Raw genomic sequence first — 56,265 nt, 5'->3', positions numbered from 1 at the left:
AAGGGTCAGGTTCCTGGAACGGCGCCGGGTAGCACCCGAAGCGGCGCGCTGTCAAACCCGCCTTCCGCCGCTCAGGTCTGCGACGGCAGGACCTCGGGGTTGAGCACGAGACCGAGGCCGGGATCGCGTCCGCGCGTGAGCGCCACGATGCTGTCGACGCAGCGTTCCGCCATGGCGCGCAAGGACGCGGCGCTGAGCCCCGCCACGTGCGGTGTGAGGACCACGTTGTCGAGCCGCCGCAGAGGCGATTCCGGCAGGGGCTCGACCTCGAACACGTCGAGCGCTGCCCCTGCGATCCGCTTCTGCTCGAGTGCTTCGATCAGCGCCGCCTGATCGACGAGCGCGCCACGGGAGGTGTTGACGAGATAGGCCGTGGGCTTCATCAGCGCCAACCGCCTCGCGTCGATCAGATGATGCGTCTCCGGCGTCAGCGGCGCGTGCAGCGAGACGAAGTCGGCACGGCGCAGGAGCTCGTCGAGCTCGACGAGCTGGTAGCCGAGCCGGGCCACGGTGTCGGCCTCGGCCACGGGGTCGGCCACGAGCACGTCCATGGTGAAGCCGAGGCAGCGCTTGGCGAGCGCACGGCCGACCCGGCCGAAGCCCACGATCCCGACCGTGGTGCCGTGAATCCTGGCATGGAACAGGCTGCCCCAGCCGCCGGTGCGCACGCGCCGGTCGTAGTCGACGATGCGGTGCGCCGCGGCCGCGAGCAGCGCCATGGCATGGTCGGCCACGGCGTCGTGGTTGGTGCCGTAGGCCATGGCCACCGCGACACCGGCGCGCGTGGCGGCCGCGACGTCGATCTGATCGTGCCCCACACCCAGACGGGCGATCACCTTCAGATCCGGTGCCTGCGAGAACACGCGGGCACTGTAGGGCTCGCTGCCGGCGATGGTGGCGACCACCCCGTCCAGGCGCTCGATCAGCTCGTCCTCGGTGAGCACGCGACCGAGATCGTTCCAGCGCAGATCGAACCCCGCCTCGACCAGAGGCCGCAGATAGTCCTGGTGGCGCATCAGCGCCGGCACGGCGCAGAGCACGATTCCCGGCCGGACGGCGCTCACCGGATGGAGCACCCGGACCGTGGTGTCGTGGACGTAGGGCTTGCGTGCCTCGCGGAACCAGGCGAGGTGCGGCGACCGCTGATGCTCCGCGAACGCCGCCTCGCTCGCGAACATCTCGTAGAAGATGAGGGAGCCCGGATCGTCCGTGGGGGCGGTGAGCTCGAAGCGCAGGCAGCCCGGCTCGGCCGCCAGCGTGTTCCGCACGTGACGCTGCGCCAGCTCCAGGACCGCATCGTGGTGGTCGGGGTGGAAGTGGAGCTCGGCGATGACGATCAGCGGCTCGGTCGTGATCCTGAGGCTGCGGGGCATGTAGGAGCGTCCGGCTGGAGCAGGCGGCATGAGAGCGACGAGGTAAGCGGATCAGAAGCTGCGGCGCAAGCGGTGCTCGCGGACGGCGGCGTAGGTCCCGGCAGCGACGATCACCCCCGCACCGATCAGGGTCGGGGCATCGGGCAGATCGCCGAAGACGAGATAGCCGATGATGACGGACCAGAGCAGGCCCGTGTAGCTGAAGGGCTGCACGACCACCGCGGGTGCGAGCTGCAGCGCCTTGATCATGGCGTAGTGCCCGGAGCCGCCGAGGACGGCCGCGACCACGAATAGGGGCCAGTGGACCGGCTCGGGTGTCCGCCAGAAGAAAGGTGCTACGGCGGTGAGAGCGATGCTGCCCAGGACGAACTGCCAGAGCAGGCTGGTCTCGGCAGCATCCACGCGACCGACCAGCCGGGTCAGGATCTGGTAGAGCGCGTAGAGGAGCACGGCCGCGAGCGCCGCCAGGGTCGCGGGCTGGATCACGCCCAGCCCTGGCCGCAGGACGATCAGGATGCCCACGAGCCCCATCGCCACGGCGGCCCAGCGCCGTGCTCCCACCTGCTCGCCGAGGAGCGGCACGGAGAGGGCCGTCACCGCGAGCGGGGTGAGAGCGAGCACGGACTGGACATCGGCGAGCGGCAGCCGGCCGAAGGCCCAGATCACGAATCCGATCTCGACGACGAGGAGCAGCGAGCGCAGGAGCTGCAGCCAGGGATGGGCCGAGCGCACCCGATGCACGATGCCGCCGGGCGCGAGGGCGACCAGCACCAAGGGCACGGTGAAGAGATAGCGCAGCCACAGGATCTGCGGCGTGGGATAGCGCATGCTGAGATACTTGCTCACCGCGTCCATGAGGCTGAACAGCATCATGGCGACGAGCGTCACGGCGATGCCGCGCAGCTCGGACGAGCCCGGCCGTGCGGCCGGCAGCGCCTCGCGCAAGGGCTCAGCCGATGCCGGTGAAGGGCGGCCGCTTCCTGGCCACGCCCGTCGCCGCCTCGAAGGCGTGCGCCATGCGCAAGAGCAGCCCTTCGGCGAACGGCGGCGCCACGAGCTGGAGACCGATCGGCATGCCGTTCGCATCGAAGCCTATCGGCAGATTGAGGGCCGGCAGGCCCAGATAGTTGAACGGCCCGACGAGAGCGCCCATGCGGTTCGCGACTGCCATGAAGCGCGCATCACCGCCGGTGGCGGTGTCGGCGATCCTGGGTGTAGCGACGGGACTCGTCGGCAGGACGAGGAGGTCGGCCGCGGCGAAGGTCTCCTTGCAGAAGCGCTCGAGAAGGGTCGCGCGGGCCGAGACGGCGCGCAGGTAATCGACCGCCGAGAAGGCGAAGCCCGGCTCCATGCGGTTCGCGGTCTCGAGGTTGTAGCGGTCGCGCGCGGTCGCGATCCACTCGCGGTGATAGGCGGCGCATTCCGCGAGCATGATGACGCGCCGCAGCGCGTTCAGGCTCTTGAACGAGGCCACCGTTTGCGGCCGGGCGGAGAGGCCGAGATCGGCCATGACCCGAAGGGCTTCCTCCTGCACCGCCACGACCTCGGGATCGATCTCCGTCTCGACGCCCTCGGCCGCCACGGCGAGCCGCAGGCCCCGCACGGCTTCCCCGAGGCCCGCACGGTAGTCGGGAACGGGCCGCGCGCTCGTCGTCGGGTCGTTCGGATCGTGCCCGGCGATCGCCTGCAGGAGCAGGGCCAGATCCTCGGCCGAGCGAGCGAGCGGGCCGATGTGATCGAGCGAGAACGAGAGCGGCATGCAGCCGAAGCGGCTGACCCGGCCATAGGTGGGCTTGATGCCGACGAGACCGCAGCAGGCGCTGGGCACGCGGATCGAGCCGCCGGTGTCGGAGCCCAAGGTGGCGGGCACGAGACGAGCCGCCACCGCCGCGGCGCCACCGCTGGTGGAGCCGCCGGTGATCCGGGTCCGATCCCACGGGTTCTGCGGATGGCCGGTATGGCTGTTGTGGCCGGTGATGCCGAGCGCGAACTCGACCATGTTGAGCCGGCCGACATCGATCGCCCCCGCCGCGTCGAGCCGCGCGAGCACGGTCGCGGTGACGGCGGGCCGGTGGCCTCGCATGAGCGCGGCACCGCATTCGGCGAGCTCACCCGCGCGGTAGAACATGTCCTTGTGCGCGAGCGGCACCCCGTGCAGGGGTCCGAGCGCCTCGCCCCTGGCACGGGCGGCATCGGCCGCCTCGGCCCGGGCCAGCGCTCGCTCGGGCTCGAGGCGCGCCACGACGCCGAGCGCGCGACCGGGGCCGTCCAACGCCTCGAGCACGGCCTCGGTCGCCTCACGGCTCCCGATCTCGCCGCGGGCGATCCGCATGGCGAGCTCGGCTACGCCCAGATCCAGAATCTCGCGCGCCGTCATGCCGCGGCTTCCTCGGCCACCCGGGCCAGGCGCTCGAGAGCGGTCAGGAACGCAGCCGGCTCGGCGCCGAACGGCAGATCGTGCGTCGCGGCCCGGACGAGCGCCGCGAGCTCTTCCGCCGTGATCACGGCGCCCACGGGAACCTGGACCCCCGACGGCGTCTCGACGAGGGAATCCTCGGCCATGCCTGCCTCCACTGTTCGCCATGCCCGGCGGCTCCCTTAACACCGGTGCCGAGCCGGCTCCAGACGGGCTTTGCCCCGAGCGCGGCATGGCAATCATCCCGTGCGCGCATCGGCCCCGGCGCCCGGTCAGGCCGGCATCGATCCGGTCAGGCGGATCAATGTCTCCTCGAGGGCACCGGGCTCGATCGGCTTCGCGAGGATCGCGACGGCGCCCGCTGCCTGCATGCGGGCTCGGGTCACGGGATCCTCGGCATGAGCCGTGCAGAAGACGAGGCTCACCGGCTGCTGCGCCCTGATCGCCTCGGCCGCCGTGATGCCGTCTCCCTTGCCGCGCAGCCGCACGTCCATGAGCACGAGGTCGGGCGCGAGCTCGCCCGCGAGCCGGATCGCCTGCATCGCATCGGCTGCCGTGCCGCACACCTCACAGCCGAGCCGGACCAGCAGCTCGGCGATCTCCCAGGCGATGATCAGCTCGTCCTCGACGATCAGGACCCGCAAGGGTCGGGCGGAATCCGTGGCGCGCGGTGCGCCCTCCGGCATCGGCGCTGCGAGCACGCCGGCCGAGAGGCCCGGCGGCGGCACGCCCGGGCTGCCGATCCGATCGATAGCGAGGCCGGCCTGGGCCATATCGAAGGAGCCTTTCCCGAAGGACCCGTCATTCATTCTCCGGAACGTGTGGTAATACCAGCGAAAAGCGCGTGCCGCCATCGGACAGGAACGTGGCCGTGGCATCGATCTGCTGGGCGAGGAGCTGGACGAGGCGCCATCCCATCGACGGTCCGTCGCCGACCTCCCGGCCATCCGGGAGTCCCACGCCGTTGTCCCGGATCTCGATCAGCGTGCCCGCCTCGACCTCGCCGATGATCACCTGGATCTCGCCGCGCCTGCCGTCCGGGAAGGCGTGCTTGTAGGCATTCGAGATGACCTCGTTGACGATCAGGGCCAAAGGTGTCGCGGTATCGAGGGGGATACGTACCGGTGCTCGCGCCTCGACGCGCCAGGTGATCCGGCCGTCGCTGCCGTAGATCTCGCCGAGATCGGCGCAGATGGTCCGGATGTAGGCGGCGGGATCGAAGCAGCTCGCATCCTCCGCGCGGTAGAGCTGCTCGTGTACCCGTCCCATGGCCCGGATCCGTTCGAGGCTCGCCTGGAAGGAGTGCTTCAGCGCCGGATCGGTCCGGCTCGCCTGGAGCGTCAGCAGGCTCGCGACGACCTGCAGGTTGTTCTTCACGCGATGGTGCACCTCGCGCAAGAGCACCTCCTTCTCGTGAAGTGCCGTGCGCAGGCGCCGGTTGATCGCCTCGAGCTCCCTCGTCCGCTCGCGCACGCGCTCCTCGAGCTCCTGATTCATCCGGCGCACGGTCGCCTCGGCGCGCTGGCGCTCCCCGATCTCCTGCGCCAAGGCCCGGTTCGCGGTCTCGAGCTGGCTGCGGCTCGGCAGCGCCAGAGCCTGGGGCATGATCCGCCACAAGAACAGCGCCGAAAGGACCGAGACCACGCCCGTGAACAGCTTGATCCCGCCATCGAGCCAGTAGTCGGGATGCCAGATGGTCCAGATGCCCATCAGATGTGTCGTGCCGCAGGCGAGAATGAAGGCACCGAACAGCAGGAACACGCTCGGGAACACGAGGTCCTGACGCTTCCAGACGAAATAGACCAGGGCGAAGGGGATCGAGTAGTAGGCGAAGGCCGTGAGCGCGTCCGAGACGACGTGCAGCCAGAGCAAGGTCGGCTGCCAAAGGAAGCACATGCCGTGCGGCATGAAGTCGTTGGAGGACAGCGCGGCACCGAGATGTTCCAGCATCGACACGACCTCGACAGCAAAAGCCCCCGGTGACGGCTCGGAAAACGGACGCACGGCACGACGAGCCCCACTCTTGCTCATGTAGCTAACATTGCTGGCCTGCTGTCACAACTCGGTTGCAGCGGCCATCCACCTTGGCTTGAAGCACGGAGCGGCGACGTGTAAGCCACGCGCACAACGGCACGAGCCATGGCCCAAGGTCGGTCTTGCTCCACCTCGGGCCGGGACTAAAAGCTCGCGGCGAAACGGACCGGCCCGGCGGTGGGCAGAGATCGAGCAAGGGAGAGCAGTCTATGGACATGACGGGTGAGTATCGCATCCCGGCCCCTCGGCAGCGGGTCTGGGAGGCGCTCAACGATCCCGAGATCCTCAAGGCGTCGATTCCGGGCTGCGAGGAACTGCACAAGCTCTCCGACACCGAGCTCGAGGCGAAGGTGAAGGCCAAGGTCGGGCCGGTGAGCGCTACCTTCACCGGCAAGGTCACGCTGGGCGACCTCAACCCACCCGAAAGCTACACAATCTCGGGCGAGGGTAAGGGCGGGGCCGCGGGCTTCGCCAAGGGCGGGGCCGAGGTGGCCCTCACCGAGGACGGTGCCGGCACCCTGCTCCGCTACCACGCCAAGGCGGACGTCGGCGGCAAGCTCGCCCAGATCGGCTCGCGTCTGATCCAGGGCACCGCCAAGAAGATGGCCGACGACTTCTTCGGCCGGTTCTCGACCATCGTCGGCGAGCGCTATGCAGCGGGAAGTGCCACGGCAGCGGTGGCACCCTCCCCCGCCCCGGCACCCGCCGCCCCGCCGATCCCGCCCGCGGTGGAGGCCCCTCAGCCGGCACCGCTCGCGGCGGCGCCGACCGCGGCCCCGATCGAGCCCGCACCTCCGGTCGAGACGCCGCGAGCCGCCGCCGGCGCCACGGCGGCGGAGCCGGCTCCGGCGCCCCGCCCGAAGCAGGTGGCCTTCGCGCCCGAGAAGCCCGCGACCGAGCGACGGCCCGCGCAGCCCGTGGCGCCCCCCCCGGTCGAGAAGGGGCTCATGCAGCAGTGGTGGGTCTGGCTCCTCGCCGTGATCGTGGTCGTGATCCTGCTCTATTGGCTTCTCGGTTCCTGATCCGAAAGCTCGGGACTTCTCGGGCGCCGGCGGCTACGACCAACGGACGAGCCTGCGCAGGCTCGCCTTGATTGACGGCGATGGGAGCCTCTCCTAGCTTCGCTTGCGAGGCAAGAAGACGCGCCCGACGCTCACGGCGCCGACGCTCGACGCCCCGCCAGGTCGATGCGGGGCACTAACGTTCCTGTTGGGAGGTCAGTGGATGGTAACTGTCAGCATGACGGTGAACGGCAAGCAGGTGAGCGGCGAGGTCGAGCCTCGCACCCTGCTGGTCGAGTTCCTGCGCTACAATCTCGGCCTCACCGGAACCCATGTCGGCTGCGACACGAGCCAGTGCGGCTGCTGCGTCGTGCACGTCGACGGCGATTCGGTGAAGTCCTGCACGATGCTGGCCGTCCAGGCCGACGGCTCGAGCGTCACCACGATCGAAGGCCTCGCCCAGGGCGGCAAGCTGCACCCGGTGCAGGAGGCGTTCCGCGAGAATCACGGCCTGCAGTGCGGCTTCTGCACGCCCGGCATGATCATGAGCGCCGCCGATCTCCTGCAGAAGAACCCGAGCCCGACCGAGCACGAAGTCCGGGAGTGGCTCGAGGGCAATCTCTGCCGCTGCACGGGCTACCACAACATCGTCAAGTCGATCCTCGCCGCCGCTGCCACCATGCAGGGCGCCGCGAGGGCGGCCGAGTGAGGAGCCGGGGACGATGGTCGAGAAGGGCATCGGCGTGCGGGTCGTCCGCAAGGAGGACCAGCGCTTCGTCACCGGCAAGGGCCGCTACACCGACGACATCAACCAGCCCGGCCAGGCTTACGCCTACTTCGTGCGCTCGCCGCACGCGCACGCGCGGATCGTGAGCATCGACAAGGCCTCGGCCGAGAGCATGCCGGGTGTCCTCGCCGTGCTCACCGGCGAGGACTGCGCCGCCGACGGGCTCGGCAACAATGTCTGCGGCTGGCTGGTCAAGTCCAAGGACGGCTCGCCCATGAAGATGGGCCCGCACCCGCTCCTGGCACAGGGCAAGGTGCGCTACGTGGGCGATCCGGTCGCCGTGATCGTGGCCGACACCTACCAGCAGGCCAAGGACGCGGGCGAGGCGCTCGAGGTCGAGTACGACGTGCTCGAGCCCGTGGTCTCGCTCGCCGACGCGCACGATGCCGGCGTGCTCGTCCACGACGAGGTGCCGAACAACCTGGTCTACGACTGGGAGCTCGGCGACAAGGCCGCGGTCGACGCCGCGTTCGCCAAGGCCGCGCACGTCAGCAGGATCGATCTCGTCAACAACCGGCTCGTCCCGAACGCCATGGAGCCGCGCGCCGCGGTCGGCCACTACGATCCCGGCAGCGACAGCTTCACCTGCTACGTCACCAGCCAGAACCCGCACGTGCACCGGCTGGTCATGTCGGCCTTCATCGGCATAGCGCCCGAGCACAAGCTGCGCGTGGTAGCACCCGACGTGGGCGGCGGCTTCGGCTCCAAGATCTTCATCTACAGCGAGGAGTGCGTCGTCACCTGGGCATCGAAGAAGATCGGCGGCCGCCCGGTGAAGTGGACCGCCGAGCGCGGCGAGGCCTTCATCTCCGACGCGCACGGCCGCGACCACATCACCCACGCCGAGCTGGCGCTCGATGCCGAGGGCAACTGCCTGGCGCTGCGGGTGAACACGAAGGCGAACCTCGGCGCCTACATGTCGACGTTCTCCTCGTCGATCCCCACATATCTTTACGCCACGCTCCTCGCCGGCCAGTACAAGACCCCGGCGATCTACGCCGACGTCCAGGCCTACTACACCAACACCGTGCCGGTGGACGCCTATCGCGGTGCCGGCCGGCCGGAGGCATCGTTCCTGCTCGAGGTCCTGATGGACCAGGCGGCGCGCGAGATCGGGATGGATCCGGCCGAGTTCCGCCGCAAGAACTTCATCCCGAAGGATGCCTTCCCCTACCAGACGCCGGTGGCGCTGGTGTACGACGTCGGCAACTACGAGGCGACGCTCGACGAAGCGCTCCGGCTCGCCGACTACAAGAACTTCCCGGCCCGCAGGGCCGAGAGCGAGCGGCGTGGCAAGCTCAGGGGCATCGGCATCTCCTGCTACATCGAGGCCTGCGGCATCGCTCCCTCCTCGGTGGTGGGTTCGCTCGGTGCGGGCGTGGGCTTGTGGGAGAGTGCCAAGGTCCGCTTCACCCACACCGGCAAGGTGCAGGTGTTCACGGGCACCCACACCCACGGCCAGGGCCACGAGACGACCTTCGCACAGGTCGTGGCCGACAAGCTCGGCGTGCCCTACGAGGACGTCGAGGTGATCCACGGCGACACCGACAAGACGCCGGTGGGCATGGGCACCTACGGCTCGCGCTCGCTCGCGGTCGGCGGCGAGGCGCTGGTCAAGGCCTGCAACAAAATCGTCGAGAAGGGCAAGAAGATCGCGGCCCACATGCTCGAGGCGGCCGAGGCCGACATCGAGTTCAAGAACGGCCAGTTCAGCGTCGCCGGCACCGACAAGTCGGTGAGCATGGCCCAGGTCGCGTTCACGGCCTACGTGCCGCACAACTACCCGCAAGGGCTCGAGCCCGGCCTCGAGGAATCGGCGTTCTTCGACCCGCCGAACTTCACCTATCCCGCGGGCACCTATGTCTGCGAGGTCGAGGTCGATCCGGCTACCGGTGTCGTCCAGATCGTGCGCTTCGTGGCGGTGGACGATTTCGGCAACGTCGTGAACCCGATGATCGTCGAGGGTCAGGTTCATGGCGGCCTGGCGCAGGGCATCGGCCAGGCCCTGCTCGAGGGTGCGGTCTATGACGAGGGCGGCCAGCTCCTGACCGGCTCCTACATGGACTACGGCATGCCGCGTGCCGACATGCTGCCCGACTTCGAGGTCGTGACCGTGTCCGGAACCGCCTGCACCGCCAACTCGCTGGGCGTGAAGGGCTGCGGCGAGGCGGGTGCGATCGGCTCGCCGCCGGCCGTCATCAACGCCATCACCGATGCGATCGGCGTGCGCGTCGAGATGCCGGCGACGCCCGAGAAGGTGTGGCGCGCGATCCAGAGCACACGGCTGGCACGGGCGGCCGAATAAGAAGGACGGAGAGGCATGTACAACTTCACCTATCACCGGCCGAAGAGCCTCGCCGAGGCCGCGGCTCTGCTCGCCCAGAGCGAGGACGCGAAGCTGATGGCGGGTGGGCAGACCTACCTGCCCACCCTGAAGCAGCGCCTGGCCCAGCCCAGCGACATCATCGATCTCGGCGCCGTCGCCGAGCTCAAGGGGATCAAGGAGGAGGCCGGCGGCATCACCATCGGCGCCATGACCCGGCATGCCGACGTCGCGCATTCGGAGGTCGTGAGGCGGGTGATCCCGGCGCTCGCGGCGCTCGCCGAGGACATCGGCGACCCGCAGGTCAGGCATCGCGGCACCATCGGCGGCTCGATCAGCAACAACGACCCGGCGGCGGACTATCCCGCTGCGGTCGTGGCGCTGAACGCCACCGTGCGCACCAACAAGCGCGAGATCCCGGCGGACCAGTTCTTCACCGGGATGTTCGAGACGGCGCTGGAACGCGACGAGATCGTCACCGCGGTCCACTTCCCGAAGCCCGAGAAGGCGGCCTATGTGAAATTCCCGAACCCGGCCAGCCGCTATGCGGTGGTGGGCGTGTTCGTGGCCCGGACCGGAGGTGCGGTGCGCGTCGCCGTCACCGGTGCCGCACCTTGCGTCTTCCGCTGGACCGAGGCCGAGCAGGCGCTGGGCTCGAGCTTCACGCCAAGTGCCCTCGACAATGCCGGCATCGATGCCGACAACCTCAACAACGATATCCATGCGAGCGCGGAGTACCGCGCCCATCTCGTCAAGGTCATGGCCAAGCGCGCGGTCGAAGCCGCTGCTTGACGCTGTTTCACGGGTAGGGTGTCGTGACGGAGGGGGTGATCGCACCCCCTCCTTTCTTTTCGAGGACGGGCCACGATGGGGTGCGCGATCCGGGTGCTGGCTCTCCTGCTCGCCGTCGGCGGCTGTGCGCCGCAGTACGAGACCCGCTACCGCCTCGAGCCCCCGGCGGATACCGGGAGCGCTGCCGTGCAGCGCTGCCTTTCCGGCTGCACGGCCACGAGCGATGCCTGCATCGGCGACGCGCAGCAGGCCCTGGCCGCGTGCGAGGACCGGGCAACGCTGCGCCAGTCGAGCTGCCAGAACAAGGCCGACATCGACTTCCAGCTCTGCCAGGCCACCAGCCGGGACACCGGCAAGGTATGCGTCCGGCGGTTCTGCTACCGCGAGCAGTGCCAGCCGGCAGCACTTCGGAGCTGCGAGGCGGATTACCGCCGCTGCTTCGCGGCCTGCGGCGGCAAGGTCGTCGAGGAGCGCCGCTGCGTGGCGAACTGCCCGTCCTGACGATGCCGCAGCCAGGCCGCCGGCAGCCAGCCGGCGAGAGCGCCCACGGCATTGGTGAACCAGTCGTCGAGAGTCGGCGAGCGCAGCTCGGTCAGGAACTGAAGGAGCTCCGTCAGGCCGGCGAGGCCGATCAGGAGCAGCACCTGACGCGGCCAGGGCTCGGCGCGACGGCTCAGACGAAGGAGGAAACCCGCCACGGCGAAGATCGCGAAGTGGCCGGCATAGGCAACCCCGTCCTCGCCGAAGAGACGGTTCGGCACGAGCCGTGCGAGCGGCTCCAGCGTGGCCTCGCGCAGGCTTTCCGGCATCATCAGGAGCACGAGCCCGGCGCCGGCCACGGCCACGAGGACCGTGGCGGCCGGCCGATGATCGACGCCGCGCCAGAACAGGAGGCCGCCCACGGCCAGCACCCCGGTCCAGGAGGCGCGCAGGAAGGTGCGCAGGACCGTGAACGGGCGGCGCTCCTCGTAGGCCTTGAGCTCGAGATCCTTCACCGTGAGCTCGCCGGTGGCGTGGCGCAGGCGGACGGCGAGCTCGACCTCGCGCGCGCCGCTCGGAAACTGGAACAGGGCGACGTAGCGCGCCGGTGCCCGGGTGCCGCCCAGCGCCACGAGACGGTGGATCGCCCGTAAGGGTGCGCGCCCGATGGCGCGGTCGGCGATCAGGGTCACCTCCCCGACCCGAAAGCCCGCGCGCGTGCCGGCGATATCCCTGCTCGCAACGGTGGCGGCGAGACGGAAGACACGGGGTGCGCCTGCATCGAGCGGCCAGACCTGGCGCAGGCCGACGGTGGCTTCGGGGTCGTCGTTGCGCACGTGCAGCGTGCCCTGCTCCACCCTGACCGCCGCAGGATCACCTTCGACCTCCCAGGCGGGATCGGCACCGGCAGCCAGCGTCGCGAAGCGCGGATCGCGCGGCCAGGAGCTCGGTACGGGCGTGAACCGCTGCATCGTGGTGAAGACGAGGAAGGTCGCGAGCGAAAGGAGGGCCACGAGCACGGTCCAGGCGACGGCCGCCCTGCCGGGGCGGGAAGACTGACGACAACGCTGCGCTTGCACTGCCATTTGCTCAGCCCCACCTTCCGACCAACGTCCGATGTCGCTCGCCCCGACTTGTGTTAACGCTGGTACGGCGGCTTGCGCGCGCGAAGGACGCGTGCCATCGCCCCACCCGCTTCCTGATGCTCACCGGTGTCCCATGAACCAAGCGCTGCCTGCCTCCGTCGATGCCACCGTGGAACTTCTCAAGCGCGGCAACTACGTCGCCGACCGCCCGCTCGCCACGGTTCTCTATCTGGCGCTGAGCCTGGGGCGGCCTCTGTTCCTGGAGGGCGAGGCAGGCGTGGGCAAGACCGAGATCGCGAAGGTCCTGGCCGACACGCTGGGCCGCAGGCTGGTGCGGCTCCAGTGCTACGAGGGCCTCGACGTCGCTTCCGCGGTCTACGAGTGGAACTACCAGCGTCAGATGCTGGAGATTCGCCTCGCCGAGGCCGCCGGCATGACCGACCGCGAGGGCCTGGCGCAGGACATCTTCAACGAGCGCTTCCTGATCCGCAGGCCCCTCCTTCAGGCCCTCGTCGCCGACTTCCAGGGTCCTCCTGTGCTCCTGATCGACGAGCTCGACCGCACCGACGAGCCGTTCGAGGCCTATCTCCTCGAGGTGCTCTCGGACTTCCAGATCACCATCCCCGAGATCGGCACGATCCGCGCCGAGCAGCCGCCGATCGTGATCATCACGAGCAACCGCACGCGTGAGGTCCACGATGCGCTGAAGCGCCGCTGCTTCTATCACTGGGTCGACTATCCTTCCGCCGAGCGCGAGCTCGAGATCATCCGTGTTCGCCTGCCCGGTGTCGAGGAGCGGCTGTCGCGTCAGATCGTGACCTTCGTCCACGAGCTGCGCAAGCGCGACCTGTTCAAGCTGCCGGGTGTGGCCGAGACCCTGGACTGGACGCGGGCACTCACCACGCTGGACACGCTGGAGCTCACCCCCGCGGTGGTCAACGACACGCTGGGCACGCTCCTGAAGTACCAGGACGACATCCTGAAGATCCAGGGCAGCGAGGCCGCCAAGATCCTGGCCGAGGTCAACATGCAGCTCGGCGTTGGCAGAGGCTGAGCCCATGGATGCCGATACCGGCGGCGGCCGGTTCGCCAGGAACGTCATGCATTTCGCCCGCGCCTTGCGCGCGGCGGGCCTGCCCGTGGGGCCGGGCCGCGTGCTCGAGGCGCTGAAGGCGCTCGAGAAGGTCGGGATCGAGAGCCGGCAGGATCTCTACTGGACGCTCCATGCCGTGTTCGTGAACCGGCGCGACCAGCGCGAGCTGTTCGACCAGGCGTTCCACATCTTCTGGCGCGATCCCAAGCTGCTCGAGCGGATGATGCATCTCCTCCTGCCCACGCTCGAGGGCGAGAAGGAACCGGTTCCACAGGAGGAGATGAACCGCCGCGTGGCCGAGGCGCTGGCCCCGCCCAAGGCGCCCGGCGAGGGCGAAGACGAGAGCGAGGAGGAGCCGCCCACCGTCGAGCTCGACGCCATCCTCACCTATTCCGCACGCGAGATGCTGCAGGAGAAGGACTTCGAGCAGATGTCGGCCGAGGAGCTCGCGGCTGCGCGTCGGGAGATCGGCCGTCTGCGCCTGCCGATCATGCGGGTGCCCACGCGCCGTTTCGTCCCGGATCCGCGAGGAAGCCGTATCGATCTGCGTCGCACGCTGCGCCAGTCGCTCCGCGGCGGCGGGGCCTCGATCGACCTCGCGCGCAAGGAGCCGCGCGAGCGCCATCCGCCGCTCGTGATCCTGTGCGACATCTCGGGCTCGATGAGCCGCTATTCCCGGATGCTGCTCCTGTTCATGCACGCGATCACCAACGATCGCGACCGGGTGCACAGCTTCCTGTTCGGCACGCGGCTCACCAACGTCACGCGCTACCTGCGCAACCGCGACATCGACCTGGCGCTGCAGCAGATCGGCACGCTGGTCAAGGACTGGGCCGGCGGGACGCGCATCGGCGCCTGCCTCAAGGAGTTCAACCAGGTCTGGTCGCGGCGCGTGCTGGGACAAGGGGCGGTGGTGCTCCTGATCACGGACGGGCTCGACCGGGATGCGGGCCTCGGCCTCGCTGCCGAGATGGAGCGGCTGCACAAGAGCTGCCGGCGCCTGATCTGGCTCAATCCTTTGCTGCGCTTCGACGCCTATGCGCCGATCTCGACCGGAGCCAAGGCCATGATCCGGCACGTCGACGATTTCAGGCCCGCCCACAATCTCAGCAGCCTGCGCGATCTGACCGAGGTCTTGAGCCACCCGCAGGCGCGCCGGGCCGAGGGCTTGAGCGAGTGGGTGGCGGCCTCGCAGACGGGAGTGAGAGCATGATCCCGACCGATGAGCGTCTTCTGGAGCTGGCGGCGGCCTGGCATGCGGCCGGGCGCAAGGTGGCGATCGCCACCGTGGTCTCGACCTGGGGCTCCTCGCCGAGACCCGCCGGCAGCATGCTGATCGTGGACGATCACGGCGAGATGCAGGGCTCGGTCTCGGGCGGCTGCATCGAAGGGGCCGTGATCCGCGAGGCCATGGAGATCATGCAAGGAGCGCCACCCAAGCTCCTCGAGTTCGGCGTCTCCGACGAGCAGGCCTGGGAGGTCGGGCTCGCCTGCGGCGGCCGGGTCCAGGTCTGGGTCGAGGCGGTGGCATGACGCCGGAGCTCCTGAGCGCCCTGAACGAGGCACGCGGCCAGAAGCGGCGCGTCTGCCTCGTGCGCTACCTCGCCGACGGCGGCGAGGCGCTGATCGTGGACGATGCGATCGTGATCGGCGAGGCGCCGCCCGACGTCCTGGCGGCAGCGCGGAAGGCCTTGAGTCGCGATCAGTCGACGGCGGTCGACACGAGCCGGGGCCGTGCCTTCCTTCAGGTGTTCAACCCACCGCTCCGGCTCCTGATCATCGGCGCCGTCCACATCGCCCAGGCGCTCGCACCCATGGCGGCGCTCGCGGGCTACCACGTCACGGTGATCGACCCCAGGCGCGCATTCGCGACCGACAGCCGCTTTCCCGATATCATCGTGACGCTGGACTGGCCGGACGAGGCGATGACGGCGCTCGCCCCGGACCGCCGCACGGCGGTGGTGGCGCTGACCCATGATCCCAAGATCGACGATCCGGGGCTGGATGTGGCTCTCAAGAGCGAGGCCTTCTACATCGCCGCACTCGGCAGCAAGCGCACGCACGCCGGCAGGCTCGAGCGGCTGAGGGCCATGGGCCATGACGAGGCGACGCTCGCCCGCATTCACGGCCCCGCCGGCCTAGACATCGGTGCCGTGAGCCCGGCCGAGATCGCGATCTCGATCATGGCCGAGATGACCCGTGCGCTCAGGCTGGGTGGCAGCTAGGAGCGGGACGATGGCCCTACCCGCGGAGAAGTTGGGCCGAACACCTGCGGAATGGCGGGCCTGGGAGGAGAAGCAGCCGGAGCGGTGGGAGCTCGTCGGCGACGAGCCCACCCTGATGGCAGGCGGCACACCGCGCCACAACGACATCACGATCAATATCGTGACCGCCTTCCGGCGCATGCTGCGCGGCAGCCCGTGCCGGGCCTACACGTCCGACGTGAAGACGATCCACCCCAGCGGCCGCTGGGTCTATCCCGACGCGGTCGTGCGCTACGGCGAGCGGCTCGACCGGGAGGCCGGCATCGAGGACGCGGTGCTGGCGGTCGAGGTGCTCTCGCCGGGAACGGAGAGCCACGACACGCAGAACAAGCGCTGGTTCTACGTCGAGATGCCGACACTCCGGCACGTGCTCTACGTGGCGCAGGACCGGCCGAGGGTGGAGCTCTACTCGCGCGGCGAGAACGGAACCTGGCAGAGCCGCTCTCTGAGCGGGCTCGAGGCGGTCGTCCGCATCGACACGCTCGGGCTCGAGCTTCCGCTCGCCGAGATCTACGACGAGATCCCCTTCCCATCCCCCGCCGAAGCCAGCGCCGCGCAAGCCCAGGTCGAAGCGGCAAGCGACAGCAGCACGATGGCGGCAAAGCCGTAAAGTCCGGCGCTCACCTCGATCCGGCCGATGCCCACCCCCTTGATGCCGACGATGATCACCGCGAGGAGGAAGACCTCGGTCATCGACAGCTTGGCGAGGAGCGACAGCCGGTCGAGGAGCCGCCTTGCGCGGGCGTGTGGGACGCGGTGCCAGACCCAGACGAGAGCGATGCTCTTCACGAGCGGGATCAGGACCGAGAACAGGAGCACGACGGCGCACAAGAGCGGATCGAGCCGCCACAGCTCGACGAGGCCGCTCGCGATCGACACCTCCTGATCCCACAGGAACGGCACGCGCGCCGTGAACAGCGGTAGCCACCAGGCGAGCGGCTGGAGCAGGAAGCTTGCGATCAGAAGCGGCCCGATCAGACGCGCCGCTCCTTCCATCCGCTCCGCCGCGCTGTCCGCCATGCCGCGATTCCTCCTGGTCCGGTACCGCCCCGCTCTCGCCCCGGATAGCTCCGCTCGCTATATATGCGAGGGAACAGCCAGGGACAGGGAATGCGCTTCGATCGCTTCGCGCTCGATGCCGCCGAGGGAGCGGTGCTCGCCCACGCCGTGCGGGCGGACGGGATTCTGCTGAAGAAGGGACACCGACTCTCGGCCGAGGACATAGGCCGGCTGCGGACGGCCGGGGTCGAATCGGTGATGGCGGTGCGGTTCGACCCCGAGGACGTGCCCGAGGACGAGGCGGCGGCCCGCCTCGCCGGCCCGGCCGCCGGTGCCTGCATCGACGTCGCCCCGGCCTTCACCGGCCGTGCCAACCTCCACGGCAGCGCCCGGGGCGTGCTCGTGGTCGACGTCGAGCGGGTACACCGGTTCAACGAGATCGACGAGGCGATCACCTTCGCGACCCTGCCGGCCTACGCCGTGGTCGAGCCGAAGCAGATGGTGGCGACGGTGAAGATCATCCCCTTCGCCGTGCGCAAGGATTTCGTCGAGCGGGCGCTCGCCATGCTCGAGGAAGGCCCCCTCGTCCGCGTGGCCCCGTTCCGCCCCTGGCGCGCCTGGCTGATCCAGACCGAGCTGCCGAGCGTCGCCCAAAAGGTGCTCGACAAGACCGTGCGCGTCACCCGCGAGCGGGTCGAGCACGTGGGCGGCGAGCTGTCGGGCGAGACGCGCTGTCCGCACGAGCCCGAGGCGCTCGCAGCCGCGATCCGGAAGGCCGAGGCTTCGGGCTGCGACATGTTCCTGATCGCGGGCGCTTCGGCGATCACCGACCGGGGCGACGTGCTGCCGGCCGGAATCGAGCGCGCCGGCGGACGGATCCTGCACTTCGGCATGCCGGTCGATCCCGGCAACCTCCTGCTTCTCGCCCGTCTCGGCGAGCGGCCGGTCCTCGGCCTGCCGGGCTGCTGCCGTTCGCCCAAGCTCAACGGCTTCGACTGGGTGCTGGAGCGGCTCGCCGCCGGGATCGAGGTGACCGGCCGCGACATCATGCGCATGGGGGTAGGAGGTCTGCTCATGGAGATCGAATCCCGCCCCCAGCCGCGCGAGGGCGGTGACAGACTCGCAGGCCCGCCCAAAGTGGCGGCCGTGGTGCTCGCCGCCGGCCAGTCGCGGCGCATGGGCGGCCCGAACAAGCTGCTTCTGCCGATCGCCGGCAAGCCCATGGTGCGCCACGTGGTCGAGGCGGCCGTCGCCTCCCGTGCAGCGCCCGTGATCGTGGTGCTCGGCCATCAGCAGCACGAGATCCGCCAGGCACTCCGCGGCCTCAAGGTGCAGTTCGTCCACAACCCCGACCACGCGGAAGGCCTCAGCACCTCGCTCAAGGCCGGGCTCGCGGCGGTGCCGGCCGAGGCCGACGGGGCCGTGGTCTGCCTCGGCGACATGCCGCGCGTGAGCGCGGGCCTGATCGACCGGCTGATCGGCGCCTTCAACCCGATCGAGCGGCGCGCCATCGTCGTGCCGACCCGGCACGGCAAGCGCGGCAACCCGGTCTTGTGGGGCCGCGCCTACTTCCCCGAGATGCAGGCCGTCGCCGGCGACGTGGGTGCCCGCCACCTGATCGGCCGGCACGCCGACGCCGTGGCCGAGGTCGAGACCGAGGACGATGCGGCGCTCCTCGACATCGACACGCCGGAAGCGCTCGCCGCCTTTGCGGGAGCCCAACCATGAGCACGGCCGGGCTCCGCGCCCAGTTCCCGATCTTCGCGGCGCAGCAAGGCACGCCGTTCCACTATCTCGACAACGCCGCCACCGGGCAGATCTGCCGGGCGGCGGCCGAGGCCTTGTGGCATTTCGAGACCCGCGCCCGCGCCAACGTCAAGCGCGGCGTCTACCGGCTCGCCGACGAGGCCACCACCGCCTTTCAGAAGGCGCGCCAGGAGGTCGCGGCCTATATCGGTGCTTCCGACCCGGACGAGGTGATCTTCACGAGCGGCTGCACGCTCGCCATCAACACGGCAGCACATGCCCTCGCCCTCCGGCTCCGTCCCGGCGACGAGATCCTGATCTCCGAGCTCGAGCACCACAGCAACATCGTTCCCTGGCAGATGGCGGCCGCGCGTACCGGGGCCAGGGTGCGGGCGATTCCGGTGACGCCCGAAGGGCGCCTCGCCTGCGACCGGCTCGATGATCTCGTCACCGGGCGCACGCGGATCATCGCCGTGACCCACGCCTCCAACGTCACGGGTGCCGTCACCGACGTCGGAGCCTTACGCGACGCCGCGGACGCGGTAGGGGCCCTGCTGCTCCTGGACGGCGCGCAGCGGGCAGCGCACGGCCCGCTCGACGTCCAGACTCTCGGCTGCGACCTCTACGCCTTCTCGGCGCACAAGATGTTCGGGCCCACGGGTGCGGGCGCTCTCTGGGTCAGGAAGGATCTGCTCCTGGACCTGCCGCCGTTCCTCGGCGGCGGCGAGATGATCCGCAGGGTCGAGATCGAGCGCTCGACCTATGCGCCCCCGCCGCACCGGTTCGAGGCGGGAACACCCCCCATCGGGCCGGTCATCGGCATGGGTGCCGCCGCCGCCTGGCTCGCCACGCTCGACTGGGCGGCCCTGGGCCGGCAGGAGATCGAGCTCACGGCCCGCACCCTGGAGGGCCTGCAGAGCCTGGATGGGGTGCGCATCGTCGGCCCCGTCGGAACGCAAGCGCGCATCGGCGTGGTCTCGTTCGCGGTCGAAGGCATCCATCCCCACGACGTCTGCCAGATGCTCGACGAGTTCGGCCTGGCGCTCCGGGGCGGGCATCATTGCGCGCAGCCGCTCATGGACGCGTTCGACCTTCCCGCCACCGTACGCGCGAGCCTCGCCCCCTACAACGACGCGGCCGACGTGGATGCCCTGATCGAAGGGCTCGATACCGTCATCCGCCGGCTGCGCTAGGTTCCGGACCCATGACGGAGAAGCTCTACAACGACGCGATCATCGCCGAGGCCAAGGCCAACCACGCCCACGGCCGCCTGGAAGCGCCCGACCGCTCGGTCACCTGCGACAACCCTTTGTGCGGCGATCGCATCACCATCGACCTGAAGCTGGCCGGCGAGCGGATTGCAGCCCTCGCCCAGAAGACGCGCGGCTGTCTCCTTACCCAGGCCGCAGCTTCCGTGATCGGCCAGCGCGCCGTCGGCGCCGAACCGGCGGAGATCGAGCGGGCGGCCACGGAGCTGCGCCGCCTCCTCGCCGGCGAGGCCGTGGCGCCGGTCTGGCCCGAGCTCGCCATGTTCGCGCCCGTCAAGGCCGTGAAGAGCCGGCACGAATGCGTGCTGCTCCCCTTCGAGGCGCTCCGCGAGGCCTTGGAGGGAAAGCTGGCCCCTGGCGGCTGAGGCGAACTTGCGGTGGTCTCGCCCTCTCGTGAGACAGGCGGTTCCCCCGAGATTCCCGGATTCCGGAAAGAGCCTTTCAGAACTGGGCACCTTGAAGAAGCCTGGGGTGCTTGGGTCATTGCCCCACGTAAAAAAGTGATCGGCACCGCCCTCTGGACATAGCCGGATGCCGTCGAGGATCAGGCGGTATGAACCCAGCCGACACATGGCGGGCTATCCTCGGAGGAAACCGCAACATCCGGTTCGCGGACCTGGAGCGTCTGGCGGAAGCGTTCGGTTTCGAGTTCGACCGTCAGTCCGGCAGCCACCGGATCTGGCGGCACCCGAGCCACCGACCGGCGAGGCTCGACCTCCGGCCCGACAGGAACGGACAGGCAAAACGCTACCAGATCGATCAGCTCGTCGACATCGTCGAGGAGTTCGGCCCGACGCTGGGGCAGTGACGATGCAACACCACGACCACATCGACCTGTTCTGGTCGGACGAGGACGCCTGCTGGATCGCGGATGTGCCCGATCTGAAGTTCTGCTCGGCACATGGCGATAGGCCGGAAGAGGTATTGGCCGAGGTTCGGATCGCCATGCAGGCGTGGCTCGAGAGCGCTCGCGAGCACGGAGACCCGATCCCCGAGCCACGCTATCGGCCAGCCATCTATGCCACGCGATGGGTGGCTTGAGAGGCCCCGACCGCACCTCAGGGGCGAGCCGCACGCGCTCGACAGCTTCTTCGATCCACTGCCGCAAGACGAGCCCGCGCGCCGGGAGGGTGAGAGCCGAGCGCTTGTGCCTCTGGCTGCAGTCGGGGCTAATGGGATGTTAACCCGGATATTCATGACCGTTACGGCGGACGGCGGCCATCCCGTCCGAGAGGCCGATGTCATCAGGACGCTCGCCGCGGACGCCTGGTAGGCTTCCTCTCCCAAGCTAACGCGAATGCCCATTTCCCGCTGGGGCCCATGGGCCTACCCTCGCATGGACTGACCGCTGTTCCGGGCGGGTGACCAACGGAGGAAGGAGCCATGGCCCGCATCGCGATCCTCGGCCCCGCTGGCCTGCTTGCGCTTGTGCTTGGCAACGCCGAGGCCGACGTCTCGGACAATGTGGTCAAGATCGGCGTCCTGAACGACCAGTCCGGCCCCTACGCCGATGGCGGCGGCCGAGGTTCGGTCGTCGCAACGGGGATGGCCGTCGAGGATCTTGGCGAGGTGGCACCCGGCGTGCGGATCGAGGTGGTCGCCGCCGACCACCAGAACAAGCCCGACATCGGCGCCGAGATCGCCAAGCGCTGGATCGACCTCGAGGGCGTCGACGCGATCGTCGACGTCCCGACCTCCTCGGTGACGCTCGCCGTCAGCGACATCGTCCGCCGGCAGGATAAGGCCCTCCTGGTCTCCAGCGGCGGCTCGGCCCGGCTCACCGGCGACGCCTGCTCGCCCAACACGGTGCACTGGACCTACGACACCTGGGCGCTCGCCCACGGCACCGGCAAGGCGATGGTCGAAGCGGGCGGCGACAGCTGGTTCTTCATCACCGCCGACTACGTGTTCGGCCACGACCTCGAGGCGCAGACCACGGAGGTTGTCGACGCCAGCGGCGGCAAGGTGCTGGGTGCGGTGCGGCACCCGCTGAACACGGCCGACTTCTCCTCCTTCCTGCAGGCGGCAAAGGCGTCAGGGGCCAAGGTGGTCGGCCTCGCCAACGCCGGGGCCGACACCAGCAACGCGATCAAGCAGGCCCGCGAGTTCGGGCTGCTCACCAGCGGCCAGCGGCTCGTGAGCCTGCTGTCCGATATCACCACCGTCCATGGCCTCGGGCTCGAGGCGGCGCAGGGCCTCCGGTTCGTCGAGCCGTTCTACTGGGATCTGAACGAGGGCACCCGCGCTTTCAGCGCCCGCTTCACCGCTCGGTTCGGTGGTCGGCCGCCGAACCAATACCAGGCCGGTGTGTACGCGGCGGTGCTGCACTACCTCAAGGCGGTCCGGGCGGCCGAGACCGATGCCGGGGCGGCGGTGGTGGCGAAGATGAAGGAGCTGCCAACCGACGACCCTTTGTTCGGCAAGGGAGTGATCCGGGCCGATGGCCGCAAGCTCCATCCGATGTATCTGTTCGAGGTCAAGAGCCCGGCCGAGTCGACGGGGCACTGGGATTACTACAAGCTGGTGCGCACGATCCCAGCGGAGGAGGCGTTCCGGCCGCTCGATCGGGGTGGGTGCCCGCTGGTGGCGAAGAGCGGCTGACGGCGGGCTCAGCCGAGCTCGTCAAACGGGTTGGGTGCTGGGCGCCGATCTCGTCTCCCCGCCTGCCGCCCGAATCGCCTCCGCCTTACCGTACCATGCCTCCGGTTGCCTTCGGACATAGGCTAGGATATAATACCTAATCAATCCGAGACGACCTTCTGGGAAGGAACATGCGTCCGGTGAATCGAAAACTGCACGAACGATTTCGAGGAGGCTCTTGTTCTCGATGACCAAGCCGAAAAGTGTTGGAGCTGTCGTTGCGCCAATGGGATCGGGAGCCAGCGCGGGATGCCTGCCACTTCGGCGCCGGGCCCGCCCTGTCTCTGGTTTTCGCTCTATCGGGCATCCGGCCCGTATTCCTATAAACTACTCAACTGCTCCTGCCCCGACCCGAGAACGACCTCTTGCCCGATCACCGGCCTGCCGGACCCGCTGCCGCCTTCCCCCATGGCCCGAGCCGTGCCGCAACCGCCCGCTCACACGACGCTCGCTCGCGTCCCCTTCGCAGGCGGCCGCCCCGAACGAATCCAGGATCGCGAAAATCGCGCTATAACAGCATTTTGCGGTGGCTACGCCGCGTCGGGCTGCCGTTCCGGCCTTGCGGCGTCGAAGGCCGGCAGCGCCTGGCAAGCCTCCTCGACCCGGCAGATGGTCGGGAACGGCACGAGATCGCAGCGATAGCGCCTGGCGTTGTAGAGCTGCGGCACGAGACAGAGGTCGACCAGGGTGACGCTGTCCCCGAAGGCGTAGCGGCCGGCGGTGGTCTTGAGCCGGGCTTCGAGCGCCGCGAAACCCTCGTTGATCCAGTGCCGATACCAGCTGCTGATCTCGCGCTCGTCGAGGCCCAGCCGGTGCTCGAGGCGCTGCAGGACGCGCAGATTGTTCAAAGGATGGATCTCGCAGGCGACGAGTTGGGCCATGGCCCGCACCTGCGCTCGCGCCAGGGGCTCCTTCGGCAGGAGCGGCGGCTCGGGATGAGTCTCGTCGAGATACTCGATGATCGCGAGCGACTGGGTCAGGTGCGCCCCGCCGTCCTCGAGCGTCGGCACGAGCCCTTGCGGGTTCTTGCTCGTGTAGTCGAGCGTGCGCTGCCCGCCGCTCCTGAGGTTGACCGGCACCTGCTCGTAAGAGATCCCTTTGAGGTTGAGAGCGATGCGGACACGGTAGGCCGCCGAGCTCCGCCAATAATCATAGAGCCGCATCCGCGTTCATCCCGCCGCAGGTCGTGGTTGGTCGGTCCGTGCCGCCGGCCTATCTAAGAGGCATCGTGCCGGAAGCGAGGATTGCGCAATGACCGAGAAGATCGTCAAGAGCGATGAAGAGTGGCGGGCGGAACTGTCGCCGGAGGCGTACAGGATCACGCGCGAGCACGGCACCGAGCGCGCCTTCACCGGCCGGTACTGGAGCACGAAGATCCCCGGCGTCTATCGCTGCGTCTGCTGCGGCCAGCCTCTGTTCGACAGCTCGACCAAGTACGAGAGCGGCACGGGCTGGCCGAGCTTCTGGGCGCCGATCGCGGCGGACGCCGTGGCGACCAAGGAGGACCGGAGCTTCTTCATGCGCCGCACCGAGGTCCTGTGCGCGCGCTGCGACGCCCATCTCGGTCATGTCTTCCCGGACGGTCCGGAGCCTACGGGCCTGCGTTACTGTCTCAACTCGGCCGCCCTCGAGCTCGAGCCGCGCGAGGAATAGGAGCCCGCCGACCGACCCGTGCTCTCGATGAGCATCACGCCCGATACCGCCACAGCCGAAGCCCGATCGCCGCCTGTCCGTGGCGCCGATGCTGCACCGCCATGGCGGCGGCCTCTGCCATGGCTCAGGTTTCCGTGACGCCGCGACGATGCGGCAGGGCGGCGTAGGCGGCGAGAAACAGGTCGATGTCGGCGTCCTCGGTGGCCCAGCCGAGGCTGATGCGGATGGCGCAGCGGGCGCGCTCGGGCGGGATGCCCATCGCGGCGAGCACGTGCGATGGGCCGACCTTGCCCGAGAAGCAGGCCGAGCCGCTGCTGACGGCGACGCCGGCGAGGTCGAGCGCCATGAGTTGGGTCGAAGCGTCGAGGCCGGGCGTGAGAAGGCAGGTGGTGTTGGGAAGGCGGTCGGCCGCAGCACCCGCGACGACGGCATCGGGACGGACGGCGCGCGCACCGGCCTCGAGACGGTCGCGTAGAGCACGGATGCGGTGCCAGTCGGTCTCGATGCCCGAGGCGGCGGCGAAGCCCACGATGCCGGGGAGGTTCTCCGTGCCGGCGCGGCGGCGCTGCTCCTGGCCGCCGCCGCGCTGGAGGGGGATAGGATCGAGACCTTCGCGCAGAACGAGAGCGCCCACGCCGGGCGGGCCGCCGAGCTTGTGGGCGGAGACGGTGAGGAGATCGGCGCCGAGGTCGGGGAGCGTGAAGGGCAGCTTGCCGAAGGCCTGGACGGCGTCGACGTGGAGGAGGCAGCCGACGGCGTGCGCGAGCTGCCCAGCTTCGACGACGGGCTGGATCACGCCGGTCTCGTTGTTGGCGAGCATCACCGAAGCGATCGCCGGTCGCCGCTCCGCGAGCAGGCGGGCGAAGGCGGCAAGGTCCAGACGGCCCTCCACGTCGACGGGGACCCGGGCGGCTTCGGAGTCGGCGGCGAGCACGGAAGGGTGCTCGATCGTCGAGACGAGCCGGGGACCGGGAAAGCCCAGCAGCGCCAGATGGTTCGCTTCCGTGCCGCCGCTCGTGAAGATCAAGCGGTCGGAAGCGACGGCGAGCCGCTCGGCGAGCCTGCGGCGGGCGGCTTCGACGAGGCTCCGTGCCGCCCGGCCCTCGCGGTGGATCGAAGACGGGTTGCCGGGAACGGCCATGGCCTCGACCATGGCGGCCACCACCTCGGGGCGGACCCTGGCGGTGGCGTTCCAGTCGAGATAGGCGCGGCGACGCTCGGGCATCGGCCCGGAAGGTCGGGCTCAAGCACCGTGGGCGGCGACCCGGACGGGCTCCCGCTCGGCCTCGCGCTCGCGCCGGTCCAGGCGATCCTCGAGCTCGCGCACCCGCTCGGCCAGGCGCTCGACGCTGCGGGCCACGGGATCGACCGCGCAGCTCGCCGGGCTCGCCCCGTAGGGGCTGAAGCAGGCGGCCTCCTCGCGCACGGGCTGCGGGCCCACCGGCCGGGCCGGGATGCCGACCACGGTGACACCGGGCGGAACCTCCTTGACCACGACCGCGTTCGAGCCGATGCGCGCCCCGTCGCCGACCTTGAAGGGCCCGAGCACGGCGGCGCCGGCGCCGACCACCACGCCGTTGCCGAGCGTGGGATGACGCTTGCCGGGGTCGAGGCTGACACCGCCCAGCGTCACACCCTGATAGAGCGTCACGTCGTCGCCGATCTCGGCGGTCTCGCCGATCACGACCCCCATGCCGTGGTCGATGAAGAAGCGGCGGCCGATCTTCGCGGCGGGATGGATCTCGATGCCGGTGAGGAACCGGCTCACCTGCGAGAGGAAGCGGGCCGTGGTCAGCCAGCCGCGGTTCCATAAGCGATGCGCCGCGCGGTGGAAGATCAGCGCATGAATACCCGGATAGCACAAAATGACCTCGAGCCGCGAGCGCGCGGCCGGGTCGCGCTGAAACACCGCTTCGATATCCTCGCGCAAGCTCTTGAACATCGGTCCTGGCCTGTTATATCACCCGGTCGCTCTCGTGCCGGCCAGGCCCGATCCTGCGCGCCCGCTGTGGGGGTGCTGCCGGGTACGGGCTCTGGCACCTTCGCGACAGAGCGAGCGTCCTGACCAATATACATAGGGTGCGGGTCGGTCAACGTCAGGCCCGGTTCGTCGCGACGACCGCGCGGGGGTCGTCCGGAGCCGACGGGACCGAGCGATCGTGCGCTGGAGACGAGTATGCCCGAGGTGATCTTCAACGGCTCCGACGGGCGGCTGGAAGGCCGCTACGTCCACGGCGAGGGACCGACGCCGCCGCTCGCCCTCATCCTGCATCCGCACCCGCTGCACGGCGGGACGATGAACAACCGCATCGTCTACAGCATGTTCCACATGTTCGCGCGGCGCGGCTTCTCGGTGCTGCGGTTCAACTTCCGCGGCGTGGGCCGCTCGCAGGGCATGTTCGACCACGGCCAGGGCGAGCTGCGCGACGCGGCGGCGGCGCTGGACTGGATGCAGACCCACAACCCGAACAGCACCGGCTGCTGGGTGGCGGGCTTCTCGTTCGGGGCCTGGATCGCCATGCAGCTCCTGATGCGCCGGCCCGAGATCGTGGGCTTCATGTGCGCAAGCCTGCCGGCCAACATGTACGACTTCAGCTTCCTCGCTCCCTGCCCCGCCTCGGGCCTGATCGTGCACGGCGAGCGGGACACGGTGAGCCCGCCGGAATCGGTGGTGAAGCTGGTCAACAAGCTCTCGCAGCAACGCGGCATCACGATCGACTACCACTGCATCGAGGGCGCGGATCACTATTTCAGCCAGCAGATGGACGAGTTCGAGCAGGTCTGCGAGGCCTATCTCGACAAGCGCCTGAAGCCCGCCGACCGGCCGCTGGCGCTGGCGCGCTAGGCCGGCCAGCTCACGAACGCGATCCTCCCTCACGCGAGCAGACGATGACCGGCTTCCGTTCCGAGCTCTTGCGCACCTTCGCGGCGCGCGGCTTCATCCACCAGTGCACCGATCCGGAGGCGCTGGATGCGCTCGCGGCCGCGAAGCCGGTCACGGCCTATGTCGGCTTCGACTGCACCGCCGACAGCCTGCATATCGGCCATCTCGTCAGCATCATGATGCTGCGCCACCTGCAGCGGCACGGCCACAAGGCGATAGCGCTGGTCGGCGGCGGTACCACCAAGGTCGGCGATCCCTCGGGCAAAGACGAGAGCCGTCAGCTCCTCTCGGAGGCGCAGATCGAGGCCAACAAGGCCGGCATTCAGGCCTCGCTCGCGAAGTTCCTCGATTTCGACGGCGACACGGCGATCCTGGTCGACAATGCCGAGTGGCTGGACCGACTCCTCTACATCCCATTCTTACGCGACTTCGGCACGCACTTCACCATCAACCGGATGCTCACCTTCGATTCGGTGCGACTCCGGCTCGAGCGCGAGCAGCCGCTCACCCTGCTCGAGTTCAACTACATGGTGATGCAGGCCTACGATTTTCTCGAGCTGTCGCGCCGCTACGGCTGCGTGCTCCAGATGGGCGGCTCGGACCAGTGGGGCAACATCGTCAACGGGGTCGAGCTCGGCCGCCGCGTCGACGGCCGCCACCTGTTCGGGCTCACGACCCCGCTCATCACGACGGCCTCGGGCCAGAAAATGGGCAAGACCGCCCAGGGCGCGGTCTGGCTCGACGCTACGAAGCGGACGGCTTTCGAATACTGGCAGTTTTGGCGCAACACCGAGGACGCCGACGTCGGCCGATTCTTGCGGCTCTTCACCGAGCTGCCGCTGGACGAGATCGCCCGCCTCGAGGCGCTCGAAGGGGCCGAGCTCAACGAGGCCAAGAAGGTCCTGGCCTACGAGGCGACCAGGCTCTGCCACGGCGTGGATGCGGCGGAAGCGGCGGCCGCGGCGGCGCGCGCGGTGTTCGAGGGCGCGGGCGAGGGCATCGAGGGTCTGCCGGTCGTCGAGTGCGACGCGGCACGGCTCGCGGCGGGGCTGCCCTTCATCGAGCTTCTGTTCCTCTCAGGCCTCGCGGCCTCCAACAGCGACGCGCGCCGGCTCGTGCGCGGCGGCGGGGCCAGGCTCAACGACGAGCGCGTCGACGACGAGACGCTCGTGGTCGACATGGATGCCCTCAGGGGCGGCCACCTCAAGCTCTCGGCCGGCAAGAAGCGGCACGTGCTGGTGCGTCCGGTCTGAGCCTCCTTCAGCGCTGGTCCTGCGGGGCCGCCTCCGGCGGTCCCGTGTCGGCCGTGAGCGCATTGAACAGATCGCGCACGAGCCCCGGCACCAGGGCCGCCAGCGGGTTGACGGCGACGCTGGGCTCGCCGAGCGGGCCTGTCACCGAAAAGGTCGCGGCGATGGCGGCATCCGACTGGCTGCCGGAGAGGATCTGGCCCAGGATCGGGATGCTGCCCAGGATCCTGTTGATGGTGTAGGCCGGCGCCACCGTGCCGTTGATGTCGAGCCGACCTTGCGCGAGGTCGATCACGCCGTCGGCCCGCGCCCCGATGTCGGAGCCCACGAGCCGGGCCTGCTGCAAGAGGAGCCGGCTACCGTCGATCTCGAACGGCACCACGAGCCGGTCGATCGGAACCCCCTTCCCGCTCAGCGCGTTGCCGAGGCCGCTGAACGAGGCGAGCGACACGATCCGGGCGATCAGGGGCGCTCCCCAGAGCGTGAACTCGCGGATCTTGAGCTCGCCTTTGCCGCGTAACGTGGGCCCGCCCTGACGGAGATCGGCGGTGAGACGAAGCTGGCCGCCGCGAACACCGTTGTCGTTGCCCGCGAAGCCGCGGATCAGCCAGCCGGCATCGCTCGAGCGCAAGGCCAGAGCGCTCACGCCATCGCGCGTACCGAGATCGAGCCCGACCTCGCTGTCCTCGATCCGGGCACGAAAGCTGGCACTCTGCCAGATCCCGCCCGCGCGCCGGACCGAGCCCGTGAGATCGCTGAACGGCGCGTCGCCCAGGCGGAGCGACCGTGCGACGACGTCCAGGGCGAGATCGGGCGGGGTGAAGCCCTCTCCTGCTCCGCTCTCGCGGCGGGCCTGGAGCACCGGCCGGAGATCGAGCTGGCCGATGTCGATCCGACCGCGCCAGACGTCGCGCTGCAAGGCCAGATCGGCGGCAAGGTCGCCCAAGGGTGTCCGCAGCTCGCGCAGCGACAGTCGCTCCGGCCGTAGCGGATCGAGCTTCAGCCCCGCCGTTCCTTCTGCTGTGACCCCCGCCGCGTCGAGGCGGAACCGCTCCACGGCGAGCGTGCCCGCATCCGGCTGGACGAGGCGTGCCGAAGCCCTGCCGGGCTGGCCCGGCTGCTTCGTGACCAGGGCCTCGGGCAAGCGGATGCCGGTCGGCTGCAGGTCGAGCGTGAGATCGACGGTGCGCAGCGGGCTCTGCGCCTCCGTCAACGTGGCATCGAAGCCGACCCGGCCGCTCAGCCGCTCCGGCCAGGTGAACCGCAAGGCCCGTACCCCGTCCCGATCGAGGCTGCCGGTGACCATCACCTGACGCCGCGGCCCCTTGCCGGCACCCGGGCTCTCGTGCCAGGCGACGTCGAGCGGCACGCCGTTGACCCGGATACCGCCCCTGATGCTCACGGCTGCCGGATCGGCCGTGAGCATCAGGCTGTCGGCGGCGAGGTCGTAGCCGGGGCGGACATTCTTCACGGCCAGATCGTCGAGCCGGGTCGAGGCCTCGTAGCGGATCTGCTCCGGCCGCAGCCCTTCGCGCAAAGGCAGGCTCAGCGCGAGCCGGGTCGTCTGCCGGCCGGATACGGCCTGCGGCGCGAGCCCCATCGCCTTCGTAAGCTCGATGGGGGGCGCCGCGAGAAGCCGCAGCGCCGCGGGCACGGCGGAGCGTAGATCCAGCTTCGCCGCGAGCTGCGCGTCGCCGGAGCCGATCAGGTTGCGCAAGAGGACCTCGCCGCCGGTCAGCTCGACCTCCCCGCTCCGGCCACCCTCGAGCGCGAGCTGCAGGCTGTCACCGGCGAACCGGCCGGTGCCGGCAAGCGCCGTCGCCGTCGGCAAGGCGGGAAGATAGCGCAGCTCGGCATCGGCGAAGGTGAAGCTGCCGGCAAGACCGAGCTGGTCCGGGTGCGGCCCGCCACGCCCGAGCTCGAGCGAAGCTTCGGACACCCGCCCCCGGCGCAGGTTCCGGCTGGTCCAGGCACGGGCCGCAGCGCCGAGCTCCCGCGGCCACAGCGTCAGGATCTCCGCCACGTCCAGATCCACAGGCTCGATCCGCAGCCGAACGCGCGGCCCGTCCCCCATCGCGGCGATGCGGCCCGACACGGCGAGGCCGTAGCCCTCGCCCTCGACCTCGAGCCGCTCGATCCCGGCCTCGCGCCAGCCCGCGGCGAGCGTCGCCACGAGGCCGGCGCGGCGGATCGGCACGGGCCCGAGCCCGATCTCCGGGAGAGAGAGCGTTGCCTGCCGCGTCGCGAGCTGCAGCCGCGCCGTGCCCGGCTCGAGGGTCGCGGCATCGAACGGAAAGTCGATCCGGCCCGAGACCGGCAGCACCGAGCCCCCCACCGGCAGCCCCGGCACGATCCCGGCCAGGTTCTGCACCGGGAACCGCTCGAGCTCGATCACGACCCGCAGCTCACCGGCAGAACCGCCCGGCTCGGCGGCCAGCTCGATTCTGCCGTCGCCGAAGCGGCTCGCCAGCGACACGCTCCAGCCGTCCTGCCGGCGGCGGAGCCGGAACAGCGGGTCGTCGGCCACGGCACGCCGCCCGGTCGCCTCGTCGTAGAACTGGAGCGAGGGTGCGGTGACGCGCACGAGACGCAAATGCTCCAGGCCCGCGGTCCCGCCGCTCGGGGCAGCATCGCCGAGGAGCGCCTCGAGGCCACCGCTTCCGACCGCGCTGGTCAGCGGAAAAGCGGTGAGCTGGCCGGCGAAGGCCAGAACGAGCCTGCCGTCGGCCTGTCGGACGAGCTCGAGCTCGGGCAGCTCGAGCCCGATCGCGACCGGCTCGATCCGCCGCTCGAGGAGCAGCGGGGCCACGGCCACGGTGACCGCGGCGCTCGGCGCACCGGCGACGAAGTCGCCTGCCGAGCTGCGCACTTCCAGATCCTGGAGCCGCAGCGCCAGGATGCCTTCGCTGCGGGACCACACCAGCGTCGGCGAGCTGAAGCTCACATGGAACGACGAGCCGCGGTCGATCAGCTGTTGCAGGAGCGGCTGGACGGCGGCAAGCGACAGCGGCCCCCGGTCGAGGCGCCACAGGAGCAGACCGGCCGCCACGACCAGCAGCATCAAGAAGGCGAGGACGAGCCGGGCGAGGCGGCGCATGAGGATCGGATACCCGATTGTGGAGCGGTTCACCCGGAAGGATCACGAGCCTGCCGGCCGAGGCAAGGATCATTGCCGATCCCGCTCCGGCGAGTCTGCGGGCACATGGTCGCCGAGATCGCGAAACAGATCGCGGATGATCCCCGGTACGAGCGCCGCCAGCGGGTTCACCGTGATCTCGGGTGCCGCCGGATCGCCTCTGACGCTGAAGGTGGCGGCCAGCGCCGCATCGGCCTCCCGGCCGCGCATGATATCCCCGACGATCGGCACCTGCCCCAGCATCCGGTTGAAGCCGTAGGCGGGTGCTACCGTCCCGTCGAGGACGATCGCGCGCGCGGCGAGATCGATGGCGCCGCTGGCACGCGCACCGATATCGGCACCGCGCAGACGTGCGTTCTCGATCTCGACCCGGCGGCCGCTCCAGACGAACGGCACGGAGAGCCGCTCGATCGGGATACCCTGCCCGCTGAGCGCGCTGGCGATGCCCTGAAACGAGGTCAGGGTGAAGATCCGGGCCAGAAGCGGCGAATCGAGCAGCCTGAAATCGCGCAAGCCCAGCTCGCCCGCGACCCGGCCCGAGGCCGCGCCGACTCCGGCATCGAGCGCGAGCCGTCCGCCCTCGATGCGCGTCTGCCGCATACCCAGAGCCTCGAGCAGCCCGCCGCCGTCGTCGGCGCGCACGGACACCTCGCCGCCGCGCTCGTCACCGCGATAGTCGAGGCTCGCCTGGGCACCGCCCTCGAGCTGCCCGCCGAGCCGGACCAGCCGCCAGGCCCGCCCGCTGCGCTCGAGCCGGCCGGCCACGGCCCGAAGCGGCGCCTCCGCGAGGCGGACCTCCGCGGCGCTGATCCCGAGATCCAGGGGCGGCAGGGGTGTGTCTTCCGGCCCTCCGCTCGCGATACGCTCGCGCCAGGCCCTGAGATCGAGCCGCCCCGCCTGGACCAGACCCGAGACGGTGCCGTCGTCGCGCTTGACGAGCTGTGCTGTGAGATCGCTCCCGCCGATCTGCAGCCGCTCCAGCTCGAGGCGGCGCCAGTCGAAAGGATCGGTGCGGATGCCGGCTGCCGCCTCGAGCGCCAGCCCCGGAAAGCCGACGGCGACGTGCTCGACGTCGAGCCGGTCGGGAGCGGACTGCATCGCGGTCGCGGCGACGTGCCCCGTGGTGCCGGCCGGCTTCGCGAGCCCCAGCTTCGGCAAGCTCAAGGTGGCCGGGGTCAGGTCGAGATCGAGCTCGACCCGCCTCGCCCCCTGCCACGGCGCCGTCACGGTGGCGCCGGCACCGACCGTCCCTAGCAGGAAATCCGGCCAGGGCACGGCGAGCCGCCCGGCCGCTGCCGCGTCGATGTCGCCCGCGACCGTGATGCGCCGCCGCCAGGGACCGCCCCGGACCAGGCGTTCCTGCCAGTCGAGACGCGCCGGCACGCCCGCGACCCGGACCGTGCCCCGCAGCCTCAGCGCGGCCTCGTCGCCGGCGAGCGTCAGCTCGGCGCCGCTCGCGGCGAGGTTCCGGAAGGCATCGGTGAGGCCGGCATCGTGGAGCGCCGCGTCGAGCGTGAAGCCGACCTCCTTCGGCTCGATGCCGCGATGCAGCGGCAGCCGCAGGCCGAGCCGGCCTTCCACCTGCCCGCCGACACGGGCCGGATCGATCCCGGCCTTCGTGGGAAGGCGCAGACGCTCGCCGTCCAGCATCTGCAAGGCCGAGCGCAAGGGGCCGCTCAGGCGCAGCTCGGCGGTCAGCCGGGCCGGCACGTCGGGAACGGCGACGTCCTCGATCGCGAGCGAGCCGCTTTTCAGCTCGACCTCGTCGATGCGGCCGCTTTGCAGGGTGAAGTCGAGGCGACTCGGCGTCAGAAGCCCGTCGCCCGCGACGTCCTGCGCCGGCGCCATCCCGTCGAGCCAAGTGAGCGTGGCCCCGCCGAATCCGAAGGCGAGGCTCGCTGCGACCGGCTCGCCGCTCTGCTCCCAAGGCAGCGGGGCGGTCAGCCCGAGGCGGGCCTGTCCGGCCCGGCCACCCGCGACGTGCGCGGCGAACCACGCCCGGGCCTTCGACGCCTTCTGCAGCGGCCAGAAGCGTGCGATCCCGGCCGCATCGAGATTCCGGGCCTCGATCGCGGCGTCGAGCCGAAACGCCTTCTGGTCGAGCACGAGCTCACCGCTCGCTCTCAACCGGACCTCGCCGCTCGCGAGCTCGGCGTCGCGGATGGTCGCCATCTGCCAGCCCGCCGCGATCTCGCCCGCCACGTCCGCCCGCTCCGCGGTCAGCGTCTCCGCGAACATCTCGGGCCAGCGGAGCGTCATCCCGCTGGCGCTCAGGCGGAAGCGGCCGGGACCGGGCTCGAGGGCCGACAGGCTCAGACTGGATTCGAGCCGGCCGGAGAACCGGCCCTGCAGCGCCCCCGCCGGTAGGAACGGCGCCAGGCCGGCCAGCGCCTGTGCGGGGACTTGATCGAGAACGAGCTGGAAGCGCTGCTCTTTGGCACTCGGACCCGGTGCCACGGCCAGCACGGCGCGCCCCGCCAGCGCACCCTCGCCCACCTCGGCGCCGAGGCTGGCCCGCCAGCCCGCATCGTCGTGCTCGAGCCGAAGCTCGGCGGCGCGCGCCGTGAACGTCCGGCCGCTCGGCTCGTCCTCGAAGCGCAGCGTGGGTGCCGCGATCCGGATCACCTGCAGGCGCTGCAGGCGAGGGTCCCCGGCCTCGGGCGCCCCGGCGAGGAGGCTCGTCAGGCCCTCGCTGCCCGTCGCCTGCAGGAGCGGCAGGGTGGCGAGCTGACCGGCGAAGCCGAGCTCGAGCCGCCGCGGGCCGGTGCGCGCCAGCTCCATCCGCGGCAGGTCCAGCACGAGCTCGACCGGTACCAGCGCCTGCTGGAGCAGAAGAGCCGCCGCATCCACCCGGATGCCGGCGCGAGGAGCCTTCAGCACGAGCTGGCCGGTACGGCTCTGGAGCTCGAGGTCGCGCACCGTCAGTGCGAAGGTGTCGCTCTCGCCCGACCAGGCCAGTGCCGGATCGGCGAAGCGGACAGCGAACGGGCTGCCGCGCGCCACGAGCCGCTCGAGCGATGCCTGGAGCGCCGCGAGCGAGAGAGGCCCCTGCTCCAGACGCCAGAACAGGCCCGCGACGATGCCCGCCGCCAGCGCCAGCGCCAGCAGCAGCATCGCCACGAGGGGCCGCACGATCCTCCTCACCGGCACCGACCCCGTCTCCTCCGGGCACCCGGCCATGACGCTTGACCCCGCCCGTCCGTCCCAACAATCTGCCCCGGCTTCGGTTCAGCCTACCAGGAATGGCCCGATCTTGAGCACCTCCGTCCTGTCACGGCCCCGTGTCGCCGATGCGGCCATGGCCGAGCGCGGCCTGAAGCGCTGGCAGCTCCTCGCGGAAGCCAGCAGCGACCGGGAGCTGGCCGCGTTCGTGCGCGATACCCTGGTGCCGGGCTCGGCCGCGCACGCGCTCCTGGAAGGGGTGTTCGGCAGCAGTCCGTTCCTGAGCGAATGCCTCGTGCTCGAGCCCGGCGTGCTGCGGCTCCTGCTCGAGCGCGGTCCGGACGAGGCCCATGCCGTGCTCCGTGCCGAGCTCGATACGGTACCGGTCGGCGACCGCACGCGCCTGATGATGGCCCTGCGGCGGCAGCGGCGGCGGCACGCGCTCCTGATAGCACTCTGCGACCTCACGGGCGCCTGGAGCCTCGAGCAGGTGACGGCGGCACTGACGGAGCTCGCCGACCGCTCGGTCCAGCTCGGCCTCGACCATCTGCTGCTCGAAGGAGCGAAGCGCGGCGAAATCGCGCTCGTAAACGAGGTGGCCCCGGCGGAAGGCGCGGGCATCTTCGTCCTCGGCATGGGCAAGCACGGGGCGAGGGAGCTCAACTTCTCGAGCGACATCGACCTCATCGTCCTGTTCGACGAGGAGCGACTACCCTACCGCGGGCCGGAGAGCGGGATCGCGTTCTGCGTGCGGCTCACCCGCGGCCTCGTCTATCTGCTCGAGACCAGGACCAAGGACGGCTACGTCTTCCGCACGGATCTTCGCTTGAGGCCGCACCCGCCGGGCCATCCCCTCGCACTTTCGAGCGAGGCCGCCGAGATCTACTACGAGCGGCACGGCCAGAACTGGGAGCGCGCGGCGCTGATCAAGGCGCGCGTGGTGGCGGGCGACCGGGTGGCGGGCGAGCGTTTCTTGAAGACCCTCGTCCCGTTCATCTGGCGCAAGCATCTCGACTACGCCGCGATCCGCGACATCCACTCGATCAAGCGCCAGATCAACGCGCATCGCGGCTACGGCACCATCCGGGTGCTCGGCCACGATCTCAAGGTCGGCCGCGGCGGCATCCGCGAGATCGAGTTCTTCGCCCAGACCCAGCAGCTCATCCTGGGCGGCCGGGTGCCCGAGCTGCGCCTGCCGCAGACCTGTGCGGCACTCCGGGCACTCGCGGCGCGGCGCTGGGTCGACGAGGCGGCCGCGGCCGAGCTGACCCGCTGCTACGAGATCCTGCGCTCCCTCGAGCACCGAGTGCAGATGGTGGCGGACAAGCAGACCCAGGCCCTGCCGGAGCGGGAGGCCGACTTCCAGAAGCTCGCGGCCTTCGCGGGCTTCGCCGATGCGGGCGAGCTCGAGCGGCTCCTGCTCGACACCTTCCTCACGGTCGAGCGCCATTACGCGGCCCTCTTCGAGAGCGAGCCCGATCTGGGAGCCGGGGGCAGCCTCGTCTTCACCGGCACCGCGGACGACCCGGAGACGCTCAAGACCCTGGCCGAGATGGGCTTCAAGGAGCCGTCGCAGATCTCGGCCCGGATCCGCGAGTGGCACCACGGCCATATCCGCGCCACGCGCAGCACGCGCGCCCGCGAGCTCTTGACCGAACTCATGCCCTCGCTGCTCAAGGCCCTCCAGCAGCAGCCGGACGGCGATGCCGCGTTCCGTCTGTTCGACGAGTTCGTGACCGGCCTGCCCGCGGGCGTGCAGCTCTTCTCGCTGTTCCGCGCCAACCCCGAGCTCCTGAAGCTGCTTACCGACCTCATGGGCACGGCCCCGCGCCTCGCCCGGCACCTGAGCCGGAACGTCGACCTGTTCGACGCCATGCTCACCCCGGACTTCTTCGAGCGCCTGCCGGGCCGCCCGATGCTCGAGGCGGAGCTGCGCTCGAAGCTCGCCGATGCGCGCGATCTGCAGGACATCCTCGACATCTGCCGCCGCTGGGCGCACGGGCGGCAGTTCCAGGCCGGTCTGCAGGTGCTGCTCGGCATCGCTCCCGCCGGGGCCGCGTCACGAGCTCTCGCCGCCATCGCCGAGGTGGTGATCGCAGCCCTCCTGCCCGCGGCCGAAAGCTGGCTCGTGGCCCAGCACGGGGCGATCGAAGGGGGGGCCTTCGCCGTCATCGGCCTCGGCAAGCTGGGCTCGCACGAGCTGACCGTGGGCTCGGACCTCGACCTCGTCTTCGTCTACGACGCCGCCGAGGATGCCGTATCCCAAGGTGCGAAGCCGCTGCCGGCCGCCACCTACTATGCGCGGCTGGGCCAGCGCCTCGTGAGCGCCCTTACCGCCAAGACCTCGGAAGGCCAGCTCTACGAGATCGACATGCGCCTGCGGCCCTCGGGCAATGTAGGTCCGGTCGCGACCTCGCTCGCGAACTTCGCCCGCTACCACGCCGAGACGGCGCAGACCTGGGAGCAGCAGGCGCTGACCCGGGCGCGCGCCATCGCCGGCGATCCCGCCTTGTGCCGGAAGGTCGAGGACGCGATCTGGGCCAATCTCGCCCGCCCGCGCGAGCCCGGCCCCTTGGGCCAGGCCGTGCGCGCCATGCGCGAGCGGATCTTCAAGGAGCACGGCAGCGAGGACCCCTGGAACCTCAAGCACGCGCGCGGCGGCATCGTCGAGATCGAGTTCACGGCGCAGTACCTGAAACTGCTCCACGCCCATGCCGTGCCGGGCCTGCGCACGACCGAGACGCAGGTGATCTTCGCCGTGGTGCGCGACGAGGGTCTGCTGCCGCCCGACGAGGCCGAGGGTCTCGCCCGGGCCCATGCGCTCCACCAATGCCTCCAGGCCGTGCTCCGTCTCTCGCTCAGCGATCGGTTCGAGCCCAAGGCGGCCCCGCCGCGGCTTTTGGAAGCGCTCGTGCGCGCCGCGGCCTTGGCCCTCGAAGGCGAGCCGCCGCCCGAGGATTTCGCGACCCTCGCCCGGCGGCTCGTTGAAAGCCAGGCCGACGTGCGCCAGATCTTCGCTCGTCTCTGCCCGCCGGCCTAGCCGTCGGCGTGGCTCGCTCGAGGAGGGGAACAGGCATGAGCGGCATCGCGGAAGGCTCCACCGCACCTTCGTTCGACCTGCCCAGGGACGGCGGCGGCCGTATCCGCTCCGCCGACCTCCAGGGCAGGCCCTACGTCGTCTACTTCTATCCCAAGGACGACACCTCGGGTTGCACCAAGGAGGCGATCGGCTTCGCTGCCGCGTACGACCAGTTCCGGACCGCGGGTGTCGAGGTGATCGGCGTCTCGAAGGACGGCGTCGCGAGCCACGACCGATTCAAGGCCAAGCACGGGCTCCCCTTCCCGCTCGCCTCGGACGAGACGGGCAGCCTGGTCGAGGCCTATGGCGCGTGGGTCGAGAAGTCGATGTACGGCAGGAAGTACATGGGCATCGACCGCTCGACCTTCCTCGTCGGCCCCGACGGGCGGATCGTGAAGGCCTGGCGCAGGGTGAGCGTGCCCGGCCACGTCGAGGAGGTGCTGGCGGCGGCGAAGGTACTCGCGGACAAGGCAGCCGCTTAGGCCTGTTCGGATCGTCGGCAGGGGGCACGGGATGGCCATGTCGGCTGGCCGACAACCGTCCGCCCCACCTGAGCCGACGGGCGGTGCAGCGGGCCGTTGCGGGCGCTCGAGCCGGAGGAACGGGCGCTCGGTTGATACGAGAGTTCAAAACCATGCGCTAATCCACTGTCTTGCCAAGAGAACTGCCTGATCCTAGATTGCAGCCTCCAACAAGGGTTCAGCGGGGATCATGGACAGGATGACAGGTCGCTCCCAGCCCACGGTGCTGCTGGCGGAGAGCACGCTCCTCATCGCCCTCGCCCTCAGCGAGACGGTGCAGGACCTGGGCTATCGCGTGCTCGGCCCGGCCCGCTCGGTGCGCGAGGCCTTGATACTGGCGCAGCGGCAGCGGCCCGAGCTGGCACTTTTCGACGCTGAGCTCGCGGACGGCTCGGCGGCGCCGCTGGCCAAAGCCCTGCGTGGCCTGCGGGTGCCGTTCGCACTGGTCACGGCGCACGATCCGGCCTGCCTCGAGGAGCCCGTGCTGCGGACCGCGCCCTGCATCGCCAAGCCCTATACCGGAGAGGAGATCGCGGCTGCGTTGCGCTGGCTCCACATGGAGCACCAGCCAGCCTGACCTGTGCCGGGAGCAGGCGATACATACGCCAGAGGCGGGCAGCCTGCCTCACGGACGGTGCCCGATGGCGCGCCCGCACTGCTGCCACCGGGGCCTGGATCAGGCGACGGAGCCGGATCGGCCCGGATGGCTCAGATGCGGACCGAAGGGCAGATCGGCCGGTGGAGCCCCGGTCTGGTGAAAGCGCTGCACGAGGCGCACCACCTCGGGCAGCAGCTCGGCCGCGAACGGCTTGTCCGGGCAGCAAGCCCGATCTCGGGCCGGCACAGGCCTTCACCATGCGCGGTGACGAACAGGACGACGATGGTCACGGGATACCCGCCGCAGCGAGAGCCGCCCGAGAAAGAAGGGATGGCCGGAGCCGTCCAGAGAGACAGGTAGGCAAGAGACAGGGCGGCGAGCCGGGTTGTTCCGACCCGCAGCAGCAGCGACGACACTCCCGTCGGCGACGCCGGCGACGACCGGCTGCTCGACGGTGCCGGCCCGCCCCTCATCAGCACCGATCTTACCTAGGTGATCTGCAGCACTGGCCCGGTCGCATCGCCGGCCGGACTTTCTGTCCGTGACCACGAGCGCCGTCGCACGCAGCGCATCGGACCATCCGTGGCGATCCTCCGCGAACGGGACATCGGAGACGATCCCGAAGCCGCATGTCCGTCACGATGGACCGAAGCCTGACGCGACGCGCTCCTCGGCAGACAAGCCTGCCCGGACAGGGTCGGGAGGGATGAAGAAAGCCAGCCATGTCGAGAGAGGTGGATGCCCGGGGTGGATTCGAACCACCACTGACGGAGCCAGAATCCGTAGTCCTACCATTAGACGACCGGGCAGCCGCGGGCGTGTGATTAGGGGGGAAGCGCCCCCCTGTCAAGCGCCTAGCGCGGATCTTGCGCTTCGGCATGCGCGGCCAGGAGCGCGTCGAGGCGGGCGAGGCACGCGGCGCGGTCGGGGGCGAAGTCCGCCTCCTCCCAGAAGGTGCGCACGGCCTCGAGCAGCCGGCCGAGAGCCGGCCCGGGGTGCACGCCGCGGACGAGGAGGTCGGCGCCGCCGATCGGGAAGGGCGGCGCCCGCCACGTCGCGGCGAGCGTCAGGCAGGCCTCGGCATCCGCGGGATCGGCCCGATCCAGGGCCACGGCGAGGCGGACGAGGTCGGTATAGCGCTCGGCGCCCAGGCGATGGATGGCGAGCCGCTGCGCCCTCGGCGGTGCCGCCGTGTCGGGAAGAGGCAGAAGCAGCAGGTCGTACAGCCGCCTGGCCTCGGCGTTGGAAAGCCGCAGCCGATCGGCCAGCCGCCCGATGCTTTCGGGATCCGCGGTAGCGTCGCGTACCATGGCGGCGAGGCGCAAAAGCGGGTCGGCCCCAGGATAAGCCTCGATCAGCCGTTTCAGCCGGTCGGGCCGCACGGGCCAGGGTACCACGCGGGCGAGCACGCCGGTGGCCTGCATCAGACGGAACGCTTCGACGACGCGCGGTGTCCGGAGGATGCGGAACAGCTCCTGGCGCACGCGCTCGCCCGAGAGCCGGTCGATGCCGTGGGCGAGCTCGGCGCAGGCCGCGAGCGCCTCCGGGTCGGCCGGCGGGCGGCCGAAGCGGGCATAGAAGCGGAAGAAGCGCAGGATGCGTAAGTAATCCTCGGCGATCCGCGCCCTCGCCTCGCCGACGAAGCGCACCCGGCCGGCGAGGAGGTCGGCACGGCCGCCGAACGGGTCGTAGAGGCGCCCCTCGCCGTCGCAGCTCATGGTGTTGATGGTGAAGTCGCGCCGGGCGGCATCCTCGACGAAATCGTCCGTGAACGCGACCTCGGCGTGCCGGCCGAAGCAGGCGACGTCGCGGCGCAGCGTCGTGATCTCGTAGGCGTGCCGTCCGCACAGCGCCGTCACCGTGCCGTGCTTGAGGCCGGTCGGGATCACGCGAATACCGGCGGCCTCGAGCAACCCCATGACCCGCTCGGGCGGCTCGGGTGTGGCGATGTCGAGGTCGGCGACGTCGAGCTCGGGATGGATCACCGCATCGCGCACGCAGCCGCCCACGAACCGGGCCGGCCGGCCGTCGGCCGTGAGGGCGGCGAGCACGCGCCGGCTCTCCGGGGCCGTGAGCCAGGCCGCGTGCACGCGAACGGGTGCGGGAAGCTCAGTCATGTCGGCCCACCTTCGGCCGCACCTCGCCCGGAACGATGCGGCCGCCCTCGACATGCGGCGGGACGTAGACGCCGCCGGGCGCGAAACCTTCGGTGAAGGCGAGTGAGACGAGGCCGAGAATCACGAGCAGGATGCCGAAGGCGATCAGCATGTACCAGGGCGTGCGCTCGAGGAAGGAGCGGCCGCGGGTCACGAGGAGCCGGTAGGCGAAGAAGGCGGCGAAAGGCGCCAGGAACGGCAGCGCCACCTCGAGCAGGAACCGGAGCAAGCAAGAGCCCTCTCATCCGGCGAGGAGGCGCGCGAAGTTGACCAGGATTCCGGCCGTGGCACCCCAGATGTAGCGGTCCCGATAGGGCAGGACGTAGAAGTGCCGGCGCTCGCCGTTCCTGACGTAGCTGTCGCGGCGGTGGTTTTGGGGCTCCAGCACGAAGCCGAGCGGCACCTCGAACACCTCGGCGACCTCGAACGGGTCGGGAGCGAACGTCACCGGCGGCTCGATCCAGCCGACGATGGGATGGATGCGAAAGCCGGTGATCGTGTCGTAGTGGCGCAGGCCGCCCAGGACCTCGACCTTCTCCGGGGCGAGGCCGATCTCTTCGAACGCCTCGCGCAAGGCGGCGGCGGCCGGGCCCTCGTCCTCGGGCTCGATGCGCCCGCCCGGCAGGCTGATCTGGCCGGCATGGTCCTTGAGGTGCGCGGTGCGCTGGGTGAGGACGACGTGCGGGCCGTCGGTCCGCGCCACGAGCCCGAGCAGCACGGCGGCGGGGGTGCGCGTCTCGGGCGCCATCCTTTGCGCGTGGCCCTCGTCGCCGGTGAGCCAGCCTCTGGCGTCAAGCCCGCCGCCTGCCGCCTGCAGTCGGCGCCGCAGGCTCTCCCGATCCGGCAGATCGGCCCTCGCCATCGTCTCCGCAGCCACCGTCGTCATCCGTCCACCGAGCCCAGCGGAAAAAACCGGCCGGCGCTCCAGACACCGACCACGTCATCGTGACCGTCCGGAGCCGGTTCGGCAAGCTCTACCAGATGGTAGAAGACGGATCGCGATACTCGCGCCTCGAGCTGATCACGTACCGTGACATAAGGAATCCGGGCTCCATCGAGCGCGGGCGCCAGGCGCAGAGGGTGCGCCGCGTCGAGCGGCACCCACTCGTCGAGGTTGGTGCGCAGCTCGATCCGCTGCGCAGGACCCTCCCCTTCGCTCCGCAGCTCGACCACAACGAACGGGACATCCTCGACCTCGATCCGTCCCTGCTCCACGGGGGTGACGAGCCAGTAGCTCCCGTCGGGTGCCCGGCGCAGCACGGTCGCGAACAGCTTGACGAGCGGCAGCCGCCGGATCGGCGAGCCCTGATAGTGCCACGTCCCCTCACGGTCGATCCGCATCGCGAAATCGCCACAAGCACGCTCTCCGCGCGCGATGGCCGCGAGGACGGCTTCCGGATCGAACGGCTTTCTCGCCAAGGGACCTCACCCGAATCGGCTTTACGTGAAATCAACTTGCCGAACCCTATCTAAGGAGGCAGCGTCTGGGAATCCAGCGAGAGCCCTTTGCCCGGGAAGGACCGTGTGCCGACCAGCATCTTCGAGGGCGACGACATCGCCCGAGCCGTCGAGGCGACCATCGAGAAGCTCGATCAGGTCAAGCGCGAGATCGGGCAGGTGATCTTCGGTCAGGAGCGCGTGATCGAGGAGACCCTGATCACGCTCCTGGCCGGGGGCCATGCGCTCCTCGTGGGCGTGCCGGGCCTCGCCAAGACCAAGCTCGCCGAGACCCTGGGCACGGTGCTGGGCCTCGTCGAGAAGCGCGTCCAGTTCACGCCCGATCTCATGCCGGCCGACATCCTGGGCTCGGAGGTCCTGGACGATCCCGGCACGGGCCGGCAGAATTTCCGCTTCATTCCGGGCCCGATCTTCGCCCAGCTCCTCATGGCGGACGAGATCAACCGGGCGAGCCCGCGCACGCAGGCCGCCCTTCTCCAGGCGATGCAGGAGCGCAAGGTCACCGTGGCCGGGCACGATCACGCGCTGCCCACGCCCTTCCACGTGCTCGCCACCCAGAACCCGATCGAGCAGGAGGGAACCTATCCTCTGCCCGAGGCGCAGCTCGACCGGTTCTTCATGCAGGTCAACGTCGATTATCCCAGCGCCGAAGCCGAGCGGCGGATGATGATCGCGACCACGACCGGAGCCGAAGCGCAGCCGCGGCGCGTGCTCGACGGCCCGACGCTGCTCGCGATGCAGCGTCTCGTGCGGCGCATGCCGATCGGCGACCAGCTCATCGACCTCATCCTGCGCCTCGTGCGCGCCGGCCGGCCCGAGAACGACGCCATTCCCGGCCTCGGCCAGCAGATCGCCTGGGGTCCCGGACCGCGCGCGAGCCAGGCGCTCATGCTCGCCGTGCGGGTGCGGGCGCTCCTCAGCGGGCGGCTCGCCCCCTCGGTCGAGGACGTGCTCACGCTGGCCCCGCCCGTACTGCGCCACCGCATGGCGGTGAGCTTCGCCGCCCGTGCCGAGGGGATCACGGTGGACGACGTCGTCGAGCGCCTGTGCCGACATGTCGCCTGACGCCGCGGCCAGCCTGCGCACCCGAGCACCGCGCCTGCGTCAGGCCGCGGAGAGCCTGAACCAGCGCCTGCCCTCGCTCCTGGTCGAGGCCGAGCGCGTCTCGGCCACGGTAGTACCCGGCGTGCACGGGCGGCGGCGCACCGGGATGGGCGAGACCTTCTGGCAGTACCGCCAGTATCAGCCGGGCGATGCCGCGAGCGAGATCGACTGGCGCCAGTCGGCACGCTCGCGGCATCTGTTCGTGCGCGAGCAGGAATGGGAGGCGGCCGAGACGGTCTGGCTGTGGTGCGATCTCTCGGCCTCGATGGCGTTCCGCTCCGGCCCGAAGCTGCCGCTGAAATGGGAGCGGGCGGTGCTGCTGACGCTGGCTCTGGCGGGCCTCCTCGTCAGAAGCGGCGAGCGGATCGCCTTTCTCGGCGGCGGCGAGCGGCCGGCCGGCGGGCGCTACGGCATGGAGAGCCTCGTGCGCTGCCTCCTGCGGGCGGGCGACGAAGGCGCTTCCGAAGCGCCGCTGCCGCCGCTGCCGCGGCACGCCCGCCTGATCCTGATCTCGGACTTTCTCCTGCCGCTCGAGCGGCTGCGCCAGCGCTTCGGGCAGTACGGCGCTCTTGGTGCCCGCGCCGGGCTGCTTCAGATCCTCGATCCGGCCGAAGAGCTCCTGCCCTACGAGGGCCGGGTCCTGTTCGAGGGAACCGAGCAGGAGGGCAGCGCTCTTATCGATCGTGTCGGCGGCATCCGCAGCCGCTACGCCGCACTGGTGCGCGCCCATCGCGAGGCGCTGGCCGGGCTCGCCGGGCGGCAGGGCTGGCGGTTCACGGCGCACCGGACCGACCGCACGGCGGAGACGGCGCTCCTGGCCCTGGTCGGGATGCTCGCACCGCGTATGGTGACCTGACGATGCTCGATCTGGGCCTTCTGGGCTTCACCCAGCCCTGGCTCCTTCTCGCGGGCCTGGCGCTGCCGGCCTTGTGGCTGCTCCTGCGCGTCACCCCGCCTGCCCCGCGGCGCATCGCCTTTCCGCCGTTCCTGTTCCTTCTCGGGCTCGTCAGCCGCGAGCAGACCCCGGCGCGCACACCTTGGTGGCTGCTCCTTCTGCGGCTCGCGATCGCCGCCCTCTTGATCCTGGCCCTCGCCGGGCCGGTGCTGAACCCGGCCCCGCGCTTGGGCGGCAGCGGGCCTCTGCTCCTCGTGCTCGACGACGGCTGGGGCGCCGCCAAGCGCTGGAACCAGCGCCTCGCGGTGGCGCGCGATCTCCTGCAGCAGGCGGAGCGCGAGAACCGTCCGGTGCTTCTGCTCCGCACCGCGCCGACGACGGACGGTGTCAGGCTCGAGTGGCGCACCGCCCGCGCCGCGCTCGAAGAACTGCCGGGCTGGCAGCCGCGGCCCTGGCCGGTCGATCGCGAGGCGGCGCGCGGCGCGCTGGCGGATGCCGGCGTGAAGACGGCGACCGTCGTCTGGCTCGCGGACGGGCTCGCCGAGACGCCGGCGGCGCGGGCGGAGGCCGAGCGGCTGGGCGAGGCGCTGCGGCGGCTGGGGGTGGTGCGGGTCCGAGCCGATGCGCCGGCCGATCTGCCGGCGACCTTGCGCCTGGGCGAGCCCGGCGCCACGCGGCTCGACGTCGAGCTCGCGGCGGTGCCGGCCGAGAGCCCACGCTCGTTCGAGGTCCTCGCCATGGGCCCCAACGGCGAGTCGCTGGCGCGCCAGCCGGTCGCGCTGCCGCCGGGCGAGGGCAAGGCCGCGGCGAGCCTCGATCTCCCGGCCGATCTGCGCAATCGGATCGCCCGGCTCGAGCTGGCACCTTCTCAAGGTGTCGGCGGAACCTTCCTTCTCGACGAGCGCTGGCGGCGGCGCACCGTGGGCCTCGTGGGCCCCGCAGGCCGGACCGAGGACCAGCCGCTCCTGGCCGAGTTCTACTTCATCGACAAGGCGCTCCGGCCTTTCGCCGAGATCCGCGAGGGTGCCATCACGGACCTGCTCGGGCAGCCGTTGTCGCTCCTCGTCATGGCCGACAGCGGCCGGCTCGATCCGCAGGAGCGCGAGAAGCTCGAGGGCTGGATCGCGGGCGGCGGCGTGCTTCTGCGCTTCGCCGGTCCCAAGCTCGCCGCGAGCGGCGACGACCTCGTGCCGGTGCCGCTCCGTGCGGGGGATCGGATGCTGGGCGGCGCGCTCTCCTGGTCCGAGCCCTTGGGGCTCGCTCCCTTCCCGGCCGCCAGCCCGTTCGCGGGCCTGCCCGTGCCGGCCGAGGTCCGGGTCAGCCGTCAGGTCCTGGCCGAACCCGGTCCCGAGCTGGCACGCGCCACCCTCGCCTCGCTCGCCGACGGCACGCCGCTCGTCACCGGCACGAGGCGCGGCAAGGGCTGGCTGATCCTGATCCACACCACCGCCAACACGAGCTGGACCTCGCTGCCGCTCTCCGGCCTGTTCGTTCAGATGCTGGAGCGCGTCCTGGCCCTGGGCCAGGGCGCCGGCGGTGCCCTACGCTCGCCCCTGGAGCCGAACGAGGTGCTGGACGCTTTCGGCCGCCTGGGCGATCCGCGCGGCACCCTGCCCGCGATTCCGCCCGATGCCTTCGCTTCCACCCTGCCGGGGCCGCTCCACCCGCCCGGCCTCTACGCCCCGCTCGGTCGCAAGGAGGCCGCGACGGAGCTCGCCCGCTCGGCGCTCAACGTGCAGCGCGCCATTCCGGCTCTCCTCCCGCTCACGGCGGGTGCGACGGGGACGGTGGTCGAGCCTTACGCCCGCGCCGCCGAGCGTGAGCTCGGCCCCTGGCTCGTGCTCGCGGCTCTTCTCCTCGCTCTCGTCGATCTCGTCGTGGCGCTGGCGCTGCGAGGTCTCCTGCCGTCCCGTGTGCTCGGCCGTGCCGCCGGCACCGCGGCGGTGCTCCTGCTTCTGGCCCTGCCGGCCGCAGCACAGGAGAGTGGTCCCGGCGGGAGCACCGGCGACGACAGCCGGATCGTGGACCTCATCCGCGAGATGCGGCTCGCCTACGTCCTCACCGGCAAGGCCGACATCGACCAGGAGAGCGAGGCCGGCCTCAAGGGCCTCACCCGCGTTCTCGCCCAGCGCACGTCGGTGGAAGCGGCGGACCCCTGGCCCGTGGACGTCGCGAAGGACGATCTGGCACTCTTTCCCCTCCTCTACTGGCCGATCCCGCCCGACCATGCCGACCTCTCTCCCGAGACCATCGAGCGAATCGAGTCCTATCTGGCGCAGGGCGGCATGATCCTGTTCGACACCCGCGACGGTGCCAGCCTGCTGCCCGGTCAGGAGGGTGGCGGCCCCGGCGAGCAGCGCCTCGCCCAGATCCTGCGCGACATCGACCTGCCGCCCTTGATCCCGGTCCCGGCCGACCACGTGCTCACCCGCTCCTTCTACCTGCTGCAGGACTTTCCCGGCCGCTGGACCGGCCAGCAGGTCTGGGTGGATCAGGCAGCACCCGGCATCAACGACGGGGTGTCGAGCGTGATCATCGGCGCCAACGAGTGGGCCGGCGCCTGGGCCGAGGACGACAACGGCGAGCCGCTCTATCCCGTGGTGCCGGGCGGCGAGACCCAGCGCGAGATGGCGCGCCGCTTCGGAGTCAACCTCGTCATGTACGCGCTCACCGGCAACTACAAGACCGACCAGGTCCACGTGCCGGCGCTTTTGGAGCGTCTCGGCCAATGAGCGCCTTCAGCCTCGTCCTCGACCCGCATCTCCCCTGGTGGCTCCTCGCCGCGCTGACAGCAATCGGCCTCGTGCTCGTCGCGTTCTCGTTCTGGCGCCGGGCCCGAGGTGCGGTCTGGCGGCTCCTGTTCCTGACCCTGCTTCTCCTCTTCCTCGCGAACCCGATCCTGCGCCGCGAGGAGCGGGCACCCCTCGACGATCTCGTGCTGCTCCTCGCCGACCGCTCGCCGAGCCAGAGCCTGGGCGATCGCCCGGCCCAGCTCGCTGAGGCCGAGCGTGCTCTACGCGAGCGTCTCGCCCACATGCCGGGGATCGAGCTGCGCGAGGTTCCGCTCGAAGGCGAAGCCCGGCAGGGCACCAGGCTGTTCTCGCGGCTGAACGAGGCCTTGGCGGAAAGCGACCGCGCGCGGCTGGGGGCGGTGATCGCGCTGACCGACGGCGAGGTCCACGACGCTCCGGCCGATCCCGCGACCTTCGACGGCCCGGCACCGCTGCACGTGCTCCTCACCGGCCGGCCCGGCGAGAGCGACCGCCAGCTCACGATCGAACAGGCGCCGAGCTTCGGCGTGGTGGGTGAGCAGCAAGCGCTCGTGGTGCGGGTCGAGGATGGCGCTCTCGGCAGCGACGGCACCGTGCCGGTCACGCTGCGCCAGGATGGCAGGGTCGTGAGCCGGCTCGCGGTGAAGCCGGGCGAGCCGACCAGGATCCCCTTCAAGCTCGACAAGGCCGGCACCACCGTCCTCGAGGCCGAGGCTGCCGTCCGCCCCGGCGAGCTCACGACGCTCAACAACCGCGCCGTGGTCGAGGTCAGCGGCGTGCGCGACCGCCTGCGCGTGCTCCTGGTCTCGGGCCAGCCCTATCCGGGCCTGCGCGTCTGGCGCAATCTCCTGAAGGCCGATCCGGCGGTCGATCTCGTCCACTTCACCATCCTGCGCCCGCCCGAGAAGCAGGACGGCACGCCGATCCGGGAGCTGGCGCTGATCGCTTTCCCCTCGCGCGAGCTGTTCGAGGTCAAGCTCAACGAGTTCGACCTCATCATCTTCGACCGTTACTCCCGCCGCGGCCTTCTGCCCTCGGTCTATCTCGAGAACGTCGCCCGCTACGTCGAGAAAGGGGGGGCTCTCCTCGAGGCCTCGGGCCCGCAGTTCACCGAGCCCATGAGCCTCTACCGCACCCCGCTCGCCCGCGTGCTGCCGGGCCGGCCCTCGGGCGAGCTGTTCGAGCGCGGCTTCAAGCCCACCCTCACCGAGGTCGGCCGCCGCCATCCGGTGACGGCAGGCTTGGGGCCGGACGGCGGCGAGCCCCCGTGGGGGCGCTGGTTCCGCCAGGTCGACGTCGAGGCCGAGGACGCACAGGTGCTGATGACCGGCGTCGCCGACCGGCCACTTCTGATCCTGAAGCGTGTCGGCGAGGGCCGGGTGGCGCAGCTTCTTTCCGATCATGCCTGGCTCTGGGCGCGCGGCTTCGAGGGTGGCGGCCCGCAGGCGCTGCTCCTGCGCCGCCTCGTCCACTGGCTGATGAAGGAGCCGCAGCTCGAGGAGGAGGCACTGCACGCCCGCTCGTCGGGCGACGAGATCCTGGTCGAGCGCCAGTCGCTCGAGAGCAGACCCGTGGATGCCACCGTCACCACGCCCTCGGGCAGGGAGCAGCCGCTGCATCTGGTACCCGAGGCCGACGGCGTCGCCCGCGCCCGCTTCAAGGCGGAAGAGGACGGTGTCTACCGCATCGCCGCCGGCGAGCACACGGCCTACGTCTCGCCGCGTCCGATCGCCCCCGTCGAGCTCGCCGACATGCGCGCCACCGACAGGATCGTCGCTCCCTTCGCCGAAGCCAGCGGCGGCACGGTGCGCTGGCTCGCCACGGACGGCGTTCCCGATCTCCGCCGCATCGAGCCCCACCGCCGCGCCTTCGGCCGCGGCTGGCTCGGCATCGAGCACAAAGGCGCCTACCGTGTGCTGGGCATGAGCGAGACTCCGCTCCTGCCGGCCTGGCTGGCGCTGGCGTTCCTGCTGGGCGCTGCCACCGTCGCCTGGTGGCGGGAGGGGCGAAGCTGATCTCCTCCCCTTCCTGCCCGGGCTGCCGATGGATCTCGTGCCCATGCTCGACCGGCGGCTGGCCGGTGACGATGGCCGCGCCGCGGTCGTGGCGATCGTCCACGATCTCCAGCGGGTCGCGGCGCGGCGATGCGCGGGGCGAGGCCCCGCCGTCGGGGACCGGCGGCGGTACCCGGGTGAGGTTCTTCTCGAGCAGGCGTGGCACGCGGCGGTAGAGCGCCGATCGGTCGTCGCGGTAGGCCTCGTGGCCGGGCGCGCAGGCGATCCGGCTCTGGCCCACCCCGGGGCGGGTCGACGCGCAGCAGGTTCTGCCGGCGGTCGATCCGGCCGCCTGGCGCAGGGCCGCGAACTCGGGCCGGGTCACCAGCCGCTCGTTCTCGCGCGGTGGTCTCGTGCTCGAGCAGGAGCGCCGGGCGCTTCTCGAAGGCAAGCGCCGCGAGACCGGGCTAGTGGTGCTGCGCGGCGAACGCCTCGGCCATGGCGGTGCGGCCCGGCGCCGGCAGGCGCGCGGGGATGGGTGAGCATCGGATCGCCCTTGCTCGGTGGCCGTAGCCCTGGCCGCGGATGTTGGCGTGTCGCGGGGGCTCGGCGTCGCGCGGCTTCCTGATCCGCCTCGGCAGGATCGAGCGGCCGTGGTGCACAAGCGAGATCCTGATGGGTGCGGTTGAACCGCGCCGGGCTTCCCGAAGGCTCCGCTTTGGGACGGATGCAGCCATGGGAACGACGGAGCCGTACCCGGCGGAGCCGCGCGCGCCGTCCGCCTCGGACGCGAGCAGGAAGAGGAGCACGCCGCGCAGGCGGCGGCGATCCGCGGCGCCGGCGCGGACGAAGCGTGCCGTCCGGCGGCGCGGGCACGTCCGCCGGGTCCGGGGGGCGGACTTCGGCGTCCACGGCGTGCGCGAGATCTGACGGCGGGAGGGCGTCGCCCGTCGCACCGTGGCCCGGCCGAGACGCGCCATGGGCCCCGAGGGCGTGGTGCGCGGCAGGGAGCGCCGCACCACGCGCGCCGCCAGCACCCGGCCCGGCCGACCGGGTGAACCGGCGGTTCCGGGCGCGGCACCCGACCGCGCTCGGGCTCGCGGCCTGCACGTGCGTGGCGACCCGGCAGGGGTTCGCCCGTGTGGCCCGCGTGATCGCCGCCTGCGCCCGGCGGATCGTCGGCGGGCGGGGGGCACCCCCGGCGCGGGCCGGCTCGGTGCCCGACGCGCCGGCGCTGCACGCGCGTGCTCCCGTGCCGGGCGGCGGGCTCGTCCACCACCGCGATCGCGGGGCAGTCCCCGTCGATCCGCGACACCGAGCGCCTGGCCGGCCGGGCGGGCACGCCCGACGGGATCGCGCCTGCCGTCGGCAGCGTCGGCGACAGCCGTGCCGCGGCCGCGGCCGAGCCGATCGATGGCCGGTTCGAGACCGCGGTCGGGCGGCGGTGCGGGCCTGGGTGCGGCGTGGCGGCGGTCGAGCTCGCCACCCTCGCCCGGGGCGACCGGCTCGGCCACCGCCGCCGGCCCGGGCCGATCGGGAACGTGCCGCCATGCCGGGCTGGCGGCGCCCGCCGCGGCGGCGCAGTCGCCAGACGAAACCGCCTCCGGCAATCCCGGCGCGGTTCAACTACGTCATCGTGCTTGATCTCGCACAAACGGCCGGCCATGAACCCCGTCATGTGCGCGACCTCACTGATGATCCAGGGTACTTGCTCGAATGCCGGCAAGTCGCTCCTCGTGGCAGGCCTCTGCCGAGCTTTCGTGCGGCGGGGTCTCGTCGTGCGGCCGTTCAAGCCGCAGAATATGAGCAACAACGCCGCCGTGACCGCCGATGGCGGCGAGATCGGTCGTGCCCAGGCGCTGCAGGCGCGAGCCTGCGGGGCAGCGCCTTTGGTCGATATGAACCCCGTGCTGCTGAAGCCCGAGAGCGAGACCGGGGCCCAGGTCGTGGTGCGAGGGCGAGTCCTGCGGAGCTGCAGCGCTCGCGACTATCATGCGTTGAAGCCGCAGCTCCTGCCCGCCGTGCTCGAGAGCTTCGCACGGCTCCGGGCTGCGGCCGATCTCGTCATCGTCGAAGGTGCAGGCAGCCCGGCCGAGATCAATCTGCGGACCGGCGATATCGCCAACATGGGCTTCGCCTGTGCGGCCCGCGTGCCAGTCGTACTCGCAGGCGACATCGAGCGCGGCGGGGTGGTCGCTCAGCTCGTGGGTACGGTGGCGCTGCTCGAGCCGGAAGAGCGGGCGCTGCTGCGGGGCTATATCGTCAACAAGTTCCGTGGTGATCCTTCCCTGTTCGATGGCGCTCACCCGATCATTACGGCCCGAACCGGGCTCGAGCCGTTGGGTGTGGTGACCTGGTTCGAGCGAGCCCGCGATCTTCCCAAGGAGGACATCCTGGGTCTGGCCGAGCTCGCCGGTGGCGCTCGTGCCGCAGAGGGCGAGCGGCCGATCACGATCGCCGTGCCACGCCTGCCGCGGCTCGCCAACTTCGATGATCTCGATCCGCTCGTAGCCGAACCGAACGTGCATGTGCGCATCCTCGAGCCGGGGCAGCCTCTGCCGCCCGAGACCGACCTCGTCCTCCTCTCCGGCAGCAAGGCGACGCTCGCCGATCTCGCAGCGCTTCGTCGCGAAGGATGGGACGTCGACATCCTGGCTCATGTGCGGCGTGGCGGCCGGGTGCTCGGCCTGTGCGGCGGCTATCAGATGCTTGGGCGGTGGATCGCGGACCCCTTGGGTCTCGAGGGTGCTCCAGGCGAGGCGCCGGGGCTGGGCCTGCTCGAGGTCGATACCGTGCTCGAGCCCGTGAAGACACTGGCCTTGCGGGAGGCCGAGGAACTCGCGACCGGCGAGAGGATGCAAGGCTACGAGATCCACATGGGTCGCACCGACGGGCCGGGCCGTTCCCGCCCCATGCTGCGCATGGGCAGGGACTTCGATGGAGCTGTGAGCTCGGACGGACGGGTAATGGGCTGCTACCTCCACGGTATCTTCGCCGCCGATGGCTTTCGCCGCGCGTTCCTCGACCGTATCCGACGACGGACGGGGGAGGAGGTGGCCTACGAGGCACGGATCGAGGCAGCGCTCGATGGGCTGGCTGCCCATCTCGAGCGCTGCCTCGATCTCGATCGGCTGCTCGCCATCGCGCGGGCCGACGACAGGCTCAGATGCTGACCGAAAGAAGCAGAGCGAGCAGGAGCGCGATGACCGCCAGCCACCAAGCGGCCCAAGCGAGCGCCACGGCACGGCGGATATCGGTAGCATCGACCTCGCTCCTCCCGTGGCCCATCCAGCCATCGGCCACCACCACTCCACCATAGACGCGCGGACCTGCCAGCCGCAGACCGAGGGCAGCCGCCATCGCCGCCTCCGGCCAACCGGCGTTGGGCGAGCGGTGCTCGGGCGCATCTCGCAGCATGATGCGGATGGATGAAGAAAATCTTGCCTGCCGCCAAAAGGTGCCAGCGCAGCAGAGCAGGAGGCCGGTGAGCCTCGCCGGGATCAGGTTCATGAGATCGTCGAGGCGCGCGCTGGCCCAGCCGAAGGCACGGTAGCGCTCGCTCTTGTGGCCGATCATGCTGTCCAGCGTGTTGACCGCCTTGTAGGCGAGCAGACCCGGCAGCCCGGCCACGACCATCCAGAACAGCGGTGCCACGACCCCATCCGACAGATTCTCGGCCAGCGATTCGACCGCGGCCCGTCCGACTCCGGCCGCATCGAGCCGCTCCGGGTCGCGGCCGACGATCATGGACACGGCCTTGCGACCCTCGGCAAGGCTCTGCTCGAGCCCCGTCGCCACGGCAGCGACGTGCTCGACCAGGCTGCGCTGAGCCAGAAGGGTGCTCGCAAGCAGTCCTTCCAGCAGCCATCCCCCTGGCATGATCCGGAGACCGAGATGGAGGATGAAGCCGAGCCCCGCAGCGCCCATGGTGACGATGATCAGCAGGATGATACCCATGATGCGCTTCCGTCCTTCGGCTGCCACGGGCACGAGAAGGCGGGCCTCCAGCCAACCGATGCTGCGTCCGATCAGCACCACTGGATGAGGCACGCGACGATAGAGCCAGCCCGGCTCGCCGAAAAGCGCATCGCAGGCGAGGGCGATGAGGAGCGTCGGCAGCAGCCAGAGTGGGAACTCGAGAAGCATTCGCTCTCCACTAGCGCAATGGTAGAAATCCGTCGGGCGAGGACGGATGTTAACGGATCGCTCATTTCCGGCCTTTATGCTCGCCGACGGGATGGTTGAGAACAGTCGCGCCGTCCGCTGCGCGGGGGAGAGGAGAGCTCATGGTCGCTCGCCGATGGCCGAGCCGACTTCGATGCTTCTGGCAGGATCGGCGCGGCAATGCGGCGATGGTGTTCGCGCTCGTGCTTCTGCCTCTCACCGCCGCGGCCGGCATCGCGGTCGACTCCATGCTGGCCTATACCGTCGAGAACGAGCTGCAGAAGTCCCTCGATGCCGCGGGCTTGGCGGCAGGTCGCACCATCGATCCCGCCGATGTCGAGGCGGACGCGCGTTCCTTCTTCGCGAGCAATTTCGGCGCCGGTCCCGACCTCGCCGCCTTGAGCAATCTTCGAGTCGATATCGCCCAGGCCGACGGGCAGATCACGCTGACCGCTACCGCCCGCATGCCCACCACCTTCATGCGCCTGTTCGGCCGAGACTCCGTGACGGTCAGCGCCCGAACGGTGGTGAACCGCCAGACGCGCGGCATGGAGCTCGTGCTGGTGCTGGATACCACCTACTCGATGATGTCGAGCAACAAGATCACCGGCCTCAAGACCGCCGCCACGGAGCTGCTCGACATCCTCTACGGTGATCGCGAGACCGTGCCCAACCTGTGGGTCGGCGTCGTGCCCTACATCGCCGCCGTCAACGTCGGCACGGCGAACATAGGGTTCCTTGCGGCCAGCGACCGGGCCCGGGCGGCGCCGCCGACAGCCTTCAGCCCCGACACGTGGGGCGGGTGCGTGCTGGCCCGCGCGGCGCCGCGCGACCAGAACGACGATCCACCCAGCATCGCGGCGTTCCGCAGCTATCTCTACCCGGATACGCCGAGCGGCCCGAGCTCGAGCTTCATCAACGACTGGGGTTCGCCGCGCGTGCCGCCCACGCTCCGCCAGATCCGGTATTCCGGCGGCGTCCCCTACATGACAGGCTATGGGCCCAACGCGGGCTGCCCGCCCGCGATCACGCCGCTGGTAGCCGAGAAGTCGCGCATCATCGCGGCGATCCAGGGATTGCTGCCCGAGGCGCGGGGCGGGACGCTCACCAGCGAGGGTGTCGCCTGGGGCTGGCGCGTGATCTCACCGCGCTGGCGGGGCCTGTGGGCCGGATCGCCGTTCAACCTGCCGCTCGCCTATGGCACGCCGAACATGGACAAGGTGATGGTGGTGCTCACCGACGGCGACAACCAGATGCTGGTGAGCAGCTACAACGGGAACCTGGTATCGCCCTATACCGCCTATGAATCGCATGTGACGCTGAACAGCTACACGACGAGCGCCACCCAGGCCGAGCTCGACCGGCGCACACGCAACGTCTGCAGCAATGTCAAGGCGCAGGGGATCGTGCTCTACACGATCACGTTCGGCAGCGCCCCGTCTGCCACGGGACAGGTGTTGATGCGCGACTGCGCCACCGATGCCGCGCACTATTTTCACTCGCCCGACAACGCCACCTTGCGCACCGTGTTCAAGAGCATCGGCAGCCAGCTCAGCAACCTGCGGCTCGCCCGCTGACCGCCATGCGCAAACACCTCCGATCCTTCGCGCGCGATCCGGCGGGAAACGCCATCGTCGAGTTCGCGCTGGTGATGCCGCTGCTCCTTCTCCTGATCGTGGGCAGTTTCGAGCTCGCGATCATGCTCCTCGTCGGCGGCAGCCTGGAGGCAGCGGTGCTCGCCGCCTCGCGTTACGGAGCCACGGGCTACGAGGGCGGCGGTGTCAGCCGCGAGGCTCGTATCCGGCAGATCATCGGCGAGCGCACGTTCGGCCTGGTCGATCTCGATCGAGCGACCATCGAGACGCTCGTCTATCCGAGCTTCAGCGACATAGGTCACCCGGAGCCGTTCACCGATGCGAACGGGAACGGTCGATACGATGCCGGCGAGCCGTTCGTCGATACCAACGGCAATGGCCAGTGGGATCGGGACATGGGCCGTCCCGGCACCGGCGGCGCCTGCGACGTCGTGCTCTACGTCGTGACCTACGATACCGGCCCGATCACGGGCCTGCTCCAGCCGATCATGGGGCGGATCACCCATCGTGCTTCCGTCGCGGTCCGCAACGAACCTTATGGTGGCACACCGTGCTGAGAGCTGCTGCGGATGGGCATTTGTGGCGTGACCGCCACGGGCTCGTGGCCGTGGAGTTCGCCCTCGTGCTCCCCATCCTGCTCCTGCTCACCTTGGGTGTCGCGGAGATCGGCCGCTTCCTGCTCCTGGACCTGAAGCTGCAGCACGCCGCCGACACGATGGCCGATCTTGTCTCACGGGAGACGACCCTGAACTCCGCATCCTTGCACCGCATGTTCGATGCGGCACAATACATCGTTCAACCGTTCGATCTGACGCGAAGAGGCGTCGTCATCGTGAGCGGCGTAGGGGTCGACAATGGCAGCCCGCCAACCGTCCTTTGGCAGGAGAGCGGCGCCGGTAGCCTCGCTGCCGCGAGCGCGATCGGGAGTGCGGGCGGTCGAGCGACCCTGCCGGCGGACCTGATCGTGCGCGACGAGGACACAGTCATCGTCGCCGAAATCTGTTTTCGTTACCAAGGATGGCTCATGCGTATCATCCCCGATACCGTGCTACGTCGGGCGGCGTTCTACCGCCCTCGTCTCGGCAGGCTGCGGAGCCTGGGCTGAGCTCGAGTTTGGCCCTCGGACAGCGTGGCAGAGGGCGTAGGCGATGCCGGGCGAAGCACCGGATGGAGTTTCATCCATCTCGGCCTGGCGTCGCGACAGAAGCAAGCCGGAGGTCGGCATGGCTCGCCCGTCGAGACCGCGCTTGCAGGCGAGCTTCGGCCTCGAGCATATCGAGCGCACGTATCAGGATCGTCTCCGTCGGCAAGTCGAGAATGCTGCTGCGCGCCATGACTGCGGCCTCGCAGGACCGCTGCGAATCCTCGCGTATGCCATCTTCCTCCCCGCCGATCGGAACCCGATGCAAGCACCGCCGATCGCCGCCTCGCGAGAGCAGCAGGCGAGCTCCGTATCGCCGCATCCGGGGGTAGCGTCCATGGAGGTGGTGGAAATTCGCTGCCCGTGCGGGTGTCGGGCGAGGCGGTCATCGGATCGGTGGTCT

48 protein-coding genes and 1 tRNA gene are annotated in these 56,265 nt (G+C 70.3%); 30 read left to right on the top strand and 19 right to left on the bottom strand.

What is annotated here, in order from left to right:
- Nucleotides 1–71: 71 nt before the first annotated feature.
- From U1T56_RS06565 to U1T56_RS06540, 6 genes are all read right to left on the bottom strand, one after another.
- A complete protein-coding gene (locus U1T56_RS06565; protein WP_418158653.1) occupies nt 72–1,373 on the bottom strand; it encodes an NAD(P)-dependent oxidoreductase in 1,302 nt (433 codons plus the stop codon).
- Between the two features lie 51 nt (nt 1,374–1,424).
- Complete coding sequence (locus U1T56_RS06560) at nt 1,425–2,318, bottom strand: DMT family transporter (RefSeq protein WP_418158652.1); 894 nt, start codon at nt 2,316–2,318, stop codon at nt 1,425–1,427.
- Nucleotides 2,319–2,322: 4 nt separating this feature from the next.
- Nucleotides 2,323–3,750: an amidase gene (locus U1T56_RS06555; protein ID WP_418158651.1), complete on the bottom strand. Its 1,428-nt coding sequence runs from the start codon at nt 3,748–3,750 to the stop codon at nt 2,323–2,325.
- A complete protein-coding gene (locus U1T56_RS06550; protein ID WP_418158650.1) occupies nt 3,747–3,935 on the bottom strand; it encodes a hypothetical protein in 189 nt (62 codons plus the stop codon). The genes U1T56_RS06555 and U1T56_RS06550 overlap by 4 nt, the downstream gene beginning before the upstream one ends.
- Before the next feature lie 126 nt (nt 3,936–4,061).
- The gene (locus tag U1T56_RS06545; RefSeq protein ID WP_418158649.1) at nt 4,062–4,562 is read right to left on the bottom strand and encodes a response regulator; all 501 of its coding nucleotides are present in this window, start codon (nt 4,560–4,562) and stop codon (nt 4,062–4,064) included.
- Nucleotides 4,563–4,590: 28 nt separating this feature from the next.
- Nucleotides 4,591–5,739 carry a sensor histidine kinase gene (locus U1T56_RS06540; RefSeq protein ID WP_418158648.1) on the bottom strand — a complete coding sequence of 383 codons (1,149 nt, stop codon included), beginning with the start codon at nt 5,737–5,739 and terminating at the stop codon, nt 4,591–4,593.
- Nucleotides 5,740–6,032: 293 nt separating this feature from the next.
- Between U1T56_RS06540 and U1T56_RS06535 the strand changes: the two genes are divergently transcribed.
- From U1T56_RS06535 to U1T56_RS06515, 5 genes are all read left to right on the top strand, one after another.
- On the top strand, nt 6,033–6,845 hold the full coding sequence (locus U1T56_RS06535; RefSeq protein WP_418158647.1) for an SRPBCC family protein: 813 nt from the start codon (nt 6,033–6,035) through the stop codon (nt 6,843–6,845).
- Nucleotides 6,846–7,047: 202 nt separating this feature from the next.
- Complete coding sequence (locus tag U1T56_RS06530; RefSeq protein WP_418158646.1) at nt 7,048–7,533, top strand: (2Fe-2S)-binding protein; 486 nt, start codon at nt 7,048–7,050, stop codon at nt 7,531–7,533.
- Between the two features lie 13 nt (nt 7,534–7,546).
- Nucleotides 7,547–9,916: a xanthine dehydrogenase family protein molybdopterin-binding subunit gene (locus U1T56_RS06525; RefSeq protein WP_418158645.1), complete on the top strand. Its 2,370-nt coding sequence runs from the start codon at nt 7,547–7,549 to the stop codon at nt 9,914–9,916.
- A 15-nt stretch (nt 9,917–9,931) separates the two neighbouring features.
- Nucleotides 9,932–10,726: an FAD binding domain-containing protein gene (locus U1T56_RS06520; RefSeq protein ID WP_418158644.1), complete on the top strand. Its 795-nt coding sequence runs from the start codon at nt 9,932–9,934 to the stop codon at nt 10,724–10,726.
- Nucleotides 10,727–10,801: 75 nt separating this feature from the next.
- Nucleotides 10,802–11,227, top strand: coding sequence for a hypothetical protein (locus tag U1T56_RS06515; RefSeq protein ID WP_418158643.1), 426 nt, complete (start codon nt 10,802–10,804; stop codon nt 11,225–11,227).
- On the opposite strand, the gene U1T56_RS06510 is transcribed toward U1T56_RS06515, so the two are convergent.
- The gene (locus tag U1T56_RS06510) at nt 11,152–12,291 is read right to left on the bottom strand and encodes a VanZ family protein (RefSeq protein WP_418158642.1); all 1,140 of its coding nucleotides are present in this window, start codon (nt 12,289–12,291) and stop codon (nt 11,152–11,154) included. The two genes, U1T56_RS06515 and U1T56_RS06510, sit on opposite strands and share 76 nt — an antisense overlap.
- Before the next feature lie 133 nt (nt 12,292–12,424).
- Here U1T56_RS06510 and U1T56_RS06505 point away from each other — a divergent pair, with 133 nt between their 5' ends.
- Genes U1T56_RS06505 through U1T56_RS06485 form a run of 5 tightly spaced genes read left to right on the top strand, consistent with a single transcriptional unit; the run spans nt 12,425 to nt 16,258 of the window.
- Nucleotides 12,425–13,345 (top strand): AAA family ATPase, encoded by a 921-nt coding sequence (locus U1T56_RS06505; RefSeq protein ID WP_418158641.1) that lies wholly within the window; start codon nt 12,425–12,427, stop codon nt 13,343–13,345.
- Between the two features lie 4 nt (nt 13,346–13,349).
- Complete coding sequence (locus U1T56_RS06500; RefSeq protein WP_418158640.1) at nt 13,350–14,597, top strand: vWA domain-containing protein; 1,248 nt, start codon at nt 13,350–13,352, stop codon at nt 14,595–14,597.
- Nucleotides 14,594–14,917: an XdhC family protein gene (locus tag U1T56_RS06495; RefSeq protein WP_418158639.1), complete on the top strand. Its 324-nt coding sequence runs from the start codon at nt 14,594–14,596 to the stop codon at nt 14,915–14,917. Before U1T56_RS06500 ends, U1T56_RS06495 begins: the two co-directional genes overlap by 4 nt.
- Nucleotides 14,914–15,609, top strand: coding sequence for an XdhC family protein (locus tag U1T56_RS06490; protein WP_418158638.1), 696 nt, complete (start codon nt 14,914–14,916; stop codon nt 15,607–15,609). Before U1T56_RS06495 ends, U1T56_RS06490 begins: the two co-directional genes overlap by 4 nt.
- Nucleotides 15,610–15,619: 10 nt before the next feature.
- The gene (locus tag U1T56_RS06485; protein ID WP_418158637.1) at nt 15,620–16,258 is read left to right on the top strand and encodes a Uma2 family endonuclease; all 639 of its coding nucleotides are present in this window, start codon (nt 15,620–15,622) and stop codon (nt 16,256–16,258) included.
- Here U1T56_RS06485 and U1T56_RS06480 read toward each other — a convergent pair.
- On the bottom strand, nt 16,159–16,668 hold the full coding sequence (locus U1T56_RS06480; RefSeq protein WP_418158636.1) for a paraquat-inducible protein A: 510 nt from the start codon (nt 16,666–16,668) through the stop codon (nt 16,159–16,161). The genes U1T56_RS06485 and U1T56_RS06480 overlap by 100 nt on opposite strands.
- Before the next feature lie 90 nt (nt 16,669–16,758).
- Here U1T56_RS06480 and U1T56_RS06475 point away from each other — a divergent pair, with 90 nt between their 5' ends.
- From U1T56_RS06475 to U1T56_RS06450, 6 genes are all read left to right on the top strand, one after another.
- Nucleotides 16,759–18,375, top strand: a complete 1,617-nt coding sequence (locus tag U1T56_RS06475; protein WP_418158635.1) for an NTP transferase domain-containing protein — start codon at nt 16,759–16,761, stop codon at nt 18,373–18,375.
- Complete coding sequence (locus U1T56_RS06470) at nt 18,372–19,586, top strand: aminotransferase class V-fold PLP-dependent enzyme (protein ID WP_418158634.1); 1,215 nt, start codon at nt 18,372–18,374, stop codon at nt 19,584–19,586. The genes U1T56_RS06475 and U1T56_RS06470 overlap by 4 nt, the downstream gene beginning before the upstream one ends.
- 11 nt (nt 19,587–19,597) lie before the next feature.
- Entirely contained in the window at nt 19,598–20,026 is a 429-nt protein-coding gene (locus U1T56_RS06465; protein ID WP_418158633.1) for an iron-sulfur cluster assembly scaffold protein, read from the top strand.
- A 188-nt stretch (nt 20,027–20,214) separates the two neighbouring features.
- Entirely contained in the window at nt 20,215–20,469 is a 255-nt protein-coding gene (locus U1T56_RS06460) for a type II toxin-antitoxin system HicA family toxin (RefSeq protein WP_418158632.1), read from the top strand.
- A gap of 2 nt (nt 20,470–20,471) precedes the next feature.
- Nucleotides 20,472–20,702, top strand: a complete 231-nt coding sequence (locus U1T56_RS06455) for a type II toxin-antitoxin system HicB family antitoxin (RefSeq protein ID WP_418158631.1) — start codon at nt 20,472–20,474, stop codon at nt 20,700–20,702.
- A gap of 342 nt (nt 20,703–21,044) precedes the next feature.
- Complete coding sequence (locus U1T56_RS06450) at nt 21,045–22,262, top strand: ABC transporter substrate-binding protein (RefSeq protein WP_418158630.1); 1,218 nt, start codon at nt 21,045–21,047, stop codon at nt 22,260–22,262.
- A 569-nt stretch (nt 22,263–22,831) separates the two neighbouring features.
- Here U1T56_RS06450 and maiA read toward each other — a convergent pair.
- On the bottom strand, nt 22,832–23,464 hold the full coding sequence (maiA, locus tag U1T56_RS06445) for a maleylacetoacetate isomerase (RefSeq protein WP_418158629.1): 633 nt from the start codon (nt 23,462–23,464) through the stop codon (nt 22,832–22,834).
- Nucleotides 23,465–23,552: 88 nt separating this feature from the next.
- Between maiA and msrB the strand changes: the two genes are divergently transcribed.
- Complete coding sequence (gene msrB / locus U1T56_RS06440) at nt 23,553–23,954, top strand: peptide-methionine (R)-S-oxide reductase MsrB (RefSeq protein WP_418158628.1); 402 nt, start codon at nt 23,553–23,555, stop codon at nt 23,952–23,954.
- 124 nt (nt 23,955–24,078) lie between these two features.
- Here the strand turns inward: msrB and U1T56_RS06435 are convergent, their stop codons facing one another.
- Together U1T56_RS06435 and cysE are read right to left on the bottom strand one after the other, a co-directional pair.
- Nucleotides 24,079–25,179, bottom strand: coding sequence for a cysteine desulfurase family protein (locus tag U1T56_RS06435; RefSeq protein WP_418158627.1), 1,101 nt, complete (start codon nt 25,177–25,179; stop codon nt 24,079–24,081).
- A gap of 18 nt (nt 25,180–25,197) precedes the next feature.
- Nucleotides 25,198–25,896, bottom strand: coding sequence for a serine O-acetyltransferase (gene cysE, locus U1T56_RS06430; protein ID WP_418158626.1), 699 nt, complete (start codon nt 25,894–25,896; stop codon nt 25,198–25,200).
- A 234-nt stretch (nt 25,897–26,130) separates the two neighbouring features.
- On the opposite strand from cysE, the gene U1T56_RS06425 reads away from it, so the two are divergent.
- Nucleotides 26,131–26,799: an alpha/beta hydrolase gene (locus U1T56_RS06425; RefSeq protein WP_418158625.1), complete on the top strand. Its 669-nt coding sequence runs from the start codon at nt 26,131–26,133 to the stop codon at nt 26,797–26,799.
- A gap of 44 nt (nt 26,800–26,843) precedes the next feature.
- Nucleotides 26,844–28,091 carry a tyrosine--tRNA ligase gene (gene tyrS, locus U1T56_RS06420; RefSeq protein WP_418158624.1) on the top strand — a complete coding sequence of 416 codons (1,248 nt, stop codon included), beginning with the start codon at nt 26,844–26,846 and terminating at the stop codon, nt 28,089–28,091.
- 7 nt (nt 28,092–28,098) lie between these two features.
- Here tyrS and U1T56_RS06415 read toward each other — a convergent pair whose 3' ends face one another.
- Nucleotides 28,099–31,218, bottom strand: coding sequence for a YhdP family protein (locus U1T56_RS06415; protein ID WP_418158623.1), 3,120 nt, complete (start codon nt 31,216–31,218; stop codon nt 28,099–28,101).
- A gap of 36 nt (nt 31,219–31,254) precedes the next feature.
- Complete coding sequence (locus U1T56_RS06410) at nt 31,255–34,356, bottom strand: YhdP family protein (protein WP_418158622.1); 3,102 nt, start codon at nt 34,354–34,356, stop codon at nt 31,255–31,257.
- A gap of 121 nt (nt 34,357–34,477) precedes the next feature.
- On the opposite strand from U1T56_RS06410, the gene U1T56_RS06405 reads away from it, so the two are divergent.
- From U1T56_RS06405 to U1T56_RS06395, 3 genes are all read left to right on the top strand, one after another.
- The gene (locus U1T56_RS06405) at nt 34,478–37,426 is read left to right on the top strand and encodes a bifunctional [glutamine synthetase] adenylyltransferase/[glutamine synthetase]-adenylyl-L-tyrosine phosphorylase (RefSeq protein WP_418158621.1); all 2,949 of its coding nucleotides are present in this window, start codon (nt 34,478–34,480) and stop codon (nt 37,424–37,426) included.
- 35 nt (nt 37,427–37,461) lie between these two features.
- Nucleotides 37,462–37,947 (top strand): peroxiredoxin, encoded by a 486-nt coding sequence (locus U1T56_RS06400; protein WP_418158620.1) that lies wholly within the window; start codon nt 37,462–37,464, stop codon nt 37,945–37,947.
- Nucleotides 37,948–38,185: 238 nt separating this feature from the next.
- Nucleotides 38,186–38,563, top strand: a complete 378-nt coding sequence (locus U1T56_RS06395; RefSeq protein WP_418158619.1) for a response regulator — start codon at nt 38,186–38,188, stop codon at nt 38,561–38,563.
- Nucleotides 38,564–39,319: 756 nt separating this feature from the next.
- Here the strand turns inward: U1T56_RS06395 and U1T56_RS06390 are convergent.
- The 5 genes from U1T56_RS06390 to U1T56_RS06370 all read right to left on the bottom strand — a co-directional run bounded on the left by U1T56_RS06390 (nt 39,320) and on the right by U1T56_RS06370 (nt 42,159).
- Nucleotides 39,320–39,393: transfer RNA gene (locus U1T56_RS06390), tRNA-Gln, on the bottom strand.
- 45 nt (nt 39,394–39,438) lie between these two features.
- Nucleotides 39,439–40,701 (bottom strand): CCA tRNA nucleotidyltransferase, encoded by a 1,263-nt coding sequence (locus U1T56_RS06385; RefSeq protein WP_418158618.1) that lies wholly within the window; start codon nt 40,699–40,701, stop codon nt 39,439–39,441.
- Nucleotides 40,694–40,969 carry a DUF6111 family protein gene (locus U1T56_RS06380; protein ID WP_418158617.1) on the bottom strand — a complete coding sequence of 92 codons (276 nt, stop codon included), beginning with the start codon at nt 40,967–40,969 and terminating at the stop codon, nt 40,694–40,696. Before U1T56_RS06380 ends, U1T56_RS06385 begins: the two co-directional genes overlap by 8 nt.
- A 12-nt stretch (nt 40,970–40,981) precedes the next feature.
- Nucleotides 40,982–41,626 (bottom strand): CoA pyrophosphatase, encoded by a 645-nt coding sequence (locus tag U1T56_RS06375; protein WP_418158616.1) that lies wholly within the window; start codon nt 41,624–41,626, stop codon nt 40,982–40,984.
- Complete coding sequence (locus U1T56_RS06370) at nt 41,623–42,159, bottom strand: DUF1285 domain-containing protein (protein ID WP_418158615.1); 537 nt, start codon at nt 42,157–42,159, stop codon at nt 41,623–41,625. The genes U1T56_RS06375 and U1T56_RS06370 overlap by 4 nt, the downstream gene beginning before the upstream one ends.
- Nucleotides 42,160–42,264: 105 nt before the next feature.
- Here U1T56_RS06370 and U1T56_RS06365 point away from each other — a divergent pair, with 105 nt between their 5' ends.
- From U1T56_RS06365 to U1T56_RS06345, 5 genes are all read left to right on the top strand, one after another.
- Complete coding sequence (locus tag U1T56_RS06365; protein ID WP_418158614.1) at nt 42,265–43,263, top strand: AAA family ATPase; 999 nt, start codon at nt 42,265–42,267, stop codon at nt 43,261–43,263.
- Nucleotides 43,253–44,158: a DUF58 domain-containing protein gene (locus U1T56_RS06360; RefSeq protein ID WP_418158613.1), complete on the top strand. Its 906-nt coding sequence runs from the start codon at nt 43,253–43,255 to the stop codon at nt 44,156–44,158. The genes U1T56_RS06365 and U1T56_RS06360 overlap by 11 nt, the downstream gene beginning before the upstream one ends.
- Nucleotides 44,159–44,160: 2 nt before the next feature.
- Complete coding sequence (locus U1T56_RS06355) at nt 44,161–46,929, top strand: DUF4159 domain-containing protein (protein ID WP_418158612.1); 2,769 nt, start codon at nt 44,161–44,163, stop codon at nt 46,927–46,929.
- A complete protein-coding gene (locus tag U1T56_RS06350) occupies nt 46,926–48,983 on the top strand; it encodes a hypothetical protein (RefSeq protein ID WP_418158611.1) in 2,058 nt (685 codons plus the stop codon). The genes U1T56_RS06355 and U1T56_RS06350 overlap by 4 nt, the downstream gene beginning before the upstream one ends.
- 1,655 nt (nt 48,984–50,638) lie before the next feature.
- Nucleotides 50,639–52,135, top strand: a complete 1,497-nt coding sequence (locus U1T56_RS06345) for a cobyric acid synthase (protein ID WP_418158610.1) — start codon at nt 50,639–50,641, stop codon at nt 52,133–52,135.
- On the opposite strand, the gene cbiB is transcribed toward U1T56_RS06345, so the two are convergent.
- The gene (gene cbiB, locus U1T56_RS06340) at nt 52,125–53,108 is read right to left on the bottom strand and encodes an adenosylcobinamide-phosphate synthase CbiB (protein ID WP_418158609.1); all 984 of its coding nucleotides are present in this window, start codon (nt 53,106–53,108) and stop codon (nt 52,125–52,127) included. The genes U1T56_RS06345 and cbiB overlap by 11 nt on opposite strands.
- Nucleotides 53,109–53,248: 140 nt before the next feature.
- On the opposite strand from cbiB, the gene U1T56_RS06335 reads away from it, so the two are divergent.
- The 3 genes from U1T56_RS06335 to U1T56_RS06325 are packed head-to-tail and all read left to right on the top strand — an operon-like array spanning nt 53,249 to nt 55,826.
- Nucleotides 53,249–54,703, top strand: a complete 1,455-nt coding sequence (locus tag U1T56_RS06335) for a pilus assembly protein TadG-related protein (RefSeq protein WP_418158608.1) — start codon at nt 53,249–53,251, stop codon at nt 54,701–54,703.
- Between the two features lie 5 nt (nt 54,704–54,708).
- Nucleotides 54,709–55,278 (top strand): TadE/TadG family type IV pilus assembly protein, encoded by a 570-nt coding sequence (locus U1T56_RS06330; protein WP_418158607.1) that lies wholly within the window; start codon nt 54,709–54,711, stop codon nt 55,276–55,278.
- 20 nt (nt 55,279–55,298) lie between these two features.
- Nucleotides 55,299–55,826, top strand: coding sequence for a TadE/TadG family type IV pilus assembly protein (locus U1T56_RS06325; protein ID WP_418158606.1), 528 nt, complete (start codon nt 55,299–55,301; stop codon nt 55,824–55,826).
- Nucleotides 55,827–56,265: the final 439 nt, after the last annotated feature.

The sequence above is a fragment of the Benzoatithermus flavus genome (genome assembly GCF_037908215.1).
Taxonomy (GTDB): Bacteria; Pseudomonadota; Alphaproteobacteria; order Geminicoccales; family Geminicoccaceae; genus Benzoatithermus; species Benzoatithermus flavus.
Note: the sequence above shows the minus strand (reverse complement) of the source record. Positions and strands in the feature narration are given on the sequence as shown.

What these genes read in the sequence shown, in the direction of transcription:
- U1T56_RS06565 (WP_418158653.1), bottom strand. Translation starts at nt 1,373, where the DNA reads ATGCCCCGCAGCCTCAGGATCACGACCGAGCCGCTGATCGTCATCGCC.
- U1T56_RS06555 (WP_418158651.1), bottom strand. Translation starts at nt 3,750, where the DNA reads ATGACGGCGCGCGAGATTCTGGATCTGGGCGTAGCCGAGCTCGCCATG.
- U1T56_RS06550 (WP_418158650.1), bottom strand. Translation starts at nt 3,935, where the DNA reads ATGGCCGAGGATTCCCTCGTCGAGACGCCGTCGGGGGTCCAGGTTCCC.
- U1T56_RS06545 (WP_418158649.1), bottom strand. Translation starts at nt 4,562, where the DNA reads ATGGCCCAGGCCGGCCTCGCTATCGATCGGATCGGCAGCCCGGGCGTG.
- U1T56_RS06540 (WP_418158648.1), bottom strand. Translation starts at nt 5,739, where the DNA reads ATGCTGGAACATCTCGGTGCCGCGCTGTCCTCCAACGACTTCATGCCG.
- U1T56_RS06535 (WP_418158647.1), top strand. Translation starts at nt 6,033, where the DNA reads ATGGACATGACGGGTGAGTATCGCATCCCGGCCCCTCGGCAGCGGGTC.
- U1T56_RS06530 (WP_418158646.1), top strand. Translation starts at nt 7,048, where the DNA reads ATGGTAACTGTCAGCATGACGGTGAACGGCAAGCAGGTGAGCGGCGAG.
- U1T56_RS06525 (WP_418158645.1), top strand. Translation starts at nt 7,547, where the DNA reads ATGGTCGAGAAGGGCATCGGCGTGCGGGTCGTCCGCAAGGAGGACCAG.
- U1T56_RS06520 (WP_418158644.1), top strand. Translation starts at nt 9,932, where the DNA reads ATGTACAACTTCACCTATCACCGGCCGAAGAGCCTCGCCGAGGCCGCG.
- U1T56_RS06515 (WP_418158643.1), top strand. Translation starts at nt 10,802, where the DNA reads ATGGGGTGCGCGATCCGGGTGCTGGCTCTCCTGCTCGCCGTCGGCGGC.
- U1T56_RS06510 (WP_418158642.1), bottom strand. Translation starts at nt 12,291, where the DNA reads ATGGCAGTGCAAGCGCAGCGTTGTCGTCAGTCTTCCCGCCCCGGCAGG.
- U1T56_RS06505 (WP_418158641.1), top strand. Translation starts at nt 12,425, where the DNA reads ATGAACCAAGCGCTGCCTGCCTCCGTCGATGCCACCGTGGAACTTCTC.
- U1T56_RS06500 (WP_418158640.1), top strand. Translation starts at nt 13,350, where the DNA reads ATGGATGCCGATACCGGCGGCGGCCGGTTCGCCAGGAACGTCATGCAT.
- U1T56_RS06495 (WP_418158639.1), top strand. Translation starts at nt 14,594, where the DNA reads ATGATCCCGACCGATGAGCGTCTTCTGGAGCTGGCGGCGGCCTGGCAT.
- U1T56_RS06490 (WP_418158638.1), top strand. Translation starts at nt 14,914, where the DNA reads ATGACGCCGGAGCTCCTGAGCGCCCTGAACGAGGCACGCGGCCAGAAG.
- U1T56_RS06485 (WP_418158637.1), top strand. Translation starts at nt 15,620, where the DNA reads ATGGCCCTACCCGCGGAGAAGTTGGGCCGAACACCTGCGGAATGGCGG.
- U1T56_RS06480 (WP_418158636.1), bottom strand. Translation starts at nt 16,668, where the DNA reads ATGGCGGACAGCGCGGCGGAGCGGATGGAAGGAGCGGCGCGTCTGATC.
- U1T56_RS06475 (WP_418158635.1), top strand. Translation starts at nt 16,759, where the DNA reads ATGCGCTTCGATCGCTTCGCGCTCGATGCCGCCGAGGGAGCGGTGCTC.
- U1T56_RS06470 (WP_418158634.1), top strand. Translation starts at nt 18,372, where the DNA reads ATGAGCACGGCCGGGCTCCGCGCCCAGTTCCCGATCTTCGCGGCGCAG.
- U1T56_RS06465 (WP_418158633.1), top strand. Translation starts at nt 19,598, where the DNA reads ATGACGGAGAAGCTCTACAACGACGCGATCATCGCCGAGGCCAAGGCC.
- U1T56_RS06460 (WP_418158632.1), top strand. Translation starts at nt 20,215, where the DNA reads ATGAACCCAGCCGACACATGGCGGGCTATCCTCGGAGGAAACCGCAAC.
- U1T56_RS06455 (WP_418158631.1), top strand. Translation starts at nt 20,472, where the DNA reads ATGCAACACCACGACCACATCGACCTGTTCTGGTCGGACGAGGACGCC.
- U1T56_RS06450 (WP_418158630.1), top strand. Translation starts at nt 21,045, where the DNA reads ATGGCCCGCATCGCGATCCTCGGCCCCGCTGGCCTGCTTGCGCTTGTG.
- maiA (WP_418158629.1), bottom strand. Translation starts at nt 23,464, where the DNA reads ATGCGGCTCTATGATTATTGGCGGAGCTCGGCGGCCTACCGTGTCCGC.
- msrB (WP_418158628.1), top strand. Translation starts at nt 23,553, where the DNA reads ATGACCGAGAAGATCGTCAAGAGCGATGAAGAGTGGCGGGCGGAACTG.
- U1T56_RS06435 (WP_418158627.1), bottom strand. Translation starts at nt 25,179, where the DNA reads ATGCCCGAGCGTCGCCGCGCCTATCTCGACTGGAACGCCACCGCCAGG.
- cysE (WP_418158626.1), bottom strand. Translation starts at nt 25,896, where the DNA reads ATGTTCAAGAGCTTGCGCGAGGATATCGAAGCGGTGTTTCAGCGCGAC.
- U1T56_RS06425 (WP_418158625.1), top strand. Translation starts at nt 26,131, where the DNA reads ATGCCCGAGGTGATCTTCAACGGCTCCGACGGGCGGCTGGAAGGCCGC.
- tyrS (WP_418158624.1), top strand. Translation starts at nt 26,844, where the DNA reads ATGACCGGCTTCCGTTCCGAGCTCTTGCGCACCTTCGCGGCGCGCGGC.
- U1T56_RS06400 (WP_418158620.1), top strand. Translation starts at nt 37,462, where the DNA reads ATGAGCGGCATCGCGGAAGGCTCCACCGCACCTTCGTTCGACCTGCCC.
- U1T56_RS06395 (WP_418158619.1), top strand. Translation starts at nt 38,186, where the DNA reads ATGACAGGTCGCTCCCAGCCCACGGTGCTGCTGGCGGAGAGCACGCTC.
- U1T56_RS06385 (WP_418158618.1), bottom strand. Translation starts at nt 40,701, where the DNA reads ATGACTGAGCTTCCCGCACCCGTTCGCGTGCACGCGGCCTGGCTCACG.
- U1T56_RS06375 (WP_418158616.1), bottom strand. Translation starts at nt 41,626, where the DNA reads ATGACGACGGTGGCTGCGGAGACGATGGCGAGGGCCGATCTGCCGGAT.
- U1T56_RS06360 (WP_418158613.1), top strand. Translation starts at nt 43,253, where the DNA reads ATGTCGCCTGACGCCGCGGCCAGCCTGCGCACCCGAGCACCGCGCCTG.
- U1T56_RS06355 (WP_418158612.1), top strand. Translation starts at nt 44,161, where the DNA reads ATGCTCGATCTGGGCCTTCTGGGCTTCACCCAGCCCTGGCTCCTTCTC.
- U1T56_RS06350 (WP_418158611.1), top strand. Translation starts at nt 46,926, where the DNA reads ATGAGCGCCTTCAGCCTCGTCCTCGACCCGCATCTCCCCTGGTGGCTC.
- U1T56_RS06345 (WP_418158610.1), top strand. Translation starts at nt 50,639, where the DNA reads ATGTGCGCGACCTCACTGATGATCCAGGGTACTTGCTCGAATGCCGGC.
- cbiB (WP_418158609.1), bottom strand. Translation starts at nt 53,108, where the DNA reads ATGCTTCTCGAGTTCCCACTCTGGCTGCTGCCGACGCTCCTCATCGCC.
- U1T56_RS06335 (WP_418158608.1), top strand. Translation starts at nt 53,249, where the DNA reads ATGGTCGCTCGCCGATGGCCGAGCCGACTTCGATGCTTCTGGCAGGAT.
- U1T56_RS06330 (WP_418158607.1), top strand. Translation starts at nt 54,709, where the DNA reads ATGCGCAAACACCTCCGATCCTTCGCGCGCGATCCGGCGGGAAACGCC.